Raw genomic sequence first — 57671 nt, 5'->3', positions numbered from 1 at the left:
GATAGCTTCAGATCCGCTAGTATCAATTGTTACCTCAATACTATGACCCCATCCGCTGACATTGCAATCGGAGACGACGCCCGTTTCCTCAAATGCAGCACACACTCTGAATGCATCAGAAACAACGTCGTCTTGACCATTGCGCTGCTCGGGCTCATCACTGCTCCCTGCGGCCAGAAGTAGAAAGAACATGAAAAGCGCGAATAGTGCAATGTGGTCGGAAATCCAACTTTTTCGCATAGCTTACTCCCCGAAGATATGTGATGAGCGCAATCAACGGAAGCACATAAGCAACAGTGTCCTTCCAATCGAATGTCCCTGGCAATCTTTCTATATACTGTAGTGCCTCTGAACCAATGCCAACGAAACAGAGAGCACTCGTCCACACAAGCGCGAGCCTAGCATCCCGCCCAGTATCCCCGGTTATCCCAAGGGCGAACGATGCGAATGCCATAACCCAAAGCCCGTTTGGGAGAGAGTATACAACCCAGTTATCTAAATATGGCCCAAGAGGCGAAGACGCTCTCCGAAGTTCATTGATGCTTGGCATAAGCCCACGTTGCTCAGCCCACGAAAAAAGCAAAAGTGAATCCGGCCGGAAGCAGACATAAATCAAGCCGCCACATAAAAGCAAGAACAGGCCGATGAGATAGTATGCGCGGGCCATTTCAAACCTAACGTCTGAGCTCAGATGCGTTTAAGGCGTCGCCTGCTTCTGCGGCAGCAAAAGTAGCCGACGGGTCAAACGTCACCTGCAGCGATGTGTTAGCCATCCACACGCTTGCTAACATCTACTACTCCAGTTCCGATTTGCCGGTACCTGTATATGGCCAAGGCCTTCTCGCACATTCGAGAGTCCTCGCTAAATAGCGCATCGCAAAACGCAGCATAAGCGACATGATGTGCATCACTCATATTCGCTGGGACTCTATTGGTACGCGCAAGGCCTGCATCGGGCCTAAATCCGATTGCGTTCAGTATGGAGTAGCACGTAGAAATGCCCAGGAAGACTGGCCATTTCTCATAGCCGAAAAGTCTCTTGTCGGGCGGGTCGAAGCCAAAGAACTGATCTGCAGAAATAGGCGACGGAGAATACTTGTTTGCATGCTCCCACAGTGCTTGTAAGGGATTGCTCGCATCTGCGAAATTTGAAGCTTGGCCGCGGTCAAATCCAAGCGGCTTTCGCCTATTCTCCAACGGCTGCGTCCCTGCAAGCTTCTCAAGGGCGTCTTCGCCAGCGTCCCTGATTAGGTCCTCCAAGCTGGAACCAAAAATATCTTCCAACCGCGGAATTTCCTTTAGATGCTCGCGAACTTGCTTCGCCATATCACCGGGGAATGCTTCCGCGACATTCGGATCTTGAGACCCAAATATCTTTGCTATAAGTCCTTCAAACATGGCAGGATCAACAGCCGGAGGATTCTGTCGAAACTCTGAATATAATTTCCCAGGATCAGCATATTCTTCGATGAACCACTGCTCTGTGATCCTGCCCTCCTCATCTCGTTTAAGCAGCAATCTTTGCGCTTTCAGAGTACGCAGCACATCCAGAATTTCTTTGGTATCACCTCTTGCAACTTCCGTAAGGTGTTCGTTCGAGAACACCCATCTCACGTCCACTTTGGGCTTCAGGATTATCCTCCCCTCCGCAAGAAGACCCAGAACGTTTTGGTCAAGATACAAGTTCAACATGGAGCGCTAATTAACAAATAGATGGTGGAACTGGCGTTCAGAATGCAAAGCCACTCTTAGCTGACTAACCTGTACAGAATTCGCGGACCGTGTCCAACTCACCTGAACGTCATGCATTCTCCGGTTCTGATATGGATTACCAGGAAACTTCTTGCCCGAAGCGCTCGCGAAATCGGCGGAGTTATATGGCAAAAGGTTCACATAGCGCGCTAGGCGGTGGGTTGGCCACATAGCACGATTCGCTGGCAGCGTAGGGTCTACGGCGTGGCGGGAGAGCGGCGAAGCGATACTGTGCGGTCGCGGGGTGGCCGCGTGGTTTGATTCGAGATTCTGACTGACCGAATGGCACCCCATGCCGTTCCTACTCCCTCACTGAGGCCATACTGCCCAAAACTGCCCGCGGGCGCAAATCGGTACGTTGGCGGGGTTTGCCCGATCGGGCGGCTACGGCGCCAGCTTGCGTTTAAGGGCGCGGGCCAAGGGGACAGGCAGGTTGGGGACTGAGCGTAGCAGCCAGGGGAGGATCTTTCGCTTGGCGCCGCTGAGTGATTCCGGGATGTTGGCTTCGATCAGGTGCGGGCCGGGCATGGACAGGGCGTATTCCATTGCCTTGCAGAGATCTTCGGCGTCTTCGACGCTGACGGCGTGCACGCCCATGCCCTGGGCCATGCGCGGGAAGTCCAGCGCCGGGTCGCTCAGGTCGAGTTGTGAGCGTGCCTTGGGACCGATGCGTTCGGCGCCGACTCGCTCCAGTTCGATGTTGAGTACCGAGTAGGACCGGTTGTTGAAAATGATGGCGGTGACATCGAGGTCCTCGCGCGCCATGGTCCACAGCGCCTGGATGGTGTACATGGCGCTGCCCTCGCCAACCAGGGCGATGACCGGACGGTCCGGGCAGGCGATGGCTGCGCCGACGGCATTGGGCAGGCCCTGGCCGATCGCGCCGCCTGTGAGTGTGAGCAGATCGTGTGGTGGTGCGCCCGCAGTCATGGCCGGCAGCATCAGGCCGGAAGTGATGGCCTCATCGACAAGGATCGCGTTCTTCGGCAGGAGATGGCCGACGGCATCGCAGACCTTTTCAGCGGTGAGCTTGCCGCGTGGGCGATTGGGGCGGCTGGCTTGCTGTAGCTCGGGTTCGGTTTCTTCGGCGCCCAGGGCGCTTGCCAGGGCTTCCAGGCTGGCAGCCGCGTCCTGTTCCGGCGTGGCCAGGGTATGGACTTCGCAGCCTTCGGGTACCAAATCGCTTGGCTTGCCCGGGTATGCAAAGAACGACACCGGCGACTTGGCGTCGACCAGCACCAGGTGATCGATGTCGGATAGTTGCACGCCGGCCAGTTCGGCGAGGTAGGCCAGGCGATCGACCTTCGGGCGGCCGGCACCGCGTTCGAGCCGGGTTGGAAAAACTTCGGCCAATACCCGCACGCCGTTGTGGGCGGCGATTCGGGACGCGGCCAGCAGCGATGGTTCGCGGGTAGCCCGGCCGCCGAGTAGCAGAGCGACCTTGCCGCCAGATTGAATCAGTTCGGCAATTGATTCCACTGTTTCCGAGTCGGCCGGTTCTGGTTCAAGCGGTGGCGGCGGTGGTGCGGGTTTGCCGCCTTCGCTCCAGGACACATCGGCCGGCAGGATCAATGTCGCGACCTGCCCCGGCAGGCCGCGGGCGGCCGTGACGGCGTCGACGACATCGCGGCACAGCTCGTCGGTGCTCTTTGAACTGCGCACAAAATTGGGCGAGACGTTGCGTGCCACGGTTTCGATATCGGACTGCAGTTGTGCATCCAGCACCTGGTGATGGATGGCGTGATCGCCGACGATGTTGACGATCGGCACCTTGCCCTTGCGCGCGTTGTGCAGGTTGGCCAGGCCGTTACCCAGTCCCGGGCCCAGGTGCAGCAGCGTGGCGGCCGGCTTGTCGGCCATGCGCGCGTAACCGTCGGCCGCGCCGGTGGCCACGCCTTCGAACAGGGCCAGCACGGCGCGCATGCGTGGCTCGCCGTCGAGTGCGGCAACGAAGTGCATCTCGCTGGTGCCGGGGTTGGTGAAACAGACCGTGACCCCGGCATCGGCCAGGGTCTTCATCAGGGCTTGGGCGCCGTTGGGCATGGCGGTTTTCCTGCTCAGTGTGCGCTATGCGATCTGCCCAGTGTATCCAGTAGATGCTCGACAATGCCATTGCAGCCGTCGATCAGCGGGTCGACGCAGGGCAGACCGGTCTCCTCGGCCAGTTTGTCGAGGTAGGCGGCACGCTCGTCCGCGGGCAGCTTGGAGGTGTTCACCGACACGCCCACGCAACGGATATCGGGGCTGGTGCGCCGGCCCATGCGAATGTGGGCCTCGATGACTTCCGCCAGCGGCGGCAAGGAATAGTGCGGCCAGCCGGACACGGTTTTGCGCAGCGGATCGTGGCAGACCACGAAGCCGTCGGGCTGCGAGCCGTGCAGCAGGCCCAGGGCCACGCCGGAATAGCCGGGGTGGAAGATTGAGCCCTGGCCTTCGATCACGTCGAAGTGATCCGGGTCGTTGTCAGGCGAGAGCAGCTCGGCGGCGCCGGAAATGAAATCCGCCACCACCGAATCGATCGGGATGCCCTCGCCGGCAATCATGATGCCGGTCTGGCCGGTGGCCCGGTAGGTGGATTTCTCCCCGGCTTCGCGCAAGGCGTGGTCCAGGGCCAGGGCGGTGTATTTCTTGCCGATGGCGCAGTCGGGTCCGACCGTGAGGATGCGTCGGCCAGTGCGTGGCTTACCGTTGCCGACGGGCAGTTTTGCGGGCGGCACACGAACATCGACGAGTTGGGCGCCTGCGGCCTCGGCAACCTCGGCCAGGCCGGGTCGGTCACGCAGACGAAGATGCAGGCCGCTGACGATATCCAGGCCCGCCCGGGCGGCTTGTTCGATGACCTCCCACCACGATTCCGGCACCGCGCCGCCGACGGGCGCAACGCCGAGCACCAGGCTGCCGCAACCGGCCTCGACCGCTTCGGTCAGGCTCATGTCGGACACACCCAGGTCGACCTGGCTACCTTCGAAGCGGAGCTGGCCGGCGACCTTGTCCGGGCACCACTGCACGATGCCCTGTGCGGTCTTGGCAAAAGTGGGGTCGGTCTCGGCACCGATCAGCAGCAGGTAAGGCGGCTTCAAACGGACGCGCGTGATGGAACTCATGAGCGAAATATATCAGCCCCAGAGCGCCGGGTCCGGCGGCGACACGCGGCCGTGGTCGAAGGTCATGGGATGCTCGCGATCGCGCTCCAGGAACAGCGCGCCGTCGAGATCGGCGTAGCGGCAAAGCTGGGCGACCACGTAGCCTGGCGCCATGGCCAGGGATGTACCCACCATGTTGCCGACCATCACGTCCAGACCGCGTTCCCGGGTCAGCCTGGCCAGCTCCAGTGCCTCGGTCAGGCCGCCGGTCTTGTCGAGCTTGATGTTGATCATCTGGTAGCGCCTGGCCGCCGCCTCGAACTCGGAGCTGTCCAGGCAGGACTCGTCGGCGCACAGCGGTACCGGTGATTGGTAGCCTTCCAGCGCCTCGTCACCGCCGCGGGGCAGCGGTTGTTCGATCATGGCGATGCGCAGCTCATGAAACTTCGGCGCCAGGGCCTGGAGTTGTTCGAAGGTCCAGCCCTGGTTCACGTCGACGACAATCTCGGCTTCGGGACGGGCCTGGCGCACGGCGGAGATGCGCTCGAGCGACTCCTCGCCGCTGAGCTTGACCTTGATCAGCTCGCCGGCGATCTGCCGGGCCCTGGCCGCCATCCGTTCGGGCGTGTCGATACCCACGGTGCCGAACGAGTTCACCTCGCCGGGGACGATATCCGCCAGTTCCCAGACCCGCTTGCCGGCCTGCTTGGCTTCCAGGTCCCAGAGTGCGCAGTCGATGGCGTTACGCACACCGCCGGCCGACAGCAGCGACTGCAGTTCCTGGCGCCCGATGCCGGACTCGATGGTAGCGCGCATGGCTTCCGCCTCGGCCATCATGCTGTCCCCGTTCTCGCCCAGGTAGTAAACGCCGCTGGCCTCGCCGCGGCCCGTGTGACCGCCCTCGGTGATCTCCACGTACAGGGCCTCCACGCCGGTGAAGACGTGGTCGGTGATCACGAACGGGAAGCTCAGTTTCCAGTCTTCCCGCCGGAACGTCACCTGGCGCATGCCTTGTTCTCCTGTTGTAGTTCCGGTCATGCCAGGTACTGGAATCCGAGAATGTTCCAGAACCAGTAGAACCAGATCACGAATAGGCCGCACAGCGCCACGACGGTGTAACGCAGCCGTGCCCAGAGACCGGCCAGCAGGCCGTCTTTCCAGACCACCACCAGCTTGAACAGCAGCCAGATACAGGTAATCACGGCGATGATCGGCGTCACCAGCCAGACTTTGAACAGCGTGGAAACTTCGCTGAACATGGCGTCACCCAGGACCGTCAGGACAATGACGCCGCTGATGATCACCAGCCAGTTGGCGGCCGAGGCCCACACCGCGGCGCGGTAGGCGGACTTGTCGGATGCCGACCATGTCCTGATGGTGGCGCGCTGGAAGAAGCGCCGCAGCAGCACGGCCAGGAACACCAGCATGGCGAAGCCCAGCAGCATGTAATTGAGGTTCGGTGATTCCCACGGCGCGAGCTTGCGCAGCGACATGAACGGCAGGCCGTCCATGACGAAACCGGTCACCTCGCCGTCGTCGTTTTCCTGGAAGGCGATCAGGCGCGGCGCCAGGCCGGCGACGATGGTGACATCCTGATGGAGCGCGCGGAACAGGTTGTCGCCCACTTCCGCGTAGCGCTTGGCATTGCCGGCGAAGCCGACCACCAGCGTGTTGTCCGGGCCGGGCGTCACGTTCACCACGCTGCTCATGCGCAGCGCCTTCTCGATGGTGGAGAAATTGGTGCGCCAGAAGCCGTAGGTGCCGGCGTAGCGCCCGGCGCGTTCGGCGAAGTCTTCCGGTGGGACCGGCGGGGCCTCTTCGCGCGGAAAATACTGTTCGTACAGGGCCGGGAACAGCGCGGAGCGAACGGCGCTGCCGCCGGAACCGCCGAAGGACGCGAAGAAGGCCAGGTCGTGCGTCTCGTCGACGCCGAGATAGGAGTGGAACCAGCGGGTATCACCGCCGTGGCCCATGACCCGGGTGCCTTCGAAGTCGGTTTCGTACCAGCCCAGGGCCATGCCCATCAGGCGCTCATCGTGGGTGAACTGCAGGCTGAGCATTTCCTCGACCGTTTCCGGGCGCAGGATCTGCTGGCCGTCCAGACTGCCACCATTCAGGATCGCCTGGGCAAAGCGCACCATGTCGGTGGCGCTGGCCGACTGGCCGCCGGCCGGACCGAAGCTCTTGACGATCTCGAAGGGCTTTTCCTTGTAGCCGCCCGCCTCGAAAGCGTAGCTCTTGGCCATATCATCCTCGAGGTGCTCGGGCAGCGGCTCCTCGAAGGTAGCAGTGCGCATGCCCAGGGGCGCGAAGATGTTTTCGGCGATGTAGTCGTTGAACGACTGGCCGGAGACGTTGGCCACGATCAGGCCGGCGAGCGCGGTGGCGTAGTTGGAGTAGGCGCTCTGGGCGCCCGGCGGGTTGACGCGCTCCTGGCGATAACGCTGCATCGCCTCCTTGAGCGGCAAGGCCTTGTCCGGATCGTCGATGATCAGGTAGCCCATGCCACCGTCCTCGAACCCGGCCGTATGCGTCATGATGTGCCGCAGGGTGATGGGCTCTTCGAAGGTAGCCGGGATCTCCACGTCATTCAGGTACTCGTTGACGTCGGTGTCGAGATCCAGCTCGCCCTGCTCCACCAGTTGCATCACCGCCACCCAGGCGGCCAGCTTGGAGACCGACCCGGGCCTGAACAGCGTGGTCTCGGGGTCCACCGGTTCCTGGGCTTCGATGTCCTCGAAGCCGTAGCCCTTCGCGAAGATGAGCTCGCCACCGCGGGCGATGGCCACGGTGCCGGACGGGCTGTTGTTGTTTTTCATCAGCGGCTCGACCACGCCGTCGATGAAGGCTTCCAGTGCCACGGTATTGTCCAGTCCGGACGGTGCGGCACGTTCGGCCCAGGCTGCGGTGGTGCCCTCGTCCTGGGCGATGACGGCACTGGCCTCATCCGTGGCGGCGGGCTCCGGCGGGGTGTCCGATTCGTCCTGCGCCAGGACCGGGCTGGCGAGCAGCGCCGCGAAAATCGCGGCGAAGGTGAGGCGGTGGATACAGTTCATGACCCGTCCTTTTATTGGGTGTCGTGAAGGCTAGATTGGGCTGATGTTACCCGCGGGCCGGAAGCAGAAGTTAGGCCGATGCGACAGAAAAATATGCAGATTCGGCGGCCCGGCCTATAATCGCCCCATGATTTACGGTGATGAATACTGCGTACATATGGCGCCCGGCTTCGACCCCGAAGTCGCATCGACGGCGGAGCTCAGAGCCCTGTTCGAGAACGCCACGTGCATCTCCCGCTTCCATGCGTCCTCGGACAACCGCTTCATCAAGTACATCAGCGACAGCGCGCTGGGGCGCTCACATTGCTACAAGCTGGATGAGGACCGCATGATCGAGATCAACGACTCGTTCCTGCGTGAGCCGATCGTGATCCACAACGAAGTCGCCGACCTGATCAGCTTCCAGTTCGTGTCCTCGGTCAAACGTTCCGAATTCCTGGGCGAGCGCAAGAACGTGCACGACCTGGGACCGGCCATCATTGTCTCCGCCCTGCCCGGCCGCGAGCTCACTTACCGGGTGCCCAAGGTCAACGAGACCATCCGCCATGTGGTGGTCTACACGACCCTGTCGAACCTGATGGAACGGATGGGCGAGAACAGCGAAGACTACCCGGGCTGGCTGCGCGACATCCTCGATGGCGAACACGACCAGCCGCGCCAGCGCGTGCTGTTCCTGGAGGACGTTCATCGCGAACTGACCTGGTCGTTCTTCCACCTGCCGGTCTCCGGGCGGCTGCTCAACCACTGGATGTTCGCCAAGTTCCACGAGCTGCTCAGCATCGGACTGCAGATTCTCAAGAACGACCAGGCTTACCTCGAGCGCGGGGCCGAACACCCGGCCGTCCCGCACGGCGACATCATCCGGCGCGCGACCACCATCCTCAACCGCGAGTACGCCAACCCGCCGACCCTGCCGCAGCTCGCCCGGCACCTGGGTATTTCGGAAACCCAGCTCAAGAGCGGTTTCAAGTCGCTGCACGGCGCCACCATTCGCCAGTACATCATCGCCCGCCGGGTCGAGGCCGCGCGTCTGCTGCTCAACGAGAACAGGCACTCGATCTCGGAGATCGCCGACATCGTGGGCTACCAGGATCACTCGGCCTTCTCGCGCGCATTCCGGCGGCTGAACGGCTGCACCCCCAAGGGATGGCGCCGGTCTCACAGGCACTAAAGCGCTGTCGGTTCTGCACAAAAATAAGTCGATTCAGCCTAATCAACTTCAGGCTTACGAATTACCATTGGATGAAATCCGCCCGGCGGGAGCCCGCTGGATAGCCTGTAAAGGGCGGACTACGTCAACCCGCCAACCAAGACGTGGTCAACGATCACGGGGACCTGAGAGATGATGAACACACCAAGCACAGACAAGCTCACCGTCACGATCCTGGCCCTCGCCATCGCCGCCGGGCTGGGTCTTGCACCCAACGCCCTGGCACAGGCGAACAACGACCCGGTCGAAGACGAGACAGAACGTGAACGTGACACCGAACTCGATGACGTCATCGTCGTCACCGCCTCGCGGCGCGAGGAAGCATTGCAGGATGTCGCCATGGCGGTGTCCACCATCGACACCGACGAGTACATCGACGCCGGCCTGACGGGCCTGACCGACATCCTGACTTTCGTACCGGGCGTGGCCGTCACCAACAACGGCCGGCCTTATTTCAATAATGTCTACATGCGCGGCATCAACGCCCAGCTTTCGGCGGGCGTGACCAGCTATATCGACGATATTCCCTTCGGCTCCTCGACCGTCTACACCTCGCCCGCGCCGCTTGACGGCACACTGCTCGACCTTGGCACCCTGGACGTGCTCAAGGGCCCGCAAGGCACGCTCTACGGTGCCAGCGCCATCGGCGGCATCCTCAAGTTCAACACCCGGGCGCCGTCGCTGACCGACGGTTCGGGCAGTGTTTCGGCCAATCTGTCGAACACCCGCCATGGCGGTCTCAACCAGCTCTATCGCGCCAACCTCAACGGACCGCTGGTGCAAGGCACCCTGGGCGGTAGCCTGACGGTCTTCAACCAGCAAACCAACGGCTACATCGACAACGTACAGATCGGTGAGGATGACTGGGACGACTATGACTACCACGGCGGTTCCGGCAGCCTGCGCTGGGCAGTCACCGACCGGCTGGAAGTGACCCTGCAGGCGCTGCACCAGAACGCGACCCAGGACGGCACCTCGCAGGTCCAGGCCAACTACGCCCAGGACCTGCCGATTCCGGGCTTCGGCGCGGCCGAGCCGATTTACGGCGAATACGCCACCGGCGCGGCGGCCCTCAACCCCAGCGAATACGAAGCCACCCTCGGGGGTCTGACGATCAAGTACGACACCGGTTTCGGCGAACTGACCTCGGTCACCAGCACGCAGGAGATGTTCTTCATCCAGCAGCAGGACGTGACCACACCTTTCGCGGGCGTCGCCGACATTTTCTTCCCGGACACGGCGCCGCACTCCTCGGCAGTACTGGTGGGTGATCTCGGTTTCGAGAAGTTCACCCAGGAAGTGCGCCTGACCTCGGAGTCCGGCAACCAGTTCGAATGGATCGTCGGGGCCTACTACACCGACGAAGACGGTCACAACATCCAGGACCTGGTGGTCACGCCGGACGTGCCGCTGTATTTCGCCAACTTCCCGTCCAACTACAAGGAACTCTCGGCCTTCGCCACCGGCACCTGGTACTTCACGCCGGACCTCGACGTCAGCTTCGGCCTGCGCCACACCGACTACTCCAACGACGTGGAACTGAATACGGTCGGACCGCTGCTCGCGCCGCTGCCGTTTTCCGAGATCGACGACGAAGTCACCAACTTCCTGGTCAACCTGCGCTACCGCGCCTCGGACAACATGTCGTTCTACTCGCGCGTGGCCTCCGGCTACCGCCCGGGCGGCGCCAACTTCCTGCTGCTCGACCCGACCACCGGCGACCCGCTGAGCAGCCCGTTCTTCGAGCCCGACGAGCTGGTCAGCTACGAAGCCGGCCTCAAGGGCAGCAGCCCCGACGGCCGCTTTACCTATGACATCGCCGGCTACCACATCGACTGGCAGGACTATCAGATCGGGATCGTCCGTGGCGGTGTTCAGGTCGTTGGTAACGCCGAAAAGGCAGTCAGCCGCGGCATCGAAACCTCGCTGGGCATGGCGGTGACCGACAACCTGACGCTGACCGGCTCGCTGTCCTACGTCAACGCCGAACTGGCCGCCGACGAACCCGACCTGGGCGGCGCCGACGGCGATCAGTTGCCGAGCACGCCGGAATGGCAGGCGGTGCTGGACGCAGATTACCGCTTCAGCTTCGGCCAGTGGCCGGCCTACGTAGGCGCATCGTATCGCTACAAGGGCGAAATGCCCGTGGGCTTCGACGGCTACACCGACGCCTCGGGCAACGATTTTCCGCCCTCTTCGCCGCGCGTGAACATCGACAGCTACAACCTCGTCGATCTGCGTGCGGGCGTGCAATTCAACGATTTCGACGTCGCCCTGTACGTCAACAACGTGTTCGACGAGTGGGCCTGGACCAGCTTCGGCTCGAGCTTCGCGGTGATTCCCAGCGGTGCGCCCACCCGACCGCGCACGGTCGGCGCGGTGCTGCGCTGGAACTTCCTGTAAGCGGCCCGCTGTGTCTCGAAACGTGATGCGAGCGAGCAGCCCTTTCTCCATTGTCTGGCTGCTCGCCGCAATCGGGATGGCGGCCGCCGGGCCGGCTCTTGCCGAGCCCGATGCGGCCGCCATCGATGCCGTGGTCGAGCGGGCCATGGATACTTTTGGTTCGCCCGGCCTCACCGTTTCGGTCGTACACGACGGGGAACTGGTCTATGCCCAGGGTCGGGGCATCCTCGAGGTGGGCGGCGATGTGGCAGTTGACGCCGACACCCTGTTCCAGATCGCATCCGTATCCAAGGCCTTCACCGCCGCTGCCCTGGCGTTGCTGGCCGACGACGGCAAGCTGAGCTTCGACGACCGGGTGATCGATCACCTGCCCGAATTCCGCATGCACGACCCGTACGTGACGCGCGAATTCCGCATTCGCGACCTGCTCACCCACCGCAGCGGCCTGCCGCTGGGGGCGGGCGACCTGCTGATGTTCCCGCAAGGCAAGACCACGCGCGAAGAAATCCTGCGCGCCATGCGCCACTTCGAGCCCAGCAGCAGCTTCCGCGCCCAGTACGATTACGACAATTCCATGTACATCATCGCCGGCATGGTGGTGGAAGAAGCCGCCGGCCAGAGCTTCGAGTCCTTCCTGGAAGAACGACTGCTGTTCCCGCTGGGCATGAACGACTGCGCCGCCACCTTTGACCGTGCGCCCGAATCCCTGCCGAAAGCCGTACCGCACGTCGAAGTCGACGGCGAGATCGAGACGACGCCAACCGGCCTGCTCGGCGACACCGCGGCACCGGCCGGCGGCATCACCTGCAGCGCCCGCAGCATGGCCCGGTGGATGAACTTCATTCTGGACGAAGGCGTGAGTGCCGATGGCGATCGGCTGATCAGCGAGCAACAGTTCGCCGAGTTGTTCTCGCCAGTAACGATCACGCGCACACCCGGCTATCTGAGCGAACACGCCGGGGCTTCGCTGTCCGCCTACGCCCTGGGCTGGAACGTGTCCACCTTCCACGGCCAGCCGCTGCATTCCCACGGCGGCGGCCTGATGGGCATGACCAGCCACCTGATGCTGCTGCCGCGCGAGAACCTGGGCGTTTTCGTGTCCAACAACCTGATGTCGGCCGCACCCCGCCCGGTGGCCTACGACATTGCCGAGATGTTCATGAAAGACTTGGCCGACAACGATCCCGACTGGATCGCGGTGGTCGAAGAGCTGATGCAGCAACGCCGGGACTCGGGCGCCGAAGCCGTGGAGAAAGCCATGGCCGAACGCGACGCCGACAGCAGCCCGAGCCTGCCGCTGGAAGCCTATGCCGGCATCTATCGTGACCCCTGGTATGGCGAGATCACTTTGAGCCTGGAAGACGACGGCCGGCTGTGGTTCCGCTCGCCGCGCAGTGAACCGCTGACCGGGCCGCTGGAGCATTTCCAGTTCGACACCTTCATCGTGCGCTGGACCGACCGCCGCCTGAATGCCGACGCCTACATGAGCTTCATTCTCGACCCGCAGGGCGAAGTGGAAAGCGCCCGCATGAAAGCCGTATCGCCCACCACGGACTTCAGCTTCGATTTCCACGATCTCGACCTTCGCCGCGTCAAAAAACCCGCCGAAGATCAGTGATCCAGGCCGACTGGACCTTCGCCCTGTGGGCTGTTTTGGCCGCCCTGGCGGCCCTCGGCTTCTGGGCCGACCGCACCCGCATCGGCCGCAATGTCTCCGGCCTGGCCATCGTGCTGGCCACCGGCATGCTGCTGTCCAACATCGGCATCCTGCCCAAGCAGGCGCCGGTCTACAACGTAGTCTGGATCTACCTGGTGCCGCTGGCCATCCCGCTGCTGCTGCTCAAGGCCGACCTGCGCCGGGTGCTGGTCGAGACCCGCGGCATGCTGCTGCCTTTCGTGCTGGGCGCGGTCGGCACTTTGCTGGGCGCGCTGCTGGGCGTGTGGCTGTTGCCCCTGGGCGAACACGCGGCCAAGCTGGCCGGCGTGTTCAGCGCGACCTACATTGGCGGCTCGATGAACATGGCCGCCGTCACCCAGGCGGTGGACCTCGACCCGTCCCTGGCCACCGCCAGCGTGGCGGCGGACAATGTCGTCGGCGTGTTCTACCTGGCCTTCCTGGCACTGGCACCCTCGCTGGTGCTGTTCCAGCGCTGGTTCCGGGTGACCGGAGACGAGTTGCGCACGACCAGCGACGAGTCCGTTCAGGCGGCAAACGATCGCGCCGATGCGGAGAGCGACGTCATTCCCCTCGACCCCCTGCACCTGGGCATCGCCCTGGCCGTGGCTTTCACGATCTGCGCGATCGGCCAGGCGCTGGCAACCTGGTTCGGCGTGGGCGGCTACGCCATCTTGTTCATCACCGCACTCGCCGTGCTGGTGGCCAATGTGTTTCCGCGCCAGCTCGGCCGCCTGAACGGTGACTATGAAGTCGGCCTGTTCATGATGTACCTGTTTTTCGCCGCCATCGGCATCAGCGCCGACGTGGCGGCCATGATCAACTCGGCGCTGGAGATTGCCGCTTTCGCCGCGATCATTGTCTTCTGCCACGCCCTGGTGATCTTCGGGCTCGGGCGGGTATTCCGCACCGACCTGATGGACACCGTGATTGCCTCCAATGCCTGCGCCGCGGGCCCGGCCAGCGCCGCGGCCATGGCTGCCGGCAAGGGTCGCCCGGACCTGGTGGCACCGGCCGTGCTGCTGGGGGTATTCGGTTATGCCGTGGCCAACTTCATCGGCATCGGCGTGGCGACCTGGCCGGGCTGGGGATAAAACTCTCGAACCTGAATCGGAGAAATAGAATGAGAACGCTCACCATTACCTTCCTGTCGTGCCTGCTGGCCGCCTGCTCGGCCGACTCGCCCTCACCCGAATCGTCTGCATCTGAGTCGTCTGCATCAGAATCGCGCGCGCCCGAAGCGCCTTCGCCCGAATACGATCTCGTCATTGCCAACGGTCTGTTCTACGACGGCAGCGGCGAAGCGCCGCGTGAGGTGGATATCGCCGTCAATGGCGATCGCGTCGAGGCCCTGCTGCCGCGCGGTGAAGAGGTATCGGCAGAGCTCGTGATCGATGCCGACGGCCAGGCGGTCGCACCCGGATTTATCAACGTGTTGAGCTGGGCGACCGAATCCCTGATCGAGGATGGTCGGGGCTTGAGCGACACCCACCAGGGCGTGACCCTGGAGATGTTCGGCGAAGGCTGGTCCATGGGCCCGCTCAACGACACCATGAAGGCCCGGGCGCTGGAGCGGCAAACCCATATCCAGTTTCCGATCGAGTGGGAAACGCTGGGCGGCTACCTGGAATTTCTCGAGCAGCGCGGCGTCACACCGAACGTGGCCTCCTTTATAGGCGCCACCACCGTGCGCATCCACGAGCTGGGAGAAGGCGATGTCCAGCCCAGCGACGAACAACTCGAAAACATGCAGGAGCTGGTGCGCGAAGCCATGCGCGAGGGTGCCTTGGGTGTCGGCTCCTCGCTGATCTACCCGCCGGCGTTCTACGCCGAGACCGACGAGTTGATTGCCCTGGCGCAAGCCGCGGCCGAATTCGGCGGCGGCTACATCACGCATATGCGAAGCGAAGCTGACGGCATCTACGAGGCGCTGGATGAAACCATCACCATCGGCCGCGCCACCGGGCAGCGCGCCGAGGTCTATCACCTGAAGGCGGCCGGCGAGCGCAACTGGCCGAAGATGGCCGGCGCCATCGAACGCATCGAACAGGCGCGCGCCGAAGGCGTCAACATCGGCGCCAATATGTATGCCTACACCGCCGGCGCCACCGGCCTGACCGCGGCGCTGCCGCCGTGGGCCTCCGACGGCGGCTTCGACGCCCTGACCGAACGGCTGCGCGACCCCGAAACCCGTCAGCGGATCGTCGAGGAAATGCAGGCCCCGGCCGAAGGCTGGGAAAACCTGCTGGAGCTGGCCGGCAGTGCCGAGCGCGTGGTCTTGATCGGATTCTCGAATGAAGAACTCAAGCCGCTGACCGGCAAGACCCTGGCCGAGGTTGCGGAGATGCGCGGGAAGTCACCCGAGGAAACCGCCATCGACCTGATCCTCGAAGAGAACCGGCGCGTCGGTACCGCCTACTTCCTGATGAGCGAGGAGAACGTCGAACTGGGGCTGAGCCAGCCCTGGATCGCGCTGGGCTCCGACGCCGAGTCCGCCGCGCCCGAAGGCGTGTTCCTGGAAACCAGTACCCACCCGCGCGCTTACGGCAACTTCGCCCGCTTCCTCGGGCACTACGTGCGCGAACGCGAACTGGTGTCCCTGTCCGAGGCCATCCGCCGCCTCACCCGCATGCCGGCCGAAACCTGGCAACTCGAGAATCGCGGCTGCCTGGATCCGGGCTGCTACGCCGACATCGTGGTGTTCGACCCGGACACGATTACCGACCACGCCACTTTCGCCGAGCCCCAGCAATTGGCGACCGGCGTCGATCACGTGTTCGTCAACGGTGTGCAGGTGCTCAATGAAGGCGAACACACCGGCGCGACACCTGGGCGGGTGGTGCGCGGTCCCGGGTATGAGGGCGGCGAGCAGTGACAGGATTTTTCGGGCGCCTGTCCGCCGGCGCCTTCGGGCGCCTGCTGCTGCCCGGCATCGTGCTGCAGTCGGTGCTGATCGGCGGCGGCTATGCCAGCGGCCGCGAGGTGGTCGAATTCGGGGCGCGCTTCGGCGTGTATGGCGGCGGCGCGGTCATCGTGGTCTTCTTCGGCTTCAGCCTGATGGCCATCCTGACCTTCGAACTGGCCCGCCTGTCGAGCGCCTACGAATACAAGGCGTTCATGCGCCAACTCATCGGCTGGGCCTGGCCGGCCTTCGACCTGCTGTTCGGCACCATGGCGGTGCTGATCATCGCGGTGATGGCCTCGGCCGCGGCGAACATCATGCAACAGGTGCTGGGATTGCCGCCGGCGGTGGGAACGGGGCTGATCATTGTCGCAGTCGGCATCCTCTGCTACTTCGGCACCGCCCTGATCGAAGGCTTCAAGAGTATCGGCACGGGCCTGCTCTACATCGCCTACCTGCTGTTTGCCGCAGTCGTGTTGACGCAGCAGTGGCCGCAGTTGAGCAATGCGTTCAGCACTGAGGGCATGGCGCAGTTTCCCGAGGCAACGGCGGGCGCCGCCCTTCTCGCCGGCGTGATCTACGTCGGCTACAACCTCGCGGTCTTCCCCGCCGTGCTGTTTACCCTGCACCGCCAGCAAAGCCGCCGCGATACCGTGACGGCCGGACTGATCGCCGGGGCGATGATGACCGTTCCTTTTGCCCTGACCTGGCTGTGCCTGCTGGCCTATTACCAGAGCCCGGAAGTCTTCGCGGCGCCCGTGCCGTGGCTTGTGATGCTCGAAGTCGTCGGGGGCGGTTGGCTGCTGATCGTGTTCGCCCTGGTTATGGGCTGGACCCTGCTGGAGACCAGTGTCGGCCTGATTCACGCCCTGCTCGAGCGCATCGACCGCGACTTCGGCCCGGCGGATGGCGGGCTGTCCAGGCCGCTTCGCGGATTTCTGGGTGCGGGCGTGCTGCTGGCCGCGGCCGTGCTTTCACAGATCGGCATCATTGCGCTGATCGCGCAGGGTTACACGATCATGGGCTATCTGTTCATCGCGCTGTTTGCCCTGCCGCTGATGACCATCGGGTTGGCGCGTATTCTGCACCAAGGCCGGCAACGCTCGACATCCCCAATTGAATCTTGACACCTGTTAAAGCCATTTGCTAAATTTTTTTATGGGTGTGACGGTTTGAGGTTGGTCCAATGATTAAGTGGCGTGGGTGTGGTGTACTCGTTTTGGTTCTTTCCGCTGCAATCTATTCGAATTCAGCATTCGGATGCTGGCGTTGCGTCGCCGATCCGGTCCACTGCGCATCGGTGATGGAGGGTGCGACGAGTTGTTGGGTTAGCTGCGACTGGATATGCACTTGCATGGTAGCTGGCCAGTGCCAAATTGAACCGCCTTACCCTGATGCAAATTGCTCTTCGAGAACAGAAGTCGACAGCGTGTGGTTGTCCGAGAAGGATGTTATAGCGGCCGAGCAAGCACATCCGCTTCTGGGCGCATTGTTCCGTTCCGGCGGTGGTGGTCAACACAGGTTGTTCATCGACCCCCATCTCAAGGGCCTGGCCACGGGCCCGGATGGTCGGGAGGTGCTTTTCCGGTTTCGCGGTGAAACCGAACTGACAGAAGGAGGGATCTGGTTCCACTTCGAGCTGGAGGACCATCCGGATGTGGCGTCCTTGGAAGGCGAGTTGATCCCTTCGTCCCCGCATCGCAAGCCGCGGGGTTTTGTGCAAGTGACCCCGGTCGCGGATTCGGAGCAAACGGCAAAACAGCCGAAGCTGCTGGAGTGGTGAGGACGAAGTTCACGGCTGACTAGTCCCGATCGAGGCAGTCCGGGCCGATGTCCTCGATGCGGGTCACGCCGGTCAGGGCCATGGCCAGGCGCAGTTCGTCGCGAATGCCGGCCAGCAATTGATCAAGACCGGTGCGGCCGCCGCCGGCCAGGGCCCAGACCCAGGCGCGGCCGATCAGCACCCCGTTGGCGCCCAGGGCCAGGGCGCGGTAGACATCGATGCCGCCGCGGATGCCGCCATCGACCAGGACTTCGGCGCGTTGATCGACCACGCGAACGATTTCCGGCAGCTTGGTGGCGGTCGAGGCCACGCCGTCGAGCTGGCGTCCGCCGTGGTTGGAGACCACGATGCCGTCGGCGCCGATTTCCACAGCGCGTTCGGCGTCGGCCCCGTCGAGAATGCCCTTCAGAATCAGACGGCCCTGCCATTTCTCGCGCAGCCACTCGATATCGGCCCAGGTGACCGTGGGATCGAATTGCGTATCGATCCATTTCCGGAACGAGTCGGGATCGCTGGCGGCGCGGACGTAGGGGTTCATGCTGCCCAGGCTCATCGGCCGGCCGCGCACCGGCACGTCCCAGACCCAGCCAAGTCGCATCATGACCTGCCCGATCTTCAAGAGCTTCGGACGCAGGCCGGGCACGGCCATGCCGTTTCTTCTATCGCGATGACGCGGGCCGGGCATGGGCAAATCGACGGTAAAGACCAGGGTCCGGCAGCCGGCCGCCCAGGCCTGGTCGATGACCGCCTCGACCACGCCGCGGTCGCGGATCATGTAGAGCTGGAACCAGAACGGCCGACTGGCGTTCTCGGTCAGCTCGTCGATTCCGCAGATGCCCACCGTCGAGAGCGTGAACGGCACCTCGGCGGCTTCGGCGGAGTGCAGCGCCTGGCGCTCGCCGCGGCGCGCGGCCATGCCGCCCAGGCCGATCGGCGCCAGGGCCAGGGGCATGGCGAAGTCCTCGCCGGCCAGGGTGGTGGCGGTGTCGATCTTTTCGACATCGACGAGCACGCGCTGGCGGAGTTTGACCGCATCCCAGTCGTCGGCATTGGCCGCCAGGGTGCGCTCCCGGCCGGCGCCGCCGGCATAGTAGTCGTAGAGAAAGCGCGGCAGACGACGGCGCGCCAGTTTGCGGTAATCCTCGATCGTGGCCGGAAGCTGTCGAAACATCTCTGTCCTCCTCTAGCCGCCGCCGTTGATCGAGCGTGCCGCCGCGCGCGCAGTGAGAATGCAGCCGGGCAGGAAAGTGCCTTCGAGCGAACGCTTGCCGTTGGCACCGCCGCCGCCGAAGCCCGCGGCCTCGCCCACGCAGTAGAGCCCGCCAATGGGGTGGCCGGCACCATCCAGCACGCGGCTGTCGAGGTCGGTGCGCAATCCGCCCAGGCTCTTGCGCGTAACGAGTTGCATGCGGATGGCGATAAATGGCCCGGCGCCTTTCTTCTTAAGCGGCGCGGGCTTGCAGGTGCGAAGCCGGTCCGGTCCCCACTGGCGCGCGTGCAGGATGCGGCGGATCTGATCGTCGTTTTGCAGCGCATTCTTGTGCGCGAAGCTGGCGTCGAAGTGGTCCACCGTGGCCTCCAGCACCGCCGCATCGATATCGTGGGAGCGGGTCAGCTGGTTCATCTGTGCGGCCAGCCCGGCGAGCGACTCGTCGACCAGGAAATCATCGCTCTCGCGCTGCATCTGGCGCACCAGGCGATGGTTGCCCAGCAACAGCTCCTTCAGGAAGGCCGGAAAGCGCTGTTCGCGAATCGAGTGGTTGTGTTCGGCGCCGGAGATGGCGAACTCCTTCGCCGCGATGCGCCAGTTGAGCAGATGCCAGGTCCAGGGCTTTTCCTGCTCGGCCACCCGGCGGCACAGCCAGTGGGTGTCGAAGCCGGTGACCAGGGGTTCCGGGCCGATACGCCGGCCGCGGTGATCGAGCCACAACGCCGACTTGCACGGTATGGCCGACAGGCCGTGGCCTTCGAAGTGCGGATACGGGTGCGGGAAGCCGGCAGCGTAGTTCCACATCTCGCCGGCGTTGACGATGCGTCCGCCCAGGCGCTCGGATACAACTCGATGCAGGTGCCCGTCGGCAAAGGGATGGGCGCCGTTGAGCATGGTCCTGGGGCGCGGACGGTTCTGCGGCCAGTTGGCCTGCGCCTCGGCGTGGCTGCCGTTCAAGCCACCGGTGGCAAGCACCACGACCGGCGCTTTGAGGCGGTGTTCGCTGTTGTCGCGCTCGTCGACGGCGTGCGCACCGGAGACCCGGCCGGCGCTGTGCTCCAGCGCGGTGACCCGGTGGCGGTGCAACAAGGTCAGTCGACCGCCGCTATCGGCCTCGTGCAGGGCCTCGATCATGCGTCGGACCAGCGCGCGGGCGGTGCCCCAGACGATGTGATAGCGCGGCACGGAATTGCCTTCGCCAAAACGGCCCCGTTCGACCCAGTTGACCGCCGGCATGAACTTGAGACCCTCGCCCAGCAGCCAGTCGTAGACATCCGCCCGCGAACGCTCAACGTAGTGCCCGACCCAGGCCAGTGACCAGCGATCGTTGGGATCGAGTTCGCCGAAGCGAAGCCAGTCGCGGTAGGCGGTTTCCGGGGAATCGGGAATCTTTTTGCGTGCCTGCAGCGATGTGCCGACCAGGGCCATGCCGCCGAAAGCCCACAGCGCCAGGCCACCGAAACGCTCAGGACCATCGCGATCGACCAGGGTGACCGACTGCCCGGCACGCAGCGCCTCCAGGGCCGTGACGATTCCGGCCAGCCCGCCGCCGATGACCAGCACGTCGGAGGTTGCCGGAGCGCTCACGCCGGAGCTTCCGAATAAGCCGTCAAGGGCAATGACCGACAAGGACTGGAAAACATCATGCTTCCAAGTGTACAGCCGCAGGAATTGACGGTCACCGGCAGGAAACTGCCGAACTTACACGCCTGGCCGGTTTCCTTCGATTGGCCGGTCAGGTAACGACGCATCCTTCCCCGGCAAGTTTATGTGGCGACCGACACGACTTTTGGGCTACTGTAATCAGAAAAGAACAACACCAAAAGGGAACCAAATCCGTGAATCTATCGAAACTCGCCGCCGCCGGGATGCTGGCGGTCATCAGCCTTCTTGCCTCATTGAGTGCGTCCGGACAGTCGCTCATCCACAACTATCAGGTGCTGATCGACGTCGACCGGGACTCGGCGACCGGCTGCACAGTCACGCCAACCGGCAACTCCACCGTGGATGGCTTTGAGCACCGACTGCTGGCAAGGGTAGAAGTGGCAAGCGGGACGGCGAGTGTCGAGTCGGTCGAGCGCCAGGACTGTTCCGGTGGGATATTTGGCACGCCCGTGGTTGTTAGTTCGCCGGCGTCGACACCCTGGGACGTCGCGCTCGATGCCGGAGTGTCAGGCTCGGATGCGTTTGAGCTCGCAGTGCCGCGGAACGACGTCAGTGCAATGTTCGCATCCGGTATCCGGCTGGTTTTCGTGGCCGACGACGGCAACGGTTCGGATATTCTGGCCACGACCAACGGCACGGCTTCGGGCGGCCCCATCCTGCTGGGTCTTCCCGTGGAGACGCTGCCGGTTCCGCTGTTCTCCTGGTGGGGCATGCTGCTTCTGCTGACCGCGGTTCTGGCACTGGCCTGGCTGGCACACCGCCGCATGGGCCGGATCGCGGCGCTGGGCACCTTGGCACTGGTTGCCTCGCTGGCCTGGGCCATGAACTTTGCGCTCGACGGGGACCTCACTGACTGGGACGGCGTATCGCCCGTCGGCCAGGACCCGGCCGGCGATGCAACCGACGGCAGTTCCGGCAACGACCTGCTGGCCGGCTTCGCGGCGCTCGAGAACGAAACACTTTATTTCCGCATCGATGTTGTCGACCTGCAAAACACGGCACCGACCGCCACCGCGGATGCCTACGCCACTGATGAGGATGTCGCACTCGCCGTGACCGCCCCCGGCGTGCTCGGCAACGACACCGACCCGGAATCCGATCCGCTCACTGCGACCCTGGAAACCGGGCCCGCCAACGCCGACAGTTTCACACTCAACCCGGACGGCAGCTTCGACTACACACCGGCCCCGGATTTCAACGGCAGCGACAGCTTCACCTATGTCGCCAGCGATGGTCAGGCCGAGTCGGCGCCGGCCACGGTGACCATCACGATCGAGCCGGTCAATGACGTACCCAGTGCGCAGGACGATGCCTTTGACGTCAACGAAGACCAGACGCTGAGCGTTGCCGCCCCGGGCGTCCTCGACAACGACTCCGACATCGAGTCAGATCCCCTGACCGCCCTGCTCGACGCGGGACCATCCAGCGCGGCCAGTTTCACACTGAATGCCGACGGCAGCTTCGAATACGTCCCGGTGCCGGACTTCAACGGCAGTGACAGCTTCACCTATGTCGCCAGCGACGGCACGGATGACTCGGCACCGGCGACCGTGGCCATCACCATCCACCCCGTCAACGACCCGCCGTCGGCCATCAACGACGCATTCACGGTCGCTGAGGATTCGCTCGACAATTCGCTCGACGTGCTCGCCAACGACAGCACTGCACCGGATACCGGGGAAATCCTGACCATCACTGCCGTCGGCGCGACTGACCAGGGTGGCACGGCCACGACCGATGGCGCTACGGTCAGCTACAGCCCCGCCGCCGACTTCGTTGGCACAGAAACCTTCACCTACACCATCGATGACGGCAATGGCGGCAACGACAGTGCCACCATCACGATCACAGTCGAGAATACCAACGACGATCCGCCCGTCTGCACGGCCGATTTCGCCAGTACCGACGAGGACAATTCGACCCTGGTAGACGTACTTGTCAACGATGCCGATCCCGATCCGGGCCAGACGGCTACGCTGACGGTCATGTCGGTCGATGACACCGGAACGGTCGGCCAGGTGGTCAACAACGGCACCGACGTGACCTACGACCCCGACGGTCAGTTCGAGTCGCTGGGCGCCGGCGACGATGCCACCGACACCTTCAGCTACACCGCTCAGGACAGCGACGGCCTGACCTGCACGGCCACCGTCACCGTGACGGTTACCGGCGTGGACGACCCGGCGGTGGCTGCCGATGACCAGTTCCGCACTGTCGGCAATACCATGCTGGAAGTCGGTGACGCAAGCGGCGCGACATCACCGTCCGTGTTCGTCACGGGAAGCGTCCTGAATAACGACAGCGACCCGGACAACACCCTGGCCGTGTCGGGCACGAATAACGTCACCGCCGGCGCGATCGTCAACATGGCGACCGACGGCACTTTCACCTACCTGCCCCCGCCCGGACTGCGCGGCGATGGCGACCCGAATACGCCGGATGACAGCTTCCAGTACGAACTGTCCGGCGGTGAGATCGCGACGGTTTCCATCGATATCGACGGGTTGGTCTGGTATGTCGACAACACCAGCAACGGCGGTTCGGTCAGTGCCGGCGAGGGCACGTCGGACAATCCCTTCTCGACCCTGTCGGATGGCAATTCGGACACCGATCCGAACGATGCCGAAGACGCCGCCGATGACGGCGACATTATTTACGTCATGTTCGGCGATGGCACCGCCACGCATCAGGGCAGCGGGTTGACGCTCGGCAACGGGCAGTCCCTGCTGGGCGAAGGCGTGGATCTTGTGGTCGACGTCGACGGTACGCCCACGACACTCTTCACCGGCGACCCGACCCGGCAACCGGTCATCGACGTTCCCGGATCGGGCCTGAATGGTGTTTCGGTCATCGCTGATACCGGCGACCGGCTCGATATCGAGATCCGGGGCCTGTCGATTGCCGCCGATGCCAATGCCGTGGACGTTTCCTCCGCCAACGGCCATGCGGTCGACGTCACGATCGCCGAGAATTTCATCGCTGGCGCGAGTGAGGAAGGACTGGACCTGAATCCCGACAGCAGCGGGGCCTTCTTCGCCACGATCGCTGGCAACCGCTTTGCCACTTCATCGGTCGCCGGTAACGCCATCGACCTGACCACGGGCGCCACCTCGGGTGACGTCAACGTCGCCGTCGACAACAACTTCGATATCACCTCATCGGGCGGCAGCGGCATCGTGCTCAACAACTTCCAGGGCGGCGCTGAACTGTATGTCACCAGTTTTTCGAACAACTCGGTGCACGGAAATACCGCCAATCGCGGCATCCTGATCGACAGCGTCACCTTCGATGCCGATCCGGCCGACCCTGATTTCACCGGCGACAGCGTATCCGGAGGCAACCTCACCGTAGGCGCGCCCGGCAACCCTGTCGGCACCACCGGCATCGAGCTTCTCAGAGTTGCCGGCCGGCTAGAGTTCGACGAACTGTCCGCCTACTCAGAAGGTGCCGGCGGGACTGGCCTGCAATTGTTCGGCAGTGGAACGATCGATGCCGGCGCGGGCACGGGCTTCGAGCTAACCGCCAACGGTGGTGAGATTGATGCCGAAAATGGTGCGGCGGTGAGTCTTGGCGCTGCCACGCTCGGCCTGGCCTTCGATACAGTGAGCTCAACCGACAGCACCACATACGGCATTTCCCTGGGCAACGTTACTGGAAGCTTTTCTGCTGCCGCGGGCTTGCTCAGCGGGGCGGCCGGGATCACTTTCAACTTGACGAATGGATCGCCGACGGTGAATTACGGCGGCACCATCAACCATTCCGCCAATACCGGCGTTGCCGTGAACATCGAAGACAACAACGGCGCATCGGCCACCTTTGGTGGCGCGGTTTCGGTGCTGGGCGGTTCCGGCGTGCAGGTTGTCAACAACAGCGGCACCAATGCCGTCAACTTCAGTGGCCCGCTCGACTTAGGAACCAGCAGCAGCCGACTCTCGATCAGCCCGCTGAGTTTCGGCGGCAACAGTGCAGGCACGACGCTGACGGCACCGGACATCGATCTGTTCACATCGGGTCCGCCCGCGATCGTCGCCAGTGGTGCCGGCACGCTGGACCTCGACGCGGTGTCGATTGACGCGAGTTCGGGCGGCGGCGTGGATATCGACGGTGTACAGCTCCTGGTCGACATAGACACGCTGACCTGCACACGCAACTCTTCCTGTGTCGACCTCACCAACCTGGCCGCCGGCAGCCTCACAACCTTCGCCAACGTCGATCTGACCTGCACTTCCAACAACTGCTTCAATGCCCAGTCCGCACGCACCATCGAAGTGACCGGGACAGGCAATCGCATCGATGCCGAGAATGGCCGCGCACTCCATGTGGTGGATACCACGATCGGAGCCGGTGACATAACCTTCGAGTCAATTTCCGCGTCGATCTCTGCCAATGCGATTACCCTGGATAACACCGGCACGCTCGGCGGGCTGGTCGTCACCGGTGACACAGGTGTAGCACAGAACGGTTCGGGTGGAACGCTGACCGGCATCACCGGAAATGCCATCGAACTGATTGATACCGGCAGTATCTCGCTCGACCAGCTTGACATGTTCACCGTCGGCGGCCATGGCATTGCCGGCATCCGGGTTGACGGGATCAGCGTTAGCAACGCCGTTCTGACTAGTGTCGGCAATGGTGCGGGCGATGATGTTTTCAGTTTCAATCGCAACAGTTTCGGCGACAATGGCCTCACCGGCACGGCCGTGTTCGAGAACGTGAGAATCCCATCCTTCTCCGAGCGCGCGCTCGACATCTTCAACGAAGGAGGCGGCAGCCTCGATCTGCAGGTAACCGACTCGTCGATCAGTAATAACAGCATCCAGGAAGACGCCATTCGCGTGCAGACGACGGGCACGCTCAATGCTGACGTCCTGCTCGCCAACAGTAATTTCGACAGCATCGAATTCGATGTATTGACCTTCTTCGCCGAAGGTAGCGGCAGTCATACCGTCGAGGTCACCGGAATCACTTCGACCAATGGCGGTGGCTCGGATAATTTCCCTAACGGTGGTGGTGTGGCGATCATTGGCTCGGACTCTTCCAGCATCAGCTTCGACATCGATGGCAACAGCCTGACCGGCGTGCAAGGCGAAGCGGTGCAGATCATCGGCCTGGGCGGCGCCGGTCAGACCTTAACCCTCAACGGCATCATAGGCGGGGTGCAGGGCAATACATTTGCATCGGACAATGCCGACGGCATCGACCTTGACTTCGATGGCGATTCTGGTGGGGGCAGCACGATAAACGGCGCCATCGTGGTCCAGAACAACAGCATCGCTTTCGACGACGACGGCATCGGCGTCGATTTCCGCGACAGCGGCGGTCAGATGAATATCACGATCCGCAACAACACCATCAACGGCGCCGCCGGTGATGATGGCGTCACCACGGACCTGGACGACGGCATCTTCGTGTTTACCGACAATGATGTCGGCGCCGGCGCAGCCCAGCTCAACGTCGAAATCTTCGACAATCTGTTCAACGATATCGATTCCACGAAGAACCTTATCGAAATCGTGGATGTGCGTGACGGCAACAATGCCTGCTTCGGTGCTACCGGCAATAGCATTGGCGCGGGCGGCGGCAGCATCGAGCTCGATACCGATGCCGCGGCCAACCTGGTGGTCGATGCCGACTCTGCAGCCAATCTGAGCGCACTCAATAACGGAATCAACGTGAACGAAGTGGCCACACCCACCTACAACAGCGGCGTGGACTGCATCCCCTGATGCGTTATTGTGAAAGGCACAGTAGCTGTATCGAGGGCCTATGCCCCAAGGACCGACCGAATGATGAATCGCATGATCAGAAGAGCTGTCACGCTTATTGCGCCCGCTGTCGCCGCGCTGTTTGCCCTGTCTGCAGTGGCCGAAGAACCTACACCGGAATACCAGAAAGCGCTTGAGCTGCTGGCAGAAACGCCGCTGATCGACGGCCACAACGATGTGCCCTGGCAGTACCGTGAACGGGTCGACAACCGGCTCGCAGAGATCGACCTGGGCAGCGACACCAGCGAGCTCGATCCGCCCATGCACACCGACATCGAGCGCCTGCGCGAGGGCCGCGTCGGCGGTCAGTTCTGGTCGGTGTACGTGCCGCCGGAGCACCGCGGCGATGAAGCCGTGCGCATGCAGATCGAGCAGATCGACACGGCCCGGCGCCTGATCGATGCGCACGAGAAGCTGAAGTTCGCCACCAGCGCCGACGAACTGGAAGCGGCCTTCGCCGACGGCTACATCGCTTCCATGATCGGCCTGGAAGGCGGGCATGTAATCAACAACTCCCTGGCGGCCTTGCGCATGTTCCACGCGCTGGGTGCCCGCTATCTCACGCTCACCCACTGGCAGGGGCACGACTGGGCCGATTCGGCCACCGACGCGCCACGCCACGGGGGCTTGAGCGAGTTCGGGCGCGAGGTGGTGCAGGAAATGAACTGGCTGGGCATGATCGTCGACCTGTCACACGTCAGCCCGGCGGTCATGCATGACACGCTCGATGTGACCGAGGCGCCGGTGATCTTCTCGCATTCCTCGGCCAATGGCGTGACCCCGCATGCGCGCAATGTGCCCGACGAGATCCTCGACCGCCTGCCCGACAATGGCGGCATCGTCATGGTGACCTTCGTACCGAGCTTTGTGAACGGGGAGCTGCGCGAGTGGGATGCTCGCCAGGTGGCCGAAGAGGCCCGGCTGGAACGCCTGCACCCGGGTGATGGGGACAGCGTCGAAGCAGGGATGGCGGCCTGGCGGGAAGCCAATCCCGCACCGTCGGCCACGCTGTCGGACGTGGCCGATCACATCGATTACATCCGCGACCGCATCGGTGCCACGCACATCGGCATCGGCGGCGATTACGACGGCATCGCCGCCGGTCCCGCTGGCCTGGAAGACGTCTCCACCTACCCGGCCCTGATCGCAGAGCTGATCAAGCGCGGCTACAGCGAAGATGAATTGGCCGGCATCATCGGCAACAACGCGCTGCGCGTCATGCACGAAGCCGAGGCCGTATCCGAGCGCCTGCGTTCGCAGCGTCCGGCCTCCGATGCGAAGTTCGAGGATTTTCCGCAATCTGAGTCATAACCGGCGAGTGACCGGCCGGTATTTCCAGTCCGGAAAACGGCCGCCGTCGCTGCTGGCGAATCGAATTCATCCGTCGTAAACTGAATCGGCGACGCCGGTTCGGCATCGTTAGCACTTCATCACGGCGCGGTGATTGGGGGTGCCGCCCGAGGGAGACCCAGGCATGCACAGAAGAGACTTCATTGCCCGCAGCGTAACGGCTCTGGCGGCAATCCCAGCCCTTTCCGCCTCATCCTCGGCACTCAGTCTGGAATCGGCGGTTGCCACCGCCCTGGATCCGTCCGACTGGGCCTCGGTCCGGAACCAGTTCGAGCTTCGCCGCGACCGGATCCACATGGCCACGTTCCTGCTCGCCAGCCATCCCAAGCCGGTGGCCAGGGCGATCGAGAAACATCGTCGCGGCTTCGACACCGACCCGGCCGGCTACTGGGGCGAGCATTTCCAGACAGCCGAGCCGCGCGTTCGGGCCGCGGCCGCCGAGTACCTGCAGACCGAACCCGGCTGGATCGCGCTGACCGACAGCACCACCATGGGCCTGGGCCTGATCTACAGCACCATCCAGGTTGATGCCGGCCAGGAAATCCTGACCACCACACATGATCATTACGCCACCATCAAGTCGCTGAAACTGCGCGCCGAGCGCACCGGTGCCAGCGTGCGCGAGGTCGCGCTCTACGACCAGGGCGGGCAGACGACGGTCGACGAGATCCTGACCCGAATGCGCGAGGCAATCACCGACAAGACTCGTGTACTGGCCGTGACCTGGGTGCATTCCTCCACCGGCGTCAGACTGCCGATTGCCGAGATGAGCAAGGTGGTGGCCGAGGTCAATGCCGGGCGCGACCACTCGGACCGATTACTCTTTTGCGTCGATGGTGTTCACGGCCTGGGCATCGAAGATGCGAGCTTCGATGAACTGGGTTGCGATTTCCTGATCGCGGGAACCCACAAATGGCTGTTCGGCCCGCGCGGCACCGGGATCATCTGCGGACGGCCCCATGCCTGGGAAGCGGTTGAACCCGTCATTCCCAGCTTCGGCCCGAGCGTCGGGGTATGGCTGGGTGCCCTTCCGCCGGACTCGGAATACGTCACACCCGGCAGCTATCACTCACCTGGCGGGTTTCACTCCTTCGACCACCGCTGGGCCCTGGATGAGGCATTCCGTTTTCATCAGGCGATCGGCAAGGAGCGTGTCGAGGCACGCATCCACGCACTCAACACGCGGGCCAAACAGGCGCTGGCCGAAATGTCGAACGTCACGCTGCACACGCCCATGGACGAAGCGCTGTCGTCGGGCATCATCTGTTTCGAAGTCGACGGCCATGGCCCGCGCGAGGTGACCGAGTACCTGGCCGGGAAAGGCATCACTGCCAGCGCCAGCCCCTACCCGGTGTCGTATGCACGGATCGCACCGAGCCTGATCAACACCGAAGAGGAGGTCGACCGGACCACGGCTGCAATTGCCGAATTGTCCGCCTGAGCAGACAGGGAGAACCCCCCGAAAGGCCGGGTGCCATGGCACCGACTCATCGGAGGTCCGGCCACGAGCGGATCGGATCAGTGGGTCTTTTCCTTGCCGCTGATCGAAAAGCGGACGGGCTCGTCGCGATCGGGACGGTGCCAGACTGCCGTGGCCTGCAACTGGCCATCCTTGACCGTGCCTTCCCAGAGCATATGGCCCTTGCTATAGCTTTTTGCATGCACCTCGAAGTCCGTGCCGTCACCCGATTCCGTGGCTTTATAGCTGGCCTGTGGAAAGTCGTGGTTGACGCAAATGGCCGACAGGAACGTGCCTTCATGGAAGGTCAGTGTGTTTGCGATCGGCTCGTCGGCGCCGGCCGGCAGCATTTCGACGTCGAAAGCCCGACCATCCAGGCCAGGTGAACCGGCCTGGGCAAGAGCAGCCATGCCCAGACACAGGGCCAGCAGCAACAACCCCCGGAGAAAAGTGCGATGTTGTCCGTAGTTGATCATGATGGTGTCTCCGTGATTAATCGGTCGTTATCAGGAGAAACGTAGCGGGACTCCGGAAACCGCCAACTATTCAACGTCAGGAAACAACTGCGCTGTCCGGCGTTCCATCTCCGCAGCAATGGCCCGCCCGGCCTCATCCTGGTCTTTCAGCTTCCTGATGATATTGCGGTAGCTCTCGTAATCGCGATCCTGGCTCAACTTGAATACCGTATCGATTTGGTCGACTTCTATCTCGAAGGCCACGATGGCATGCATGACCTTGCGCCTGAACGCCAACGGCAAGTTGTCGAATACGGTCTCCGACTCCGGATCGCCATTCTCGAAGTGAAGTGAAGTCTGCCTGAGGACCGTTTCGAGTTCATTGCCACCCAGAAAGCGGATCGCACCTCTGACATGCACACTCATGTAATTCCAGGTCGAAGCGGTATGCGGATCGCTGTACCAGGTGCCACTGACGTAGGTGTGGTGGCCCGTGAAAACCGCGAGGGCATTCCGGTTCTGCAGGAATGCCTTGTGATGATCAGTGTTCTTCATGAAATGCCCGCGCAGTAGCTGCCTGCCATCCCGCTCTTCAAACAGCAACGGAATCTGAGTGGCAACGGGCCTGCCATGTTCGTCGGAACCGGTCAGGAAAGCGAACGGGTGCGCTTCGATGAACGCTTTCACCGCCTTCGGGTTGTTTTCCTTGTGATACGGCAAGTCGTACATGGTGTAATCCTGGCCCGCTTCTCCGGCATAACTGTGTCCGGATTTCTAAAACTTCTGCGTAATAATAGGATAACAATCTGATCAGGAGTGGTCCGATGACTGAACGACGATATCCGCTTCGGACCGCCGCCTGCTGGCTGCTTTCTCTGTCCATGCTGTATTCCAGCATCGCCTGGGCCCACATGAACGCATCAGCCGGCTCTGGCATGCTGGCGGCTGCTGCGGCAGTTGGAAATAACGGCTCCGACCTCAACGGCATTTACCGTCAGATCGAATCGATACGGTCCAATCTCGACCGGAGCCAGTTCGATCTCGAGGAGCTTCTCTTCTCGCTCGAGTTCGATGTGGACTCGGTCATTGAGTTTGTCACCCGGGAAATCCGCTTTCAGCAATACCAGGGATTGCTTCGATCGGCGCACGGAACCCTGATCAGCCGAGCCGGCAATTCACTGGACCAGGGCGTACTGTTGGCCCGACTGCTCAATGACGCCGGCTACGAAGCGCGCATCGTGGAAGGATCGCTGGCGCGTGAGGATGCGTTGCGCCTGCTGTCGACCATGGCCGGAGATACCGGCTGGCCGGACTATTTTGCCAAAGGCCGGCAGGACTTTTTCGAATCTCTGGTCACAAGCCGATTGACGGTTGGAGACACGCCGCAGGCCGGACTGAAGCTGCTGGGTGAGCAGGCCGGTAACTCACTGGAATCAAGCCGCAAGCAACTGGAGCGTATCTCGGCATCCGTCACACCAGCCGTTGAGCAACTAATGGGTAAAGGCGCATCGGCCAACATCGATGCTGCATCGGTGCTTGCCAGCGAGCTCGAGCAGTATTTCTGGGTCGAGTACCGAACTGGTGTCACCAATGACTGGACCGAGGTGCACCCGGCCTTCGGCTCGCTCGAACCGCCCGCCGTCGAAGCAAAGTCTTACCTGGCAGACTCGATCCCCGAAGCGCTCCAACATCGGGTCCGAATCCAGGTCTTTATCGAAAGCCGCCTCGGCTCGGCAGTGAGTACCCAGCCACTCATGAGCGCCTGGGAGCGTCCGGCCGCCAACGCGGCCTATCAACCGCAGGAAATCGCGTTTCTGCCCTATTCCGGATCGGACGCCGAAAACGCCAATCTTCTGGAGCATGCCGCGAACAGTGCCGAACTATTCGTACCCACATTCAATACTGGTCTCGCCCCCGGGGCAAAGGTGTTCACGCTTGATGGTAATGTCGTGCCACTCGATGCGTTGAGCCCGGCTGGCGAGTTCGTCAAACAGGTATCGGACAAGGGCGCCCAGGCAATCAGTGCACTGGAAGGGCTCGGATCGGATGATCCGGAAGCGGCAGCACCCAAACCCCCCAGGGCCATGAATCGCCTTTGGATCGAATACACACTGATTGCACCCGATGGTGGCGAGGAATCGATACAGCGCAGCATCGTCGATACCGATGAAGACGGCCATCGCTTTGTTGCCGGTCGGCAGGTCGAGCCCGATCAATTCGAATCCGAGGCGCGCCCTGTGCTCCTTCAGGGACGCAGCTTCGCAGTCGCTACCGGCCCAGTGAATCCCGCATGGTTGATGGACCGCATGCTTGCGGCCGCGGAAGATGGGCGTGCCACGCTGACTGAACTCCAGCAACGGGCAGCCCGGGCGACTGGCGACGACAATGCCGCGATCCTGAATGGCCTCGACCCCTTGCCCGATGTGCGCTGGTTGAAGTATTTCATGGCGACGCGCACGGATACCGGTTTCAGTGATGGGGGAGCGGCCTATGCAGCCAGGCCGGCGATCACATCATTCAATCACGGCGTGTATTCCAACGGTGACGGCCTGCGCGGCTACGATCAGATCGATATCCTGTTCAATTCGATGCGCGGCGTGAGCGTGACGGACGACGGGCCGACATTTGCCCATGCCGGGGCCCTGGCAAGCGGGCTGTTTGAAACTTTCCAGGAACACCGTCTGATGGAGTCGCGGTCGACAGGCGGCTCGAGTTCAGCTTTCGATGCACTGGCCGAGAATTCGGATTCGCTGGTTGCGGTCAGCCCCGGTGACTCATCGCAGCTTGCGAGCATCGGCCTGAGTGCCTCGGCCATGTTGCACGCACGTCAGGAACTTGCCTCGGGCTACGCCCTGCTGATCCCGCAAAGTTCCGAGACAGCGCACTGGTGGCGTGTGGATCCAGCAACGGGTACAACCACCGGGATGGGCGTCGGGCCGGGCGGCTATGGCGGCGTTTCGGCAGCTGAGTATATTGTGATCGGGGGCATCATCATCGGCACATTGCTTATGTATTTCGGCTTCTATAAGTGCTTTGCCAATGAATCCGGGCTGGCCCTGTTCTGCTGCCTGGTCGACAGTTGGCTCACCGGCATCGTCGTCGCCGCGCTGGCATTCGTAATCGCTCAGGTTATTGCGCTGGGCCTGGGTTCGGTTGCAGCGGGCATGGGTACGGCGACCGCCGAAGCCGAGCTGGTATCGGCAATCTTCACAGCGGTATTCGTCGACGTTCCGGCCAATGCGTTGTCGTTTACCGACTTCAGAATTCGCGCATGCGGAAGTGCTACGGGAACCTGAAGTGAGAGACCGGAATGGGTATGTAACCATGATCAGTTCAGATGCCGTTCGTTTGATCATCACAGCCACCCTGATATGCGTCACGGCGCACTCCGGGGCGGTTACGGAGCTGCTCTACGACTCCGAACCCAACGACGCCCCCCACGAGGCCGTTGCCATGGCGCTGCCTTCAGGCAAGGATGCGGTGCGCATTATCGGCGAGCTCGAAGGTCAGGATCAGGACGCCTACCGAATCGTGGTCGACGAGGACCTGGCCGGCCGGCGCTTCAACCTGCAGATCACCGGCCGGGGCGGTGCGCTGACCCGGCTGGATATTTTCGATTTCACGGAGTTGGCTGACGGCCGCGGACGGATTCCGGCCGAACTGAGCCAAAAGCCGACGCTTCTCATGACGCTCAAGACGACCGACGGCAGCCGCCCGGGCCGGGCCGACGGGTTGTTGCTGGCGCCGGGGGTTTACGTACTGGGTGTTTCGCATTCCGGCGGCGAGGGATCCTATTCCGTTGACATCGATCAGCATGATGACTCGAACGTGACAGTCATTGGCGACAACAACTCGCCCGACTCGCCCCAGCTTGCATCGACCCGGGGCAAGACCGTGGTGTGGACGCAAGGCGAGACCTGGTTCGACTTCGAGATCAAGGACGAACAGGCGAAAGAGTCTTGGGACCTGGCGTTTCAGAGCCCGCTGGGCCGCCCGGCTTCCCTGAAGCTGCTCGATGCGCAGGACACCGAATTGCTGACCATCGATACCGCCGACGGATTGCCGGTTCACCGCCCCGGCCTGAGCCTGGATGCGGGCCGCTACCGCTTCCGGACTGACCAGAAGGCTGCCGGGGTGCAGATGCTGCGATTCGAAACCGGCGCGCCATTGCCGCGTGAGGGCCGCGAAGTCGAACCGAACGACCGCAGTCCCAATCCCGTCGAACTGGGCCAGTCGCTGGCCGGTCGATTTGATGACACCGATACCGACTGGCTTTCATTCGAGGTCGGCGAGGCTGACGTGGGACGCGTTTTCGATCTCGAATTGTCGGTTGACCCCGAGGCCCAGGCCGAAGTCTGCCTGGTGCGGGACGCGATCAATCTGAGCCACTGTGTACGCGGGGCCGACGGCATGACCGCGCTGCGCACCATTGGCCTGACCCAGGGCAGCTACCGGTTGCGCATGCACGATCGCAAGCGGGTCGGCACTGACTGGCAGTTGGAATGGGTTGAGCACAGTCGTGCCGGCCCCGGTGAGGAAGTCGAGCCCAACGATGATCATGGTCATGCCGTCGCCCTGCACGAGCGCGGTTTCGGACGCGGGCATTTCAACGGCCGCGAAACGGATCACTGGCGCTTCTCGGTCCGTGGCGAGGCGCAGCTATGGCGTTTGCAGTTGCAGGGTAAAGACCTGTTCGAGCTGACCCTGAAGAACAGTGCGGGCAAGACAATTGTTTCCGAACGTGCCGGCAATAACAGCCGGGTCAGGCTCGACAATGTCTTCCTGATGCCAGGCGAGTATCTGTTGGCGGCCGTGGGAACGGATTCGGACTATGTCCTGCGCCTGGTGGAACTGGGCCCGCCGCCGGAAGGGATGGAGATGGAGCCCAACGACGAAGTCGCCAATGCCAACCGGCTGCACTTCGGCGTCGAGCATTTCGGCACCCTGGCCGAGAAGGGTGATACCGACCGCTATCAGTTCACACTCAGCGGCCATGAACGCATCCGCCTGACCGTGCAGCCGCCGGTCGACGGCAGCATGCGCGGCATACTGGGTGCGGGTGACGAAGCCATCGAGATCAGCGATATTCGCAGTCAGGGCCGCCCGGGTGAAGCCTTGCAGTGGGACATGTTCCTGGCGCCGGCCGACTACAGCCTGACCCTCACTGCCGGCCAAGTCTCCGACGCGGAGTACACGGTGGTCATGGAGCGACTCGACTATCTCGATCGCGTTGCCGATCGCGAACCCAATGGTCACCGCAACGAAGCGGCGCCGTTTCCATTCGACGGCCAGGTGCTGGGCAGCGTGGGTCATTCGACCAGCAGTGAAGACTGGTATCTGCTGCCGATTCAGGATGAGGCCGTGGTGATGGAGTTGCCCAGGCAAGGCACCGTCCGAACGCAAGTGTATGGCGAAGCAGATCCGGAATCGGACCTGCTCGAATACGACCGCGAACAGAAACTCGACCGTGCGGAGCTGGCCCCGGGTCAAACCCACTGGCTGCAGGTTAAAGGCAAAGGGGAGTACCACTACGACCTCTCAGCGTTGGCTGACCTTGCGGGAACCGATGCCGCGCAGCCGGTCGAAGTCGACCTGCGACTCGATCACGATCGGATTGCCGCATTTTCGCCCTGGGCCCAGCGCTTGGCCGGCGAACTGACCGTCACCAATAGAGCCGATCAGGCGCGCACGATCATCCTCCAAACGCATGTCACTGATGTGCGCTGGCAATTGGATCACTCGCCCGGTCCGTTCGAGCTTGGGCCAGAGGAATCCACAAGCATTGCCCTGACGCTCGACATACCGCCGGATATTCCAGCCCTTCGACCGGCCCGGATGTCTGTCCATGTCCATGACAAGCAAGGAAGTGGGCGGGCCATGCATGAGATTGCGATCGACGCCAATGCCCCGCCGGTAGAGCCGGTATTTCACTGGCCGGTGCCCGAGGCACTGCGCGGCAACATGAACGCCGCGGCGTCGAACTTCGGTGCGGCGCCAGCGGCCAGCCCGAATATCGACGAGGACAAGCTGGAAGACACGGCAACGCTCTACGACGGCCTGGCCCGCGTGGGCCGCTGGACCGAATACCAGATCCCCTGGAAAAATCACCAGCTCGACAATGTCGCCCAGCCCACGGTGCGCCTGGCCGGCAGTGAACCCATAGCGGTCGCCGGTTTTGCCATCAATCCCACGGCCAATACCCTGCCCCAGGGATTCCTGCGCGACTTTGCCGTGGCCGTGTCGCTCGACGGCGAACAATTCGACACGGTGCTCACCGGCAAGCTCGAGCCGATCGCCGAAGAGCAGTATTTCGTGCTCGACGCACCGGTACATGCGCGTTATGCGCGCCTGTTGCCGCTCGCACCGCACTACATCTCCAGCAACTACAGCCATGTGCGGATCGGCGAGTTCAAGGTTCTGGGCGAATCCGGCTGGCGGCCGCATGACGAAGCATTCAATCTGGCCGATCCGAATTTCGGTGGCCACCTCGTCTGGTCCGAGCCCTGGATTCGGGGCAGCGCTTTCGACCAGGGCATTTTGCTTGCCGACGACAAGGCGCCCAAGCTCCGTTTGTCGGGAGAAACCCGGGCCACGGTCGTGCTCGGCTTTCATCACGCCCGCGCGGCATCGATCGACGGCATCAGCGTGCTGCCAATGGCCGAAGCGTCAGCAGACCTGCAGCCGGCGGCCGTCAGCGTGGCCGTTTCCGACAGCAGCCCGATCGGGCCCTGGCGACAGCTCGCCGAAGCCGAGTTGGCGGCCGGCGAGACGCGCATCGACTTCGACGAGCGCGCCTGGGCGCGCTACGTCAAGCTGGACTTCGAGGCGCCCGAAGCTGCCGCATCGCTGCAATTGCCCGACCGGATTGCCGTCTACGAAACCGCGGGAGAGAGCATTCTGGGCGAGTGGGGGCACTACACCGATATCGGCCCTTACGAGGCAAGCCAGGCTCCTGAATGGAGTGGTCTGACCGGCCAGCCCGCGAATATCAACCGCGATACGGCTGTGGCGCTCGGTAACGGTGATTCCGCACCCGGCCGCGCCTTGCTGGATACCTGGTCGGCCTGGTACCGGCTCGATATACCAACCGACAACAATCATCTGACCTTACGCCTGAGCGGTACTCCAAGCGTGGAGGCAAAGCCGCGAATGATGAATGCCGCTGGCGAAGCGGTTGAACTGTATGCGCTCGAACAGTCCGCCACCGAGCATCACTGGGAAGCGTACGTCGAGCCGGGGCAATCCTACTGGGTGGAAGTGTTCGAGCCGCCTCGTTCGGTGATTTTCAGCTGGGATACCTCGGGTAGCGTCGCCGCTTATTTGCCGACCATCGCCAATGCCTTGCGAACCTATGCCGAAACGATCGAGCCAGGCCGAGACGAGGTCAACCTGCTGCCGTTCGGACGCGGCGCGCCGCTGTTGAAGAACTGGCAGGGGCATGCCTATCCGCTGATGAAGATGCTCAGCGCATATCCGCATGACACCAGCTCCAGCGATGCGGAAAGGGCTGTAGCAGTCGCCGCCGAGGAGATGGTGGACCGGCCGGGAAAGAAAGCGGTGCTGTTGCTGACCGATGCGGCCACCATCACCGATGCATCGCTGTGGCCGGCGCTACATGACGGCCAACCGCAGGTATTTGCCATGAAACTGTCTTCCGAGGGCGCGTTCGGGGGCAATCCGTTCGGCGAGCTGGATCTGATGCAGGACTGGGCCCGTGTTCGTGGCGGACACTTCGACTATGTCACCAGCCTCGGTGCACTCTCGAATGGCTTCGACCGGGCTGTGGCCCGACTCAAGGCTCCGGTCGACTTCGCCATACAGGCTGAATTTGCGAAGGTGGACGATCCGACGCCTGCCACGATCGCCATCGTGTCGAGCAAAACAGGCGCCGACCCGGGTTCGCGTGGCGCCGTCGAGATCATCCTCGATGCCTCCGGCAGCATGCTCAAGCGCATGGGCGAGCAGCGCCGGATCGACATTGCCAAGGCGGCCATCCGCCGCACGGTGTCAGACACGTTACCCGACGGTATGCCCCTGGCCCTTCGGGTCTACGGTCATCGCGAAGCCGGCAGTTGCCGCACCGATCTCGAGGTTCCGCTGGCGCCGCTGGACAAGAGTGCCTTTCTCGCCCAGATCGAAGGCATCCAGGCGATCAACCTGGCGAAGACGCCAATCGCCGATTCGCTGGCCGCGGTGGCCGCCGACCTGAAAGCGGCCGAGGGCCGGCGCCTGGTCGTGCTGCTGACCGACGGCGAAGAGACCTGTGACGGCGACCCGGCCACAGAGATCGAGAAGCTGAAGGAAAGTGGCTTCGAAGTACGCGTCAATATCGTCGGCTTTGCCATCAACGATGACGAGCTCAAGCGCCAGTTCGCCGACTGGGCTGAAATCGGCGGCGGCGAGTATCTCGACGCAAGCGACGCTGATGGACTCGACGCGGCCGTTCAGCAGGCACTGCAGATCCCGTTTGTGGTGATCGACGCCGCGGGCGAAGAAGTGGCTCGCGGCCTGGTCGATGCCGACCCGATTGAGCTGCCGGCAGGCCGCTACAGCGTGCGAATCGAGTCGGCAACACCGAGACAGTTGAACGACATTACGCTGGCTCCCGGGGACGGCAGACTGATCGAACTTGATTGAGGCGCTGTCGGCCTGGGCCAATTCCGTGAGCGGACCGGCAGCTGGCCGACTTCCCAGAAAAATGCCGGGGGCCGCACGACGCGGCCCCCGGCTTTGCGTTGGTCCTGAATTGGTTCAGTAGTCAGTATCGGCTTGAGCCTGCTGCCTCGAGACGACCTTGATGTTGTTGATCACATCGCGGACGCCATCCGTGTTGGCGGCAAGTTGTTCCGCGAGGTCCTTGCTGGCCTCGGATTCGGCTTCGCCCTCGAGCTCAACGATACCTCCTCGAGTGTCGACATTGATCGAGAATCCAGCCGTATCCCGATTCCACAGAAGTTTCGACTTGACCGAAGCCGTAGTCGTGGCATCGCTCACGCGATCCCGGAAGGAGGGGTCCTTCCCCTTGTCATCGTTCGAGGATACGACCTGCATATCCTCGGAGACTTCAATCCGGTTGTCCACGTCCTCGATCCCATCGACGCTAAGGGCGATTTGCTCGGCCAGCTCGCTCTTGACGCTTTCGTCGACCTCACCCTCGATGATGGCGGTCTTGCTATCCACATCCACCTTCAGGTCAAAGGGGTTGAGGTGTTGGTTGAGCGCGAAGGTCGTCCAGATCTGACCTTCCAGGCGTGCTTCGGTGAGGTTACTGACCTCATCATCATCGCCAGCGTGTGCAGTCAAACCGCCTGCCAGCAGCGCAAATACCATTGCCAGTTTAATCCACGTTTGATGTCTCATCGTGTTTCTCCTTCAGGCTTTCTGGTGTGTGCCACCGCCGGGGCAGAATTCACAGTGCTCCGACGCAGTCACGACGCCGAGTGCCTCGAATTGCCGGGTATCGGGCCGGACTTGCCAGAAGGAGTGCAAGCAGCGTTCCAGACTCAGAAACCGCAGGTTTGACAGCAAGTTAAGTCATTTCGAGAATCTCAGCCAAGTGATTTACGGCGGATACTGTCGCCCCAGAGCGACAGGTATCCGCCATTAATCTTGTCGATGGGGCTCTGATCCGGGTTCAACAAGCGCGCTGTCGTACTGCACGACTGTCGCTGATTGGCGACAGATAACTTCCCGCGCCCCTGAATCAGCAGCAGGAAGCGCCTCGATGCGGGTGCAGCATGAGGGTGGATTCTTGGGTGGGCATACCGCATGATGGTAAGCGCCTGGGAGGGAGCCAGGCGCCAATCAGGAGGCCTGAAATGAGCCTGCCTTCGGAACTGGCCGGTGAGCCGGTCAAAGCGCACACCCCGCCACAAGGCATTCAAGCCTATCGGAATCTGCACCTGTGGATGGTTATCGGCCTGGCAATCACATTGCTGGGGTTCGCGCCGTCGTATTTCATGAATCTTCGGGCGTCCACCTGGTATCAGCATTTGCACGGTCTGTCCGCGACGTTTTGGATGTGCCTGCTGGTGCTACAGCCTTATCTGGCTACGCACGGTCGGCTCAAACAGCATCGCCGCTTCGGCATCGTTGCGCTGATCCTGGCCGGCATGGTGGCGACATCAGCCCTGGCCGTCGTCCCCTTCAACATCCAGAATGCCGTCGAAGGCACGCACGGCGCCGCGGCCACCAAGACCTTTTTCTACGGCATCAGCTATTTCGATTTGATCAGCGTGGCGGGTTTCCTGATCGCCGTGCTGATGGCGACACTCTCCGTCCACAAGCTCGGGGATCACGTGATCTGGATGAGCTCGACCGTGTTCTGGGTGCTCTCGCCCGGACTGACCCGGCTGATTGCCTTTTCCATGCTCTACACGGTCGGACTGGGCGATGTGACGCTGCTCGATATTGTCTTCTGGACCAGCTTCCCAATCGTGGCCCTGGCGGTCTACCTGATGATCCGGCTCCGCCGGGCGCATCCCGCCCTGGTGCTGGCCGCCATTGGCAACGCCGGCATCTGGATCATTACACCAGTGGGCGACAGTGCCACCTGGCGCGCGATCTGCGACGCGGTCTTTCTCTTGAATTGACGAGCGGGTGTTCTTTTATCCTGGGTCAGTCGGGCAAAGAGGAATCGCCGATGCGGTGGAACCGCATGACGACACCGTAGATGTGCCAGCGCAGCACGTCTTCTTCCAGCCCGATCTTGTATTCCATGATCCTGTTCGGCCATTCGCTCATCGCGTTGGGATCAATGTGAAGATAGGCCCGGGTGACCAGGTTATCTCCCTCAATGGTATAAGCACCTGCGCCGGAGACGTAGCTGTCAAAAGCACCAGCCTTCTCTGATTCAGTAGGCTCATCCCCGGTGAATGTGCCACGCTCCGTGTCAGGCGGCGCCACCATCGTGAAACTGAAATGACCGTCCGCGAAGAGCACAAGACCCCGCTGAGGATTTTCAAATACTTCGCCGTCGGGCAATTCGATGCTATCGAGAACCCAAGCTCCTTCCAGCGGTGCTTCGTCCGAAGAGGCAGAAGCCAGAGAAAGCATGGCAGCGAACGAGATGGCCGTGATGGCTAGAATTGCAGGTTGAAACATGGGGTTTCTCCTTGCGGGTGGAGGTGATGAAAAGCGTATGCATCTCCGTTTCCGATTCTCAGAAGTACTCAGGGATCGCCAACCTGATCAGAGTTGACGATATCGAACCACGATTGCCTGCAGGCCCGCATCGGACCCCTGCCAGGTCACCCTACTACCAAAGGCATCGTCACCATTGTTAACCGGGTACACGTCGATGAAGTAAGTGCGGGTCTCATTGTCGATGAGACGATCGGAAGCCGATCCGGACGGCGTCAGCTCGACATCCCCCCAGGCAACGGTATCTCCGGCCGAATGACCCCAAGCAACGTTCCAATGCTGGTTGGTGCCAAGATCCAGCGCCCGGACGCGGAAGCTCAGATCGATCACGGCGCTTTGATCTCGCAGCCACGCCGTGACACTCGTTACTTCGGCGCCATCGGGCAGCATGAGCGGAGCAGTCAGCACCTCGTCGATGCCCGTAGTGAAGTACGTGATCGCCGCAAACCCCACTGACAGCGCATTGCCCAATTTGGGCCGGAATGCGGACGCATGGACGTTCCTCAGCTGAATCTCTTCGTCGGCCGCCACTTGGCCGTCGGGCAGAACGTGCAGTGCTCGACGACCGGTCACAGCAGGATCCGCCAGGTCGCGCACGCGGAAGCCACCATCCACATCCAGTGTGGCCTGCGGGCTTGTCGTGTTGACGCCGACCTGGCCCGGAAACACCGACAGACTGGGGCCGTATGCCGCCGAGCCGATAAACAGGTGCTCAACTCCACCGTTGGTCCAGATCCGGCTCACGCCGCGCCCGCCACCGCCCAACGCAACGCCCATGGACAGACCGACCGATCCGTCGCCAATGTAAAAGTCACCGCGGCCGTTACCGGAGGTCCAGGTATAAGCGCCTGTCCCCTGCACGGCTAACGCAGCGGGTGGATTGGTAAAGCCGAGGCCAGCCGCACCCGAACCACTCAGCGTGAACACGTCGCCGGCACCGGTATTGTGGATGGTCAGCCGATCGTCGGTTACGCCGGCTGCTGCGAGGCCGCTGTCGATCCGCCAGCCGCGGGCGGCGGCGCTGTTCCAGAACAACTGTCGCACCGGCTCGGAGCCGGCGGTTTCGCTGATCGCCAAGTGAGTCAGCGTGCCCGGCCCGGTGTCACGGCTCACATGCATGCCATCACGTACATTGAGCCGATAGATCGAAGTCGGCGGAGCGCCGAGACCCACGTTACCCTCCCCGTCGACAACGACCACGTTGCCGGAAGTGTTATGGAAAAGGTTGAATCGATCCTGACCAGGGTCCACACCCCGCGTGAGTGCGGCTAGCGTCCAGAACCGATCCGAGACCGAGTTGGCGAAAGTCAATCGCGCAAAGTCGTCATGGGACTCGGTCAGCCGTAGCTGCGGCGTACCAATATCACTGTCGCTGCGAACTTCAAGCGCCGCTGCCGGAGTACTGGTCCCGATTCCGACATTGCCAGCCGAGTAATAGACATTCGAACCGTCCAACTGCCAATCATTGCCGGCGAGCGCATACAGTGCCACGGGCGCGGGTCGAACGGCCTGGCGGGGTATCAGGTCGAAGCCGTCGACCGTTACTTGCAGCCAGCGCGGATCCGCGCCATAGACCGACCCGAAATCCAGTTCGACCTGGAACACCCCGTCAGTCACCGGCCAATCATTCAGGGACACGGTCGGTCCCACCTGGAGGCCGTCGGTCTCCTGGTCAAACAGCCGGAACTCAAGGTCCGCCGTACCGGTAAACTCCGCACCGGCCTGCTGCAGCTGACCCTGATAGGTCAACGTCGTTGGCGTACACCAGCCCGCCATCGGCAGCAACAAGGCCGCCAGCAACCAAAACGCACGAATACTCATGATTTTCCTTCCCAGTCGGCTAAAGGGCGAGCCAGCTCGATATTGGCAGAATTTCGAGCTGGCCACCAGTCAGTCGTAAAACGGGGGAAAACCCGGACATGCCGGTCCCGGTGCGAGCGCTTCGGCCGTGCGTGGCCTGATGGCCCGTACGTGCTTGCGCCGGCGGGGCGGCCAGGCCAGGCCGCCCCGCCAAGCATGCTCAGTTGTTACCTTTGCCCCGATTGCTCGTATGTTCGGGAATGTAGAAAGACTGGGTCGAGAAACCGATATTCGTGCATTCCTCGTCGGCGTTCCATCCAAAAGTAATGAACGAGTAATCGGCGGTCGCCTTCATGATGTCCAACAACTCTTCATCTTCGGTGGAACAAAAGGCATCGACGCCGTCGGCATCCTCTGCCTGACAGAATCCGTAGTTGAAGAAAGTTCCGTCGGCAAACTTGTACAGTCGGACCCCACACCCGATGTGTTCAACATCATTGTCGGTAAAGCGCGCGGAAACCATGTCGCCCGTGGCCGTGCCCGAGCCATCCGGATTGATGGAGATGGTTACCGGTGCCGGCTGAACGTAGCCCGCCAGGGCCAGTGAAGCAATGGCCATAAGTGACAGACCCGCAATCAGCATTTTTACTTTCATTAGAGCTCTCCTCGTTATTGTGGATTAAAGTTTGAGGCCGCCTCTCTCCAACGCGACCCGTTCATCCCTGCGTTCGGCCAGACTGGCGCCTGAAAACTCACATTCCCTGTAGCAAACGGAAACTGGCCGGAATTAGCGCCAACGATGTTGGTTCCGGCGTCACCCGGAACGGTCACCACAAGATATGCTAGAGGAGGCGCCTCGCACGTCAGACAAACACGCGAAGGTTTGTAGGAAATCGCACACGGGAGCCAAAGCCATGTTACGACGCTATCGCTGGCCCATCGTTACAGGCATTGCCGGCCTCATTCTCTGGGCACTGGCTTCGCTGACCTTCATTCAGGGATTCGGGGGCTGGTCCACCTCGTTCCAGGGACCCGGTTCGGCTGACATCGATGTTCCAGGATCCGGTGACTACCGACTCTGGCATGAATCGAGGACGATCATTGACGGCCGACTGCAGGTCGTGGACGACGAGCTGCCCACCGGAACCGCCATCGAGTTCACAAACGCCCGGGGGGCCACCATTCCCCTGCTATCCATTCGCGGTAGCATGAGCCAGGATTTCGGCAGTACGCGCCGGGTGGCCGTCGGGCGGGTCGAGATACCCGCGGCCGGCACCTACACGGTGACCACCACCGGCTTCGCAGACCCCCGAAAATTCCGCCTGAGCGAAATCCGCTTACTCGAGCACTTCCTGCGCGCTTTGCTGTTCGCACTGCCCGGTGCTTTGCTGACCATTGCCGCACTGGTCTGGGCAATCGTTATCGCCAGCCGTCGGCCTTAGCACCAGGTCTGACCGGCGCACCTTCCCGGCAAGCCCCGGCTCCCAGTCGAAGCGAATGAACCTGCGGCTCAGTCATTTCCATAGTCGGCGAAAGCCAGCCAAATCCCGCCTTGACTGGAATGCATACTCGATCAGGCTGGCCAAATGGCACACTCCGGGCGCACCCAAATCTGTGCGAAGCGTCTTCTTCGTCAATCGTTCATGCTCGCGCAGCCCGGGGGACCGACTTGCAGGATAATTCGATAGTATGTGATGGATATCTAATATTGTTGTGCCATATGTGATTGCGCACTATTGTGAGTGCTGGTCATTCCGATCGAGGGAGCTGGAAGCGCGTGGGACTCTTCAGCCAGGAAATCTACATCCCGGAGGCAATCTATAAACTCTTGCCGCTGTTGTACGCTTTGGTAGGTCTGTTCATGCTACTGGTCCTCCAAAACGACATGGCCCAAATTGCAGGAGCAGCATTGATGGTTTTTGCGCTAGTCATCACGGTAAAACGATTCAGACAGCCAGACAACGGTTAGTCACTTCAGCATAAACCGGCAGAGCCAAAACGCCGGGCGCGTCGTGCCAGAACGGCACGACGCCCCGAGTGGGCATTTATCAGGATTTGCCGCGAATCAAACCTACGATGAGCAGCAGAATCACCGCGCCGACAACGGCCGTGACAATGGCATTGAGTATGCCCGTCCCGATGGCAATGCCCAATTGGCCGAACAGCCAGCCGCCAAGAACCGCACCAATGATGCCGACAACGATGTTGATCAGGATGCCCTGACCACCACCTTTGACGATGAGCCCTGCCAGCCAGCCGGCAATGCCGCCCACGATGAGCCAGATCAGAATACCTTCCATACGAACCTCCCAAGATACGAATGAATGTCGAGGTAAAAAGCAACTGCGCACCCTCCGTTTAAAAGTACTCCGATCACCGGCGTGGCGCAACCAACACGGCCCGGCTTGATCGTTGTCTTGATTTCGCGCTGGTATCGCAGGTGCAGGTGCCTCCTGTACAGCATTAGACGGTAAACTGCATAGGATGGATCCGCGCGGCGCCACCTTTTTCGCAAGTTTTCAGATAGATAGCGTGCAGCTACTGGGTTCCGGCTGTCTGACCACCTTTGCGCCCCATTTCTTGCTCGCTACAGTGCTGCTCGCCGTACCCAGCATCGGTTTTCCAGGCGATGACGCCATCGATCTGCCGCCGGAACGGGCGCTGGCGGTCGAATCCTACGGGCTGGATGAGGGGCTGTCGCAGTCGAGCGTGATCAGCCTGGCCGAGGATTCCAACGGGCTGTTGTGGTTCGGCACACAGGAAGGGTTGCACCGTTTCGACGGTCACCGCTTCGATGTGCTGCGTCGCCGGCCGGGTGATCCCGAGAGCCTGGCCAGTTCCACGATGGACGTGCTGGCTTTCGATCCACATGAGCGGCTATGGATGGGCAGCAACGACGCCGGCGTCGAGGTGATCGATCTGGCCAGCCTGGAGCGCTGGCGATTCGCGCCGGAACAGGGGCTTTCTCATGCCCGGGTGACCGGCCTGAGTGTATTGCCATCGGGACAATCTGCCGTGGTGGCTACGGCAGCCGGTGTCGACCGCATCGATCTGGCCGACGGCAGCGTCAGCAACCTGATTTCCCGGGATGGCCTGATCGGGCTCGTCAGGCCCGATGGGGCTGACTGGCTGGTAGCGGACCGGCGTTGCCGGCTCGACTTCAGCGACGGTCGCACGCTGCGCCCGGACTTACCGGAAGCAGCCGTGTGTGTGGCATTGACGCAGGCGCCGGACGGCACGGCGTGGTTGGCGACGGGACGGGGCAAGCTGGTGCGCATCGGGGCGGACGGTGTTTCGGTGGTCTCGGCCCTGACCCGTTCGGATGCGCTCGAAGCCCGGGTTTCGACGCTGTATGCGGAAGCCGACGGCCGCTTGCTGATCGGCGACAGCAAGGGCGGCGTGATCGAATGGCATCCAGATTGGCCATTGCAGTATTCACGCTGGCGAATCGATATCGGCGACAGCGCGGTATTGAAACTCTATCGTGACAGTTCCGGAGTGCTCTGGATCGGCACTTATACCGATGGTCTGCATCGAGTCCTGCCGATGTCCGAAACCGTCCTGGCCGGCGGCCGTTCCGCCTCGCTCAACCCGGTCCAATGGCCATCGGCCAGTGTTCGCGCGATCCGGCGCGATGACAATCGCGGCTTGCTCGGCACCGACAGCGGGCTTTTTGTCCAGGCGGCGGGCGATGACGAATGGCGACAGCTGCCGGCACTTGCCGGCGTCCCCGTTCGCGTTCTCGCCACCGACGAACCCGGCAAGGCCTACTGGCTGGGCACCCACCAGGGCCTGTGGCGTTGGCAGCCACCTGATGCGCCGTCTCCCGTCGTGTCGGCTGACTTGCCCGATCAGCGCATCACCGACCTGGCTGAACACGAAGGTCACCTCTGGATCACTACCCGCGCGGGTCTGGCCGTCTTTGCCGACGGCCGGTTGCGCCCCGAGTTGGTGCCGAAGGCATTGCGCCAGCGCTTCCTGACAACACTGCAGATCGACGAGCGCGGAAACATCTGGGTCGGCACCAATGAAGACGGGGTATTCCGGTTCAGCCCTGGCGGCGAGATCGAGCATTTCTTTTCCGGTTCGCGCGAGCAGGCCAGTGAATCAATCTGGGCGATTCATGTCGATGACGACCAGATCTGGCTGGGCACTTTCGGTGGCGGCCTCTTGCAGCTTGATCGTAGCGGCGAAGTGCAGCGCCGGGTCACAGAGGCCGATGGCCTGCCGAACAATGTTATCTATCGCATCCTCCCGGATCGCGAGGGGCGTCTTTGGATGAGCACCAACAACGGCCTGGGCGTGGTCGACACCCAGAGCGATCAGGTGCAGCAAGTGGGCCGCCGGGATGGGCTGATCAACCAGGAGTTCAATGCCGGGGCGGCGTGGAAGGACGATGACGGATCACTGTATTTTGGCGGCGTAGCCGGGGTCGATTCCGTCGACAGCTCGGCCTTCTCATTCGACAGCCCCCCGGCGTGGCCGGTCATTGACGGGATCACCGTAGCGCATCGCGACGTCGGCTTGCTGGAACCATTCGCCGGGCTCGATGCGTCCTTGCCCTATGCTAGCGAACTCCGCCTGGATCATCGCCAACGTATCTTCTCGCTGCGCATGGTTGCGCTGGATTTCAATGCACCCAGTGCTGCGCGACTGCGCTACCGGGTAGACGGCCTGCATGACGACTGGGTGCAAGTCAACGGCGCCCAAGCGGAATTTTCCATCAATTACCTGGCCCCGGGCAGCTATCGGCTTCGCATCGAAGCAGCCGGCCGGGATGGAAAATTTGGGAACCAGCGCATGTTGACCATGGTGTTGGTACCGCCCTGGTGGCGTCATCCGGCGGCCTATGTGTTTTACGGGCTACTGCTGATAATGCTGCTCGCCTTGATCGTCTGGCGGGTACGCCAGAACATGCATAACAAGCGCAGACAGGTCAACATTCTGCATCGACAGGTCGCCAAGCGCACGGCGGAGCTGGAAAACCTCAACGAGAAACTGCATCGCAGCAACCGAAGGCTGGACCGTGCAACTCGGCGCGATCCATTGACAGGCCTGTCCAACCGGCGCGACTTTCTCTACTGGGTGGAAAAACAGCAGCGCGGGGAGGATCGGCGCTCACGTCCGCGGCTTCTGTTCCTGATGATCGATATTGACGACTTCAAGCAGATCAACGACCGGCGCGGGCATGCCGTGGGCGACCAGGTACTGGTTGCGTTTGCCCGACGACTGGACAACTTCTGCAGGCAGCGCGATATCCTCGTTCGCTGGGGTGGAGAGGAATTTCTGCTGGTGGTCAACGATGTCGGGCCCGCGATGGGCGCTGACCTTGCCGAGCGCATCTGTCGAGCAGTTGCTGAAGTGCCGTTACATACCGATGACGGTGACGATCTCAGCGTAACCTGCAGCGTCGGCTACGCACCCTGGCCGATCGTTGCATCAGCGACAGAGCCAAACAGCTGGGAGCTCAGCGCTGATCTGGCCGACCGTGCCCTGTACGCGGCCAAGGAAGCCGGCAAGAATGGCTGGTACGGCCTGCACCCCGGTCAGCATGCCCGGAGCGACAACCTGGATCAGCTCTCTCCAGGCAAACCATTATCCGATCTGGTCGAGCGAGATATTCTGAAGGTAGTCTCGTCTTTTGCCAAGCGCTGACCCAGGTCACTTTCAATGATGATCAGTCACCGGGTCTGAAGATCGATCACTATAGATGGGATCATCAGGGCGGCTCCGTCAGGCCGGCTGAGCCGAACCGGCGGCTATGCTATATTCCAGCGAGGAGCGGCCCTGATCCGGGGTCTGATCCGACAAGCCATCCAGCGAACAGGAGATGCTGACTATGGAACGCAAGTCTTTCCGTGTAACGTTCTCCGCCCTGATCGGGCTACTCATGCTGCCGCTTGCGTCGTTTTCAACGCACGCTGAGATCATCTCGTCCCAGCAGGCCATGGCCATGGAATCCGGCCAGATCCTGACCCGCGTTGAAACCTGGCTGAGGCAGGAAGCCGTGGTCGAGGAACTGGCAGCCCTGGGTGTCGACCCGGAAGTTGCCGCCCTGCGCGTCGCGGCACTGAGCCCGGCCGAGCTGGAGCAAATGGCCGAGCGTATCGAAGAACTGCCCGCCGGCGCCGGTGTGATCGAGGTCCTGGGTATCACTTTCCTGGTGTTGCTGATCCTCGAATTTACCGGCGTGATCAATATCTTTAACCGCTGATCGCTTCTCGCCATGCAATGACGGCGGGCCGCCTTGTGCGGCTCGCCGTTTTTCTCACACTGATCGCCGCCCTATCCGGCTGCGCCGGGCTGCGGCTGGCCGACGAACTCGACGGACTGCCCGACCGCGCCAACCTGGCGGGCGTCCCGTTTCATCCCCAAACCGAGTACCACTGCGGACCGGCGGCACTGGCTACCGTGCTCGAACACGGTGGCTCGACCGTCGACTACCAATCCCTGGTCGAGCGCGTATACGTGCCGGGCCGCAGGGGCAGCCTTCAGGCCGAGATGATGGCGGCAATCCGCACTCATGGGCGTCTCGCCTACCGCTTGTCGGGGCAATTGCACGATGTGCTGGCCGAGGTCTCGGCCGGCCGGCCGGTGCTGGTGCTGGAAAACCAGGGGTTGCCGGGAAGGCCGGTCTGGCACTATGCCGTCGTGGTCGGTTATGACGTTGATCGCAACCGCATACTGCTGCGCTCGGGCACTGAACGGGAACTGTCAATGAGTGCACGACGCTGGTTCAGCCGCTGGGAGCGGGCCGGGCGCTGGGCCGTGGCGGCCATCGAACCGGGAAAATGGCCTGCCAATCCTGATCGGCAGCGCTGGTTGACTGCGGCGGCCGATTTCGAAGCCACCGCCGATAGCGAACTGGCATCGCGGGTCTGGAACCAGACCCTGAAACGCTGGCCGGAAGAGCCAATCGCCTGGCTCGGGCTGGGCAATACAGCCTACACCGCCGGTCACTACCAGAACGCATCAGACGCTTACCGACAATTGCTTGAATTGCGGCCCGATCACGGACCAGGCCGGTTCAACCTGGCGGTGACCTTGATGGACTCAGGCAACCCTTGCGAAGCTGCCGGGATACTCCAGACTCTGGTCGAAGATGCCGATTTGTCGGCTCGTGCCCAACCCTTACTGAGGCGAGCACAAGTCGGCTGCAAGGCCGAGCCTGCCCACCTGCCCGACTCAGACTGATCGCGTCTGGACCGACTCAGCGGCACGCCCGCTGTTAAGTGACCCATTTCAATCGGATGCAGGTTGGTGTCCGCGATTGGATTCCTTACGAGTCAATCTTCGCTATCGGCAGGAAACAAAGCGCGCAGGGCATTGAGAGCGGCCGGGTGATACAGCGTGGCGTGAGTCTCTTCGGGCATCGCGGAATAGATCAGTTCCGCGCCTGTCGATGGCTCACCGAGTCCGGATATGAATGCCTGAAAACCATCGGCGCTGCTGGCCTCGCGGCTGGCTGCCACGAACAAGCGTCGGCTGGTGGCCTGTTCTTGTTCAAGCAGCTTCGCAGCGGTTTCGTTCAGCGCATAACGGTTCCACCACACGCTGGGATCGACGGCAATATAGGTATCGAACATGGCCGGTTCGTGCAGCAGGGTTTCAACCACGAACAGTCCGGCCAGGGACTCGCCGATGATGGCGCGCTCCTGCGAAATGTAATAGCGCTTTCCAATCTCTTTAAACAATTCATCCCGAATGAATGCCCGGAATTCGGCAGCACCGCCGATTTGCTCCGCGATCGCCTGATCCTCGGGGTCGTCGCTCGGCCCGGTCATGTCGCGACGACGCTGCGTGTTCTCGATCCCGACCAGCAGAAAGGGCCGCATACTGCCGTTGGAAACGAGTACCTGGAGCAGCCCGGCAATGTGCAAGAAGTCCTCATCGATACCGCCATCGGGCATATACAGAACCGGCAAGGGCTTTTTGACAGGCTCGCCGAATACTGTTGGCGTAAAGACATTGATCCGACGAGTTTCATTCAGGACGCTGGACTCAATTTCAAAGGTGTCACCGATGACAAGCGCGTCGGAAACATCGTCCGCAGCAGCAGTCATGGCAAAGCACATCAAAGCAAGGAATCGCAGAGTGATTGATACATTCATTATCTAGAATTACCCAGTCCGGCAGGAAGTCAGAAAGAACATTTAAACAGGTATACGGCGACAGGCAATAATCAAGTGTTCCGACAGCGTCATTCTCACGAACGGCACTGGCTGGCTTCGGTTCTAATCCTCAAGTGTCACGCCGGTTTCAGGAATTCACAGTATCCTGATTCTTGTTTCAAATCCAATTGAATGTAGAATCGCTTGCAGGAGGAGAATCATCATGAAGAAACACATTATTTCTCTCATCGTAGCCTTGATTCTTGCAATGAGCCTGCAGATTGTCTACGCCGAAACCAGCGTCAGCGAGCTGGAACCCGAAGCATATTTCGACTTCTGGTTGGGCACATGGGATTTGACCTGGGAAGATGCAGACGGCACGACCGCACGTGGCACCAACCATATTGAACGGGTACTGGACGGCAAGGTCATCAAAGAGAACTTCGAAGCACACTCCGGCGCGTACCAGGGCTTCGTCGGTAGAAGCTATTCGGTCTATCAGGCTCAGACTGGAACCTGGAAGCAAACGTGGGTAGACAATCAGGGGGGATACCTGGATTTTGTCGGCGAAGTTGACGGCAACAAACGCATCTTCAGACGCACCGGAATGAACCCACAGGGTAAAGAAGTCGTACAACGGATGAAATTCTACGATATCACTGAAGATTCGCTGACCTGGGACTGGGAGATCTCCGAGGATAACGGACACACCTGGCAACTTCGGTGGCGAATCTTCTATGAGCGGTCGGAATGATCATTCACTCGAGCGACCAAGGGAGTGCCGGTTTCTTCGGCAGAAGAAGTTGATCGGAAACTCAGACCAGCATCTTTCCAGCATAACCAGGAATTTTCTCCGGCGGAGCCGGGCGGGCCAGCAGGAAGCCCTGAACGGCATCACAGCCTTCCTCGCTTAGAAGCTCGAGCTGCTCGCGTCGCTCCACGCCTTCGGCCACCGTTCCCAGCTCCAGGCTTCGGGCCATGGCCAGAATGCTTCGGGTAATGGCCACGTCATTCCGCTCTGCCGGGATTCCGCTGATAAAAGTGCGATCGATCTTGAGTGTGGAGATCGGCATCCTGCGCAAGTACTCCATCGAACAATACCCTGTGCCAAAATCATCGATCACGGATTCGACACCGGAATCATTCAGATCCAACAGGTTTTCACGCACGCTGTCAGTATCCAGCACCAGGGAAAACTCGGTCACCTCGATCCGGACCAGGCTGGGCTCCAGCTCCATGGCATTCATTCTGTCGAGCAGGCTGCGCGCAAAGTCTGGTTGCTGAAGCTGGGGTGCGGAGACGTTGATCGTGACCGGGACAAGCCAGCTCTCATCGGCCCGGCACCAGGCGCTGAGCTGACCAATTATCTCCTCGAGCGCCCACTCCCCCAGGGGCAGAATCAGCCCCGACTGTTCGGCCAGCGGAATGAACAAAGATGGAGAGGTATCCTCGACTTCATCGTCGTCCCAGCGCATCAACGCTTCGACCGCCCCCATCTTTCCATCGGTAAGTGACACGATCGGCTGGTACTCGAAACGGAAATTGCCTGCTTCGAGCCCGCGCCGCATTCGCGTTTCCATGTGCAAACGCTGTGAAACGTGTAACGCGTGTGCGGGGCTGTAATGCCTTGCGGTCGCAGTCACACCTGCCTCGCGCGTGTGGATCGCCGCACAAGCCTTCTCCAGCAATGCGGCCGACCTGCTGCCATGTTCGGGATAGAAACTAACGCCAACCTGGAAGTTGACGAAGTGCTCCCGGCCACCGACGTGGTAAGGCCGACTCAGTGCCGCACGAATGCGTTCGAGTGTCGCATCCACGGCGCCGGCTTCGCCGTCGACCGTCGGCAGGACAAGTACGAACTCATCTCCGCCGAGACGAGCCGGACTCGCGTCAGCGGGGGCAGCCCCCTCCAGGCGACCGGCGACCTCGCGCAGCAGCTCATCGCCGGTGGAGACGCCGAACGCCTGATTGATATAGCGCAAGCCACCGAGATTGAACAACACGACGGCCAGGTGACCCCCTTCCGCTTCCCGGACTGCAATCAGGGTGTCCAGACGGTCAATAAACGTGCGTTTATTCGGCAGTCGAGTCAGTGGATCGTTGAAGGCCTTGTACTCGACCGACTCCCTGAGCTTATCGAATTCATGTCTGTGGCAGATTTCACGCTCGACCAGCTGGGCGAACTGGCGCAGCTGATCGCACCGCCGTTGATCGAAATCCCGAGGCTCACGGTCGATGACACACAGCGTACCGAGCGGATAGCCGTTCGGCCCGTGAACCGAGCAACCGGCATAGAACCGGATGTAGGGCGGGCCAGTGACCAAACGATTGTCGGCGAACCGGGAATCCTCGCGGGCATCCGGCACGATGAATATGCCGCTTTCATTGATGGCGTGAGCGCAGAACGACACATCCCGCTCAGTCTGCTTCAAATCAAGTCCGCAGCTGGATTTGATCCACTGGCGATCCCTGTCGATGAGTGATACGAGCACAACCGGGAAGTCGAACACATCGGCGACGAGTTGCGTGTAACGATCAAAACGCTCCTCGGCGGCCGTGTCGAGGATGTGGAGGGAGCGCAGTTCCTCCAGCCGCTCGACTTCGTCTTCCGGAATGGGCGGGGCGGGTACGCTGGCTGTCTGATCCGAAGCCATGCCACTCCAAAATCGCGAACCTGGACCGCCCATACTACTGAAACGTGGGCTCATTGGCCACAGGGCGCCTTTCCATTGCCCATGGCGCAACCCTTCCTCGCCGCTCAGTACCACCCGACAATGTGGGTGCCCGCACATACTTCTCTTCGCTTCGAAAGCTAGTATTTCTTCGCACAAAAGTGAAGAGACAATGATGGAATCAACTGAAGGCTCTAGTCATATCGACAAGAACATCATGCCCGCTCTGGATTTGAGCGGGAGTTTCTTTGAGTTGCTTGATGACGCTGGCTATCCCTGCGTGGGGGCCAAGTCCGCTTTAGCGCGCGGCTCTATCGAAATTCATGAGTTCGGTACATTGGGGGACAGAGACAATGACGGTCTACTGATAGAAGGACTTTCTCAATTTGTTGATATGATCGAAGCAGATGCTAGCGATAAGGACATCGTGCATTCCTACGTCGCCATATTCCGTGGGCCACTCGATATGAGCGAGCTTTGTTTTGAGTCCTTGCTGTGGTCGCAGTTGGGGCGAATCCACAGGCTTGACGTTTTGGCTGGAAATGATACTGCTCACGATGTCAGCAGCGATGCTGATAACCCACTATTCAGCTTGAGCATGGCGGGACACCCGTTCTTTGTTATTGGACTGCATGCACATTCGTCGCGACTCGCCAGGAGATTCAGCCATCCGGTGCTGGTGTTCAATTCTCATCGCCAGTTCGAGAAGCTGCGTGAAGACGGGCGCTACTGGAAGATGCAGAAGGCCACTCGATCACGCGATCTCGCACTGCAAGGGTCTCTAAACCCCAACCTGGCGGAGTTCGGTGCTGCAAGTGAGGCCAGACAGTACAGCGGCCGTAAGGTGGAGGCCGGCTGGCGATGCCCAATTGATTTCAGGGAACAGCCGTGAACACCGACGTGGCACCGGTTAGAATCCCGCCCTGCTCCGCCCAGGCGGTTGAGCTCGGCATGGGTGATGAACTGGTAATCATCGATCCTGAAGGCCAACAAGTAAGCGATGTAGTGGCTTTTGGGCATCCGGATGATGCGGAGTATCTGTCTTCCGGCCGTTCCCTTGATTATGCTGCACGACTTTGGCTCACGGCGGGCGATATCCTTTACTCGAACCGCAGCCGGCCCATGCTCACCATAATGGAGGATACCTGCGGTCGACACGACTTTACTCTGACCCCCTGTTCAAAAGAGACATTCGAGATCATATACGGAGAGAGTGAGGGCCGCCCGGGCTGTGAGGGCAATCTGGCAGCGGCACTGGCTCCTTACGACATCAGTGTCGATCGCATCCCTATCGCCTTTAACGTTTTCATGCACGTTTCCATAGATACCACCACAGGATCATTCCGGGTCCTTCCGCCGCTCAGCAAAGCAGGAGATTTCGTTCGCCTACGTGCCGAAATGCCGCTTGTGGTGGCGATTTCCGCCTGTTCCGCTGGACAGTCGAACAATTTCCGTTTCAAGCCAATCGATTATCAGATCGTACGCAACTCAGTATAGTTCGTGGCCATCGACAATGGATGGCATAATCGCCCCCGATGAAAATTCCCGCCCGCTTGAAACCCCTGGCCGAGGACGGCCTGATTGACGAAGTGCTGCGCCCGCTCAAGAGCGGCAAGGAAGCCGACGTTTTCGTCGTGCGGTGCGGTGCCGAGAAGCGCTGCGCCAAGGTGTTCAAGGAGGCCAATGTGCGCGGCTTCAGGCAGGCCGCGCAGTACCGGGAGGGCCGCAGCGTGCGCAACACGCGGCGCGCCCGGGCGATGAACAAGCGCACCCGCTACGGCCAGAAGGAACAGGAAAAGGAGTGGCTGAACGCCGAGGCCGACGCCCTCTATCGTCTTTCGGCGGCCGGCGTACGCGTGCCGCGCCCGCATGGCTTTGTCGATGGCGTGCTGCTGATGGAGCTGATCGTCGATGCCGAAGGTAATGTGGCACCGCGACTCGACGGCATGACTCTGAGTGCAGAACAGGCGCGTGAATACCACGGCCGGATCATCGCCGAAATCGTTCGAATGCTGGCCGCCGGCCTGATTCACGGCGACCTGTCAGAGTTCAATGTTTTGGTCGATGACACCGGCCCGGTCATTATCGACCTGCCACAAGCCGTCAATGCGGCGGCCAACAACAGTGCGGCGATGTTGCTGGTGCGCGACGTCGATCGAATGAAGCACTTCTTCGGCCGGTTCTCGCCGGAACTGCTCAAAACTGAATACGGAAAGGAAATGTGGTCGCGCTACGCATCGGGCAATCTCGATGCCGACACCCCGTTGACCGGTCACTACCATCCCTCAGCTCATGATGTGAACCTCGGCGAGCTGATGGCTATCATAGACGCCGCCCGGGAAGAAGAGCGAGAGCGACAGGAACGGATGCAGGAAGAGTCCTCAGATGAGCCAGGCGACTACTGAATAGAGAATCTTACTCGATGGCCAAACTCAAAACGCAACCGAACGACGCCAGCGTCAATGCCTTCCTGGATGACGTTGAAGCGGAGGATCCGCAGAAGGGTGCTGACTGCCGCATGCTGATCAAGATCATGCAGCGCGCCACCGGAGAGCCGCCGAAGATGTGGGGCAAATCGATGGTCGGTTTCGGCAGTTACCACTACAAGTATGAAAGCGGCCGGGAGGGTGACTGGTTCTTGACCGGCTTTTCGCCGCGCAAGCGCGAACTGAGTCTCTACGTCATGCCCGGCTTCGATCACTTCGACCAGCTGATGAGCCATCTGGGAAAACACAAGACCGGGAAATCGTGCCTCTATATCAAACAACTGGGTGATGTTGACCTGGATGTGCTCGAGCAACTCGTTGCCGAATCGGTCGAACATATGCGGCAGCAATACAGCTAGTGCCCGGTCGACAACCAGCAGATGTGGCGACGGACCCCAAGCTGGAGTATTGTGGGTGAATCGTTCCGCGGCCCGGTCGTCCAGGGGCTGCCTGCAGGGAGAAATCCAGATGACTTGTCAGTCTTTTCCACGCCGCACGCACCTGGCGGTGGCCATCTCGGCCGCCCTGGTCGCACCCGTCGCAGCCCAGGCCGCAGTGGTACCGGTCGACGGTGACACCTGCACCCTGGCCGATGCCATCACGGCCGCCAATCTGGATAACACCTTCGGAGGATGCCCGGCGGGCAGCGGCAAGGACACACTCGTCATCCAGGAGCCGCTGACCCTCTCACAGGAACTGCCCCGGATCACCTCGGACCTCGATATGCTCGGTTCATTCAGTTCGCCCATCACGATCATTGCGACATCTCTAGATCCGGGAGCTCAGCCGAAACGCCATTTCCATATCGGCCATTCGGAAGGTGGAAGCGACACCGGCCCGACGGTCGGCCTGTTCGGGCTCAACCTGATGGGCGGAATTGCAGAGGGTGGACCGGGCATTGATGGAGGCGGTGGCGGCGCGGCCCTTGGCGGTTCCATTTTCATTGATTCCGGAGACGTGCTGATCCGCAGTGTGACCTTCGAGAACAACGAAGCTAGAGGCGGCGACGGTTCGAATCGCGGGTCCAACGCCACTGGTGCCGGCGGCGGAGGCGGCATGGGCGGCGATGGGGGCGTTGGCGGCGATGGACTGAGCGGGGATCCAAGCGCGACCGGCGGCGACGGCGGCAGCACTGCATTCGGCGGCGGCGGTGGTGGCGGCGGAGACGCATTCAGTGCCGGCGGCGATGGGGGCGGGAACTTCTCCGGTGCCGGCGGAGCAGAAGGGGTCAGTGGCGAGGCCGGCGGCTTCGGCGGCGGAGCCGGTGGTGGCGGCGGCCAAAGTGAGTTTGGCGGTCCCGGCGCTGGCGGATCAGGCGGTTTCGGTGGTGGCGGCGGCGGTGGCGGCGGTAGTTTCGGCGGCGGCGACACCGGGGGGACCGGTGGATTCGGTGGATTCGGCGGCGGTGGCGGCGGCGGTGGCAACGGCGAAGGTAACGGTGGCGCCGGTGGGAATGGCGGTTTCGGCGGCGGCGGCGGAGTCGGCGGCAATGCCGAAGGACCCGATGGCTCCAGCGGCTCGGGCGGTTTCGGCGGCGGCGACGCACTCGATGCTGGCTCGTCCGGCAGCGGAGCGGGCCTCGGCGGCGCCATCTTCATCCGCACCGGCTCGCTGACGATCCAGAACACTACTTTCGAATCCAATTTGGCTGCCGGAGGAGAGGGCGGCGGCGGCCAGGGACTAGGCGGCGCA

General features: G+C 61.9%; 40 protein-coding genes (2 of these 40 only partly in view). 23 read left to right on the top strand and 17 right to left on the bottom strand.

The annotated features are described in order from the left end of the window. The 6 genes from G4Y73_RS12530 to G4Y73_RS12505 form a co-directional block, all read right to left on the bottom strand. Positions 1-240: the 5' portion of a hypothetical protein gene (locus G4Y73_RS12530; RefSeq protein ID WP_164232058.1), read on the bottom strand. 141 nt of this gene lie to the left of the window's left edge; only the first 240 of its 381 coding nucleotides appear in the window; the start codon lies at positions 238-240; its stop codon lies beyond the left edge, outside the window. Between the two features lie 525 nt (positions 241-765). After that, a complete protein-coding gene (locus G4Y73_RS12525; protein ID WP_164232056.1) occupies positions 766-1692 on the bottom strand; it encodes a hypothetical protein in 927 nt (308 codons plus the stop codon). A 444-nt stretch (positions 1693-2136) separates the two neighbouring features. Continuing rightward, positions 2137-3795 (bottom strand): acetolactate synthase large subunit, encoded by a 1659-nt coding sequence (locus tag G4Y73_RS12520; RefSeq protein WP_164232055.1) that lies wholly within the window; start codon positions 3793-3795, stop codon positions 2137-2139. A 14-nt stretch (positions 3796-3809) separates the two neighbouring features. After that, complete coding sequence (locus tag G4Y73_RS12515; RefSeq protein WP_164232053.1) at positions 3810-4856, bottom strand: DUF1611 domain-containing protein; 1047 nt, start codon at positions 4854-4856, stop codon at positions 3810-3812. Between the two features lie 12 nt (positions 4857-4868). Further along, positions 4869-5843, bottom strand: coding sequence for an N-acetyl-D-Glu racemase DgcA (gene dgcA / locus G4Y73_RS12510; protein ID WP_164232051.1), 975 nt, complete (start codon positions 5841-5843; stop codon positions 4869-4871). Positions 5844-5869: 26 nt separating this feature from the next. Further along, positions 5870-7891 (bottom strand): serine hydrolase domain-containing protein, encoded by a 2022-nt coding sequence (locus G4Y73_RS12505; RefSeq protein ID WP_164232049.1) that lies wholly within the window; start codon positions 7889-7891, stop codon positions 5870-5872. 127 nt (positions 7892-8018) lie between these two features. Between G4Y73_RS12505 and G4Y73_RS12500 the strand changes: the two genes are divergently transcribed. From G4Y73_RS12500 to G4Y73_RS12470, 7 genes are all read left to right on the top strand, one after another. Then, complete coding sequence (locus G4Y73_RS12500; protein WP_164232047.1) at positions 8019-9062, top strand: AraC family transcriptional regulator; 1044 nt, start codon at positions 8019-8021, stop codon at positions 9060-9062. 174 nt (positions 9063-9236) lie between these two features. After that, entirely contained in the window at positions 9237-11504 is a 2268-nt protein-coding gene (locus G4Y73_RS12495; RefSeq protein WP_164232045.1) for a TonB-dependent receptor, read from the top strand. 25 nt (positions 11505-11529) lie between these two features. After that, entirely contained in the window at positions 11530-13122 is a 1593-nt protein-coding gene (locus G4Y73_RS12490; RefSeq protein ID WP_164232043.1) for a serine hydrolase, read from the top strand. Further along, positions 13119-14273: a DUF819 family protein gene (locus G4Y73_RS12485; RefSeq protein ID WP_164232041.1), complete on the top strand. Its 1155-nt coding sequence runs from the start codon at positions 13119-13121 to the stop codon at positions 14271-14273. The genes G4Y73_RS12490 and G4Y73_RS12485 overlap by 4 nt, the downstream gene beginning before the upstream one ends. Positions 14274-14302: 29 nt before the next feature. Beyond that, the gene (locus tag G4Y73_RS12480; RefSeq protein ID WP_164232039.1) at positions 14303-16054 is read left to right on the top strand and encodes a D-aminoacylase; all 1752 of its coding nucleotides are present in this window, start codon (positions 14303-14305) and stop codon (positions 16052-16054) included. Beyond that, entirely contained in the window at positions 16051-17208 is a 1158-nt protein-coding gene (locus G4Y73_RS12475; protein WP_164232037.1) for a hypothetical protein, read from the top strand. Before G4Y73_RS12480 ends, G4Y73_RS12475 begins: the two co-directional genes overlap by 4 nt. 302 nt (positions 17209-17510) lie before the next feature. Then, complete coding sequence (locus G4Y73_RS12470; protein ID WP_164232035.1) at positions 17511-17864, top strand: hypothetical protein; 354 nt, start codon at positions 17511-17513, stop codon at positions 17862-17864. Between the two features lie 19 nt (positions 17865-17883). On the opposite strand, the gene G4Y73_RS12465 is transcribed toward G4Y73_RS12470, so the two are convergent. Continuing rightward, positions 17884-19035, bottom strand: a complete 1152-nt coding sequence (locus G4Y73_RS12465) for an L-lactate dehydrogenase (RefSeq protein ID WP_164232033.1) — start codon at positions 19033-19035, stop codon at positions 17884-17886. 12 nt (positions 19036-19047) lie between these two features. Beyond that, positions 19048-20661, bottom strand: coding sequence for an FAD-dependent oxidoreductase (locus tag G4Y73_RS12460; RefSeq protein ID WP_164232031.1), 1614 nt, complete (start codon positions 20659-20661; stop codon positions 19048-19050). A gap of 251 nt (positions 20662-20912) precedes the next feature. On the opposite strand from G4Y73_RS12460, the gene G4Y73_RS12455 reads away from it, so the two are divergent. From G4Y73_RS12455 to G4Y73_RS12445, 3 genes are all read left to right on the top strand, one after another. Then, a complete protein-coding gene (locus G4Y73_RS12455; RefSeq protein WP_164232030.1) occupies positions 20913-26465 on the top strand; it encodes a cadherin-like domain-containing protein in 5553 nt (1850 codons plus the stop codon). Positions 26466-26537: 72 nt separating this feature from the next. After that, positions 26538-27815, top strand: coding sequence for a dipeptidase (locus tag G4Y73_RS12450; protein ID WP_164232027.1), 1278 nt, complete (start codon positions 26538-26540; stop codon positions 27813-27815). Between the two features lie 163 nt (positions 27816-27978). Continuing rightward, positions 27979-29295 carry an aminotransferase class V-fold PLP-dependent enzyme gene (locus G4Y73_RS12445; RefSeq protein WP_164232025.1) on the top strand — a complete coding sequence of 439 codons (1317 nt, stop codon included), beginning with the start codon at positions 27979-27981 and terminating at the stop codon, positions 29293-29295. Positions 29296-29372: 77 nt separating this feature from the next. Here the strand turns inward: G4Y73_RS12445 and G4Y73_RS12440 are convergent, their stop codons facing one another. Next, on the bottom strand, positions 29373-29789 hold the full coding sequence (locus G4Y73_RS12440; RefSeq protein ID WP_164232023.1) for a hypothetical protein: 417 nt from the start codon (positions 29787-29789) through the stop codon (positions 29373-29375). Positions 29790-29855: 66 nt separating this feature from the next. Continuing rightward, positions 29856-30497, bottom strand: a complete 642-nt coding sequence (locus G4Y73_RS12435; protein ID WP_164232021.1) for an FMN-binding negative transcriptional regulator — start codon at positions 30495-30497, stop codon at positions 29856-29858. 95 nt (positions 30498-30592) lie between these two features. On the opposite strand from G4Y73_RS12435, the gene G4Y73_RS12430 reads away from it, so the two are divergent. Further along, a complete protein-coding gene (locus G4Y73_RS12430; protein ID WP_164232019.1) occupies positions 30593-33064 on the top strand; it encodes a hypothetical protein in 2472 nt (823 codons plus the stop codon). Positions 33065-33092: 28 nt separating this feature from the next. Continuing rightward, a complete protein-coding gene (locus tag G4Y73_RS12425; RefSeq protein ID WP_164232017.1) occupies positions 33093-38405 on the top strand; it encodes a VWA domain-containing protein in 5313 nt (1770 codons plus the stop codon). 114 nt (positions 38406-38519) lie between these two features. Here G4Y73_RS12425 and G4Y73_RS12420 read toward each other — a convergent pair whose 3' ends face one another. Beyond that, a complete protein-coding gene (locus tag G4Y73_RS12420; protein WP_164232016.1) occupies positions 38520-39128 on the bottom strand; it encodes a BON domain-containing protein in 609 nt (202 codons plus the stop codon). A gap of 458 nt (positions 39129-39586) precedes the next feature. Between G4Y73_RS12420 and G4Y73_RS12415 the strand changes: the two genes are divergently transcribed. Then, on the top strand, positions 39587-40360 hold the full coding sequence (locus G4Y73_RS12415) for a hypothetical protein (protein WP_164232014.1): 774 nt from the start codon (positions 39587-39589) through the stop codon (positions 40358-40360). A gap of 25 nt (positions 40361-40385) precedes the next feature. Here the strand turns inward: G4Y73_RS12415 and G4Y73_RS12410 are convergent, their stop codons facing one another. From G4Y73_RS12410 to G4Y73_RS12400, 3 genes are all read right to left on the bottom strand, one after another. Beyond that, entirely contained in the window at positions 40386-40871 is a 486-nt protein-coding gene (locus G4Y73_RS12410) for a lipocalin-like domain-containing protein (RefSeq protein WP_164232012.1), read from the bottom strand. An 87-nt stretch (positions 40872-40958) separates the two neighbouring features. Continuing rightward, on the bottom strand, positions 40959-42731 hold the full coding sequence (locus tag G4Y73_RS12405) for a hypothetical protein (protein ID WP_164232010.1): 1773 nt from the start codon (positions 42729-42731) through the stop codon (positions 40959-40961). A gap of 199 nt (positions 42732-42930) precedes the next feature. Beyond that, positions 42931-43365 carry a hypothetical protein gene (locus G4Y73_RS12400; protein ID WP_164232008.1) on the bottom strand — a complete coding sequence of 145 codons (435 nt, stop codon included), beginning with the start codon at positions 43363-43365 and terminating at the stop codon, positions 42931-42933. Between the two features lie 259 nt (positions 43366-43624). On the opposite strand from G4Y73_RS12400, the gene G4Y73_RS12395 reads away from it, so the two are divergent. After that, on the top strand, positions 43625-44152 hold the full coding sequence (locus tag G4Y73_RS12395; protein WP_164232006.1) for a hypothetical protein: 528 nt from the start codon (positions 43625-43627) through the stop codon (positions 44150-44152). 606 nt (positions 44153-44758) lie between these two features. Here G4Y73_RS12395 and G4Y73_RS12390 read toward each other — a convergent pair. Then, on the bottom strand, positions 44759-45010 hold the full coding sequence (locus G4Y73_RS12390) for a GlsB/YeaQ/YmgE family stress response membrane protein (protein ID WP_164232004.1): 252 nt from the start codon (positions 45008-45010) through the stop codon (positions 44759-44761). Positions 45011-45242: 232 nt separating this feature from the next. Here G4Y73_RS12390 and G4Y73_RS12385 point away from each other — a divergent pair, with 232 nt between their 5' ends. The 3 genes from G4Y73_RS12385 (at position 45243) to G4Y73_RS12375 (ending at position 49904) form a co-directional block, all read left to right on the top strand. Beyond that, on the top strand, positions 45243-48365 hold the full coding sequence (locus tag G4Y73_RS12385) for a diguanylate cyclase (protein ID WP_164232002.1): 3123 nt from the start codon (positions 45243-45245) through the stop codon (positions 48363-48365). A gap of 184 nt (positions 48366-48549) precedes the next feature. After that, the gene (locus G4Y73_RS12380; protein WP_164231994.1) at positions 48550-48924 is read left to right on the top strand and encodes a PA2779 family protein; all 375 of its coding nucleotides are present in this window, start codon (positions 48550-48552) and stop codon (positions 48922-48924) included. A 35-nt stretch (positions 48925-48959) separates the two neighbouring features. Next, on the top strand, positions 48960-49904 hold the full coding sequence (locus tag G4Y73_RS12375; RefSeq protein WP_164231992.1) for a PA2778 family cysteine peptidase: 945 nt from the start codon (positions 48960-48962) through the stop codon (positions 49902-49904). A 92-nt stretch (positions 49905-49996) separates the two neighbouring features. Here the strand turns inward: G4Y73_RS12375 and G4Y73_RS12370 are convergent, their stop codons facing one another. Continuing rightward, positions 49997-50821, bottom strand: a complete 825-nt coding sequence (locus tag G4Y73_RS12370) for an alpha/beta hydrolase-fold protein (RefSeq protein ID WP_164231990.1) — start codon at positions 50819-50821, stop codon at positions 49997-49999. A 223-nt stretch (positions 50822-51044) separates the two neighbouring features. On the opposite strand from G4Y73_RS12370, the gene G4Y73_RS12365 reads away from it, so the two are divergent. Then, entirely contained in the window at positions 51045-51575 is a 531-nt protein-coding gene (locus G4Y73_RS12365; protein WP_164231988.1) for a hypothetical protein, read from the top strand. 61 nt (positions 51576-51636) lie between these two features. Here the strand turns inward: G4Y73_RS12365 and G4Y73_RS12360 are convergent, their stop codons facing one another. After that, positions 51637-53475, bottom strand: coding sequence for a GGDEF domain-containing protein (locus G4Y73_RS12360; RefSeq protein WP_164231985.1), 1839 nt, complete (start codon positions 53473-53475; stop codon positions 51637-51639). A gap of 190 nt (positions 53476-53665) precedes the next feature. On the opposite strand from G4Y73_RS12360, the gene gntA reads away from it, so the two are divergent. From gntA to G4Y73_RS14220, 5 genes are all read left to right on the top strand, one after another. Beyond that, positions 53666-54385, top strand: a complete 720-nt coding sequence (gene gntA / locus G4Y73_RS12355; protein ID WP_240451338.1) for a guanitoxin biosynthesis heme-dependent pre-guanitoxin N-hydroxylase GntA — start codon at positions 53666-53668, stop codon at positions 54383-54385. After that, entirely contained in the window at positions 54382-54990 is a 609-nt protein-coding gene (locus G4Y73_RS12350) for an urea carboxylase-associated family protein (RefSeq protein ID WP_164231983.1), read from the top strand. Before gntA ends, G4Y73_RS12350 begins: the two co-directional genes overlap by 4 nt. A gap of 38 nt (positions 54991-55028) precedes the next feature. After that, positions 55029-55898, top strand: coding sequence for a PA4780 family RIO1-like protein kinase (locus G4Y73_RS12345; protein ID WP_164231981.1), 870 nt, complete (start codon positions 55029-55031; stop codon positions 55896-55898). 17 nt (positions 55899-55915) lie between these two features. Next, the gene (locus G4Y73_RS12340) at positions 55916-56338 is read left to right on the top strand and encodes a DUF1801 domain-containing protein (protein ID WP_164231978.1); all 423 of its coding nucleotides are present in this window, start codon (positions 55916-55918) and stop codon (positions 56336-56338) included. A gap of 109 nt (positions 56339-56447) precedes the next feature. Beyond that, positions 56448-57671: the 5' portion of a hypothetical protein gene (locus G4Y73_RS14220; RefSeq protein ID WP_164231976.1), read on the top strand. Its footprint extends 222 nt past the window's final position; the window shows 1224 of its 1446 coding nt (coding positions 1-1224); the start codon lies at positions 56448-56450; its stop codon lies beyond the right edge, outside the window.

Source organism: Wenzhouxiangella sp. XN201 (genome assembly GCF_011008905.1).
Lineage (GTDB): Bacteria > Pseudomonadota > Gammaproteobacteria > Xanthomonadales > Wenzhouxiangellaceae > Wenzhouxiangella.
This window is presented reverse-complemented; position numbering and strand designations above follow the sequence as displayed.

Coding starts and splice junctions, on each gene's coding strand:
- G4Y73_RS12525 (WP_164232056.1), bottom strand. CDS start 1,692: ATGTTGAACTTGTATCTTGACCAAAACGTTCTGGGTCTTCTTGCGGAG.
- G4Y73_RS12520 (WP_164232055.1), bottom strand. CDS start 3,795: ATGCCCAACGGCGCCCAAGCCCTGATGAAGACCCTGGCCGATGCCGGG.
- G4Y73_RS12515 (WP_164232053.1), bottom strand. CDS start 4,856: ATGAGTTCCATCACGCGCGTCCGTTTGAAGCCGCCTTACCTGCTGCTG.
- dgcA (WP_164232051.1), bottom strand. CDS start 5,843: ATGCGCCAGGTGACGTTCCGGCGGGAAGACTGGAAACTGAGCTTCCCG.
- G4Y73_RS12505 (WP_164232049.1), bottom strand. CDS start 7,891: ATGAACTGTATCCACCGCCTCACCTTCGCCGCGATTTTCGCGGCGCTG.
- G4Y73_RS12500 (WP_164232047.1), top strand. CDS start 8,019: ATGATTTACGGTGATGAATACTGCGTACATATGGCGCCCGGCTTCGAC.
- G4Y73_RS12495 (WP_164232045.1), top strand. CDS start 9,237: ATGAACACACCAAGCACAGACAAGCTCACCGTCACGATCCTGGCCCTC.
- G4Y73_RS12490 (WP_164232043.1), top strand. CDS start 11,530: ATGCGAGCGAGCAGCCCTTTCTCCATTGTCTGGCTGCTCGCCGCAATC.
- G4Y73_RS12480 (WP_164232039.1), top strand. CDS start 14,303: ATGAGAACGCTCACCATTACCTTCCTGTCGTGCCTGCTGGCCGCCTGC.
- G4Y73_RS12465 (WP_164232033.1), bottom strand. CDS start 19,035: ATGTTTCGACAGCTTCCGGCCACGATCGAGGATTACCGCAAACTGGCG.
- G4Y73_RS12450 (WP_164232027.1), top strand. CDS start 26,538: ATGATCAGAAGAGCTGTCACGCTTATTGCGCCCGCTGTCGCCGCGCTG.
- G4Y73_RS12445 (WP_164232025.1), top strand. CDS start 27,979: ATGCACAGAAGAGACTTCATTGCCCGCAGCGTAACGGCTCTGGCGGCA.
- G4Y73_RS12440 (WP_164232023.1), bottom strand. CDS start 29,789: ATGATCAACTACGGACAACATCGCACTTTTCTCCGGGGGTTGTTGCTG.
- G4Y73_RS12435 (WP_164232021.1), bottom strand. CDS start 30,497: ATGTACGACTTGCCGTATCACAAGGAAAACAACCCGAAGGCGGTGAAA.
- G4Y73_RS12430 (WP_164232019.1), top strand. CDS start 30,593: ATGACTGAACGACGATATCCGCTTCGGACCGCCGCCTGCTGGCTGCTT.
- G4Y73_RS12425 (WP_164232017.1), top strand. CDS start 33,093: ATGATCAGTTCAGATGCCGTTCGTTTGATCATCACAGCCACCCTGATA.
- G4Y73_RS12420 (WP_164232016.1), bottom strand. CDS start 39,128: ATGAGACATCAAACGTGGATTAAACTGGCAATGGTATTTGCGCTGCTG.
- G4Y73_RS12415 (WP_164232014.1), top strand. CDS start 39,587: ATGAGCCTGCCTTCGGAACTGGCCGGTGAGCCGGTCAAAGCGCACACC.
- G4Y73_RS12410 (WP_164232012.1), bottom strand. CDS start 40,871: ATGTTTCAACCTGCAATTCTAGCCATCACGGCCATCTCGTTCGCTGCC.
- G4Y73_RS12405 (WP_164232010.1), bottom strand. CDS start 42,731: ATGAGTATTCGTGCGTTTTGGTTGCTGGCGGCCTTGTTGCTGCCGATG.
- G4Y73_RS12400 (WP_164232008.1), bottom strand. CDS start 43,365: ATGAAAGTAAAAATGCTGATTGCGGGTCTGTCACTTATGGCCATTGCT.
- G4Y73_RS12395 (WP_164232006.1), top strand. CDS start 43,625: ATGTTACGACGCTATCGCTGGCCCATCGTTACAGGCATTGCCGGCCTC.
- G4Y73_RS12390 (WP_164232004.1), bottom strand. CDS start 45,010: ATGGAAGGTATTCTGATCTGGCTCATCGTGGGCGGCATTGCCGGCTGG.
- G4Y73_RS12380 (WP_164231994.1), top strand. CDS start 48,550: ATGGAACGCAAGTCTTTCCGTGTAACGTTCTCCGCCCTGATCGGGCTA.
- G4Y73_RS12370 (WP_164231990.1), bottom strand. CDS start 50,821: ATGAATGTATCAATCACTCTGCGATTCCTTGCTTTGATGTGCTTTGCC.
- G4Y73_RS12365 (WP_164231988.1), top strand. CDS start 51,045: ATGAAGAAACACATTATTTCTCTCATCGTAGCCTTGATTCTTGCAATG.
- G4Y73_RS12360 (WP_164231985.1), bottom strand. CDS start 53,475: ATGGCTTCGGATCAGACAGCCAGCGTACCCGCCCCGCCCATTCCGGAA.
- gntA (WP_240451338.1), top strand. CDS start 53,666: ATGATGGAATCAACTGAAGGCTCTAGTCATATCGACAAGAACATCATG.
- G4Y73_RS12345 (WP_164231981.1), top strand. CDS start 55,029: ATGAAAATTCCCGCCCGCTTGAAACCCCTGGCCGAGGACGGCCTGATT.
- G4Y73_RS12340 (WP_164231978.1), top strand. CDS start 55,916: ATGGCCAAACTCAAAACGCAACCGAACGACGCCAGCGTCAATGCCTTC.